Annotated in this window: 24 protein-coding genes and 1 pseudogene (1 of these 25 running past the window's edge); 15 read left to right on the top strand and 10 right to left on the bottom strand. The window is 70.2% G+C overall.

The features are described 5' to 3' along the window. The 5 genes and pseudogenes from ACFOSH_RS45130 to ACFOSH_RS22205 all read right to left on the bottom strand — a co-directional run. A pseudogene (locus ACFOSH_RS45130) lies at positions 1–332 on the bottom strand (condensation domain-containing protein); its annotated part reaches 1,069 nt to the left of the window's first position; the annotation flags it as partial. Continuing rightward, a complete protein-coding gene (locus tag ACFOSH_RS22220; RefSeq protein ID WP_378240956.1) occupies positions 329–5,380 on the bottom strand; it encodes an amino acid adenylation domain-containing protein in 5,052 nt (1,683 codons plus the stop codon). The pseudogene ACFOSH_RS45130 and the gene ACFOSH_RS22220, both read right to left, overlap by 4 nt. Before the next feature lie 8 nt (positions 5,381–5,388). Next, entirely contained in the window at positions 5,389–5,619 is a 231-nt protein-coding gene (locus ACFOSH_RS22215) for an MbtH family protein (protein WP_378240955.1), read from the bottom strand. Positions 5,620–6,074: 455 nt separating this feature from the next. Further along, on the bottom strand, positions 6,075–6,674 hold the full coding sequence (locus ACFOSH_RS22210) for a cupin domain-containing protein (RefSeq protein ID WP_378240954.1): 600 nt from the start codon (positions 6,672–6,674) through the stop codon (positions 6,075–6,077). A gap of 19 nt (positions 6,675–6,693) precedes the next feature. Beyond that, positions 6,694–7,143 (bottom strand): MarR family winged helix-turn-helix transcriptional regulator, encoded by a 450-nt coding sequence (locus ACFOSH_RS22205; protein ID WP_378240953.1) that lies wholly within the window; start codon positions 7,141–7,143, stop codon positions 6,694–6,696. 77 nt (positions 7,144–7,220) lie between these two features. On the opposite strand from ACFOSH_RS22205, the gene ACFOSH_RS22200 reads away from it, so the two are divergent. Continuing rightward, positions 7,221–7,730 (top strand): cupin domain-containing protein, encoded by a 510-nt coding sequence (locus tag ACFOSH_RS22200; protein WP_378240952.1) that lies wholly within the window; start codon positions 7,221–7,223, stop codon positions 7,728–7,730. 695 nt (positions 7,731–8,425) lie between these two features. Here ACFOSH_RS22200 and ACFOSH_RS22195 read toward each other — a convergent pair. Continuing rightward, positions 8,426–9,556, bottom strand: a complete 1,131-nt coding sequence (locus tag ACFOSH_RS22195) for a sugar ABC transporter substrate-binding protein (protein WP_378240951.1) — start codon at positions 9,554–9,556, stop codon at positions 8,426–8,428. A gap of 204 nt (positions 9,557–9,760) precedes the next feature. Between ACFOSH_RS22195 and ACFOSH_RS22190 the strand changes: the two genes are divergently transcribed. Then, positions 9,761–10,354, top strand: coding sequence for a hypothetical protein (locus ACFOSH_RS22190; protein ID WP_378240950.1), 594 nt, complete (start codon positions 9,761–9,763; stop codon positions 10,352–10,354). Here ACFOSH_RS22190 and ACFOSH_RS22185 read toward each other — a convergent pair. Next, positions 10,351–13,032 carry an AAA family ATPase gene (locus ACFOSH_RS22185; protein ID WP_378240949.1) on the bottom strand — a complete coding sequence of 894 codons (2,682 nt, stop codon included), beginning with the start codon at positions 13,030–13,032 and terminating at the stop codon, positions 10,351–10,353. The two genes, ACFOSH_RS22190 and ACFOSH_RS22185, sit on opposite strands and share 4 nt — an antisense overlap. 172 nt (positions 13,033–13,204) lie before the next feature. Between ACFOSH_RS22185 and ACFOSH_RS22180 the strand changes: the two genes are divergently transcribed. Further along, positions 13,205–13,777 (top strand): sigma-70 family RNA polymerase sigma factor, encoded by a 573-nt coding sequence (locus ACFOSH_RS22180; protein WP_378240948.1) that lies wholly within the window; start codon positions 13,205–13,207, stop codon positions 13,775–13,777. Here the strand turns inward: ACFOSH_RS22180 and ACFOSH_RS22175 are convergent, their stop codons facing one another. Both ACFOSH_RS22175 and ACFOSH_RS22170 read right to left on the bottom strand, forming a co-directional pair. Beyond that, on the bottom strand, positions 13,778–16,174 hold the full coding sequence (locus tag ACFOSH_RS22175; RefSeq protein WP_378240947.1) for an ATP-binding protein: 2,397 nt from the start codon (positions 16,172–16,174) through the stop codon (positions 13,778–13,780). A 71-nt stretch (positions 16,175–16,245) separates the two neighbouring features. Then, positions 16,246–19,539, bottom strand: a complete 3,294-nt coding sequence (locus tag ACFOSH_RS22170; protein WP_378240946.1) for a right-handed parallel beta-helix repeat-containing protein — start codon at positions 19,537–19,539, stop codon at positions 16,246–16,248. A 148-nt stretch (positions 19,540–19,687) separates the two neighbouring features. Here ACFOSH_RS22170 and ACFOSH_RS22165 point away from each other — a divergent pair, with 148 nt between their 5' ends. After that, positions 19,688–20,818 (top strand): S8 family serine peptidase, encoded by a 1,131-nt coding sequence (locus ACFOSH_RS22165; protein ID WP_378240945.1) that lies wholly within the window; start codon positions 19,688–19,690, stop codon positions 20,816–20,818. A 334-nt stretch (positions 20,819–21,152) separates the two neighbouring features. On the opposite strand, the gene eccCa is transcribed toward ACFOSH_RS22165, so the two are convergent. Continuing rightward, positions 21,153–25,121 carry a type VII secretion protein EccCa gene (gene eccCa / locus ACFOSH_RS22160; protein WP_378240944.1) on the bottom strand — a complete coding sequence of 1,323 codons (3,969 nt, stop codon included), beginning with the start codon at positions 25,119–25,121 and terminating at the stop codon, positions 21,153–21,155. 122 nt (positions 25,122–25,243) lie between these two features. On the opposite strand from eccCa, the gene eccD reads away from it, so the two are divergent. From eccD to ACFOSH_RS22105, 11 genes are all read left to right on the top strand, one after another. Continuing rightward, entirely contained in the window at positions 25,244–26,617 is a 1,374-nt protein-coding gene (eccD, locus tag ACFOSH_RS22155; RefSeq protein ID WP_378240943.1) for a type VII secretion integral membrane protein EccD, read from the top strand. 5 nt (positions 26,618–26,622) lie between these two features. Further along, a complete protein-coding gene (gene eccB, locus ACFOSH_RS22150; RefSeq protein ID WP_378240942.1) occupies positions 26,623–28,029 on the top strand; it encodes a type VII secretion protein EccB in 1,407 nt (468 codons plus the stop codon). 122 nt (positions 28,030–28,151) lie between these two features. Beyond that, positions 28,152–28,490 carry a WXG100 family type VII secretion target gene (locus tag ACFOSH_RS22145; protein WP_378240941.1) on the top strand — a complete coding sequence of 113 codons (339 nt, stop codon included), beginning with the start codon at positions 28,152–28,154 and terminating at the stop codon, positions 28,488–28,490. Positions 28,491–28,523: 33 nt separating this feature from the next. Beyond that, positions 28,524–28,823 (top strand): WXG100 family type VII secretion target, encoded by a 300-nt coding sequence (locus ACFOSH_RS22140; RefSeq protein WP_378240940.1) that lies wholly within the window; start codon positions 28,524–28,526, stop codon positions 28,821–28,823. 33 nt (positions 28,824–28,856) lie between these two features. Further along, positions 28,857–29,294, top strand: a complete 438-nt coding sequence (locus ACFOSH_RS22135; protein WP_378240939.1) for a hypothetical protein — start codon at positions 28,857–28,859, stop codon at positions 29,292–29,294. Between the two features lie 6 nt (positions 29,295–29,300). Continuing rightward, a complete protein-coding gene (locus ACFOSH_RS22130) occupies positions 29,301–31,385 on the top strand; it encodes a hypothetical protein (RefSeq protein ID WP_378240938.1) in 2,085 nt (694 codons plus the stop codon). Next, positions 31,324–31,734, top strand: coding sequence for a YbaB/EbfC family nucleoid-associated protein (locus ACFOSH_RS22125; RefSeq protein ID WP_378240937.1), 411 nt, complete (start codon positions 31,324–31,326; stop codon positions 31,732–31,734). The genes ACFOSH_RS22130 and ACFOSH_RS22125 overlap by 62 nt, the downstream gene beginning before the upstream one ends. A gap of 6 nt (positions 31,735–31,740) precedes the next feature. Further along, entirely contained in the window at positions 31,741–33,711 is a 1,971-nt protein-coding gene (locus ACFOSH_RS22120; RefSeq protein WP_378240936.1) for a hypothetical protein, read from the top strand. 10 nt (positions 33,712–33,721) lie between these two features. Then, the gene (locus ACFOSH_RS22115; protein WP_378240935.1) at positions 33,722–34,039 is read left to right on the top strand and encodes a hypothetical protein; all 318 of its coding nucleotides are present in this window, start codon (positions 33,722–33,724) and stop codon (positions 34,037–34,039) included. 65 nt (positions 34,040–34,104) lie between these two features. Then, on the top strand, positions 34,105–35,208 hold the full coding sequence (locus ACFOSH_RS22110) for a hypothetical protein (protein WP_378240934.1): 1,104 nt from the start codon (positions 34,105–34,107) through the stop codon (positions 35,206–35,208). Between the two features lie 200 nt (positions 35,209–35,408). Further along, the gene (locus ACFOSH_RS22105; protein ID WP_378240933.1) at positions 35,409–57,197 is read left to right on the top strand and encodes a WXG100-like domain-containing protein; all 21,789 of its coding nucleotides are present in this window, start codon (positions 35,409–35,411) and stop codon (positions 57,195–57,197) included. Positions 57,198–57,671: the final 474 nt, after the last annotated feature.

Genomic DNA, 57,671 nt, shown 5'->3' with positions numbered 1-57,671 from the left:
AGGTCGACGACGGGGATGGACACGGTGGCGGGCGGCAGGACCACCTGATGTGGTGTCCCGGCGGTCGAGCGGAAGGCGGTCCGCAGGATCTCGTGGCGCCGCACGACTTCGGTCAGCGCCTGTTCGAGTGCCGGGTGGTTCAGCCTGCCGGTGATGTCGTAGCCGAGAGGGACGTTGTAGACCGCGCTGCCCGGCTGCAGCTGATCGAGGAACCACAGTCGCCGTTGCGCGTACGACAGCGGAGACGAACTGTCCTCTTCGGACTTCCGCCGCAGCAGTTCGGCCAGCAACGCCCGCCGGTCCTCTGCCTCCGATTCGCCGGCCCCGCTCACGGCCGCACCTCGGTTTCCCCCGCGTCGCGCAGGAGCGACTCGACTTTCTCGTCACTGAGCTGATCGAGCCCGGTCAGCAGTGCGGCCGTGCGGCGGGCCCGCGGCTTGATCGGGCCCGCTCCCGGTCCTGTCGTCGCGACGGTCACGGCGTCCGCCAGGCTCGCGACAGTGGGCTGCTGGAGGAAGGTCGCCATCGGCACCGCGACACCGAAGGCCTCGTTCACCTGAGCCACCAGCCGGGCCGCGAGCAAGGAATGGCCGCCGACGCGGAAGAAGTCGTCCACCCGCCCCACCGGGCGGTCGTGGAGCAACGCCGACGCGAGCCGTGCGACCCGCTCTTCCGTCTCCGTCCGCGGCACCTGCTCCGCCTCGGGTACGACAGGGGTGCTCGGCGCCAGCGCGGCCAGCGTGTCCTGGTCCACCTTGCCGTGTTCGGTGAGCGGCAAGGAGGAAAGCACCACGACCTCGTCCGGCACCATGTAGACGGGCAGCCGATCGCGCAGGAACGCCAGCAGCTTCTCGTCGGGGCCGGTTTCGCTCCAGCCGTCGCCACAGGCGTACGCCACGAGCGAGACCTCGGCACCCGCCGCGGGCGCGCGGGCGATGACCACGGCTTCCCGCACGTCCGGATGCTCCCTGAGGGTGGCCGCCACCTCTCCGGGTTCGATCCGGAAGCCCCGGATCTTCACCTGCTCGTCCGCGCGGCCGAGGAATTCCAGCTGCCCGTCGGGACGCCAGCGGACCAGGTCACCGGTGCGGTACAGGCGGGCGCCGGGGTCGTTCGCGAACGGGTCGACGGGGAAACTCTTCGCGGTGAGCTCCGAGCGGTTCACGTAGCCGCGGGCCACCGCCGTCCCGCCGAGGTACAACTCGCCACGGACACCGGTGGGCACACGCTGCCCTTCGGCGTCCAGCACGTGGGTGTCGATCCCGCTGATCGGCCTGCCGATCGACGGGCGTCGTCCCGCCGGGTCCGGCGCCACCAGGCCCGCCGTCGCCACGACCGTGTTCTCCGTCGGCCCGTAATGGTTGAACAACCGGAACGGCAACCCCTCGGGAGGCGCCGACGGCAGCGCGTCGCCGCCGGTCAGCAGCGCCCGCAACGCGGTTTCGGCGGGCCACGGCTCGTCCAGGACGGCCGCGGCGATGGGGGTCGGCAGGAAGGCCGAGGTGATCCCCTCGTCGCTGAGCCAGCGCACCAGTTCCGTTGGCGCGGAACGGAAATCCGGCGGGACGACACACAGGGTGGCGCCCGCCGCGAGGGTGGGCCAGATCTCCCACGTCGACGCGTCGAACCCGGGGCTCGCGAACAGCGTGGTCCGGTCGGCCGGGCTCAGCTCGTATTCGGCGATGTGCCAGGCGACCAGGTTCGCCAGTCCCCGGTGGGACAGGGCGACTCCCTTGGGCCTGCCTGTCGATCCCGACGTGTAGATGAGGTACGCCAACCGTTCCGGGGTGACCGGGTCACCGGGGTCGACCTGCCCGTCCCGGACGAGGGCACCCAGGTCGAACACGCGGAAGTCGCTGGTCGGGGTCGGCAGCCGGAGCCGCATTTCCGGCGTGGCAAGGACTTTCCGCACGCCCGCGTCCTGCAGCATGAAGCTGATCCGCTCGGCCGGGTAGCCCGGATCGACGGGCAGATAGCACCCGCCCGCCAAGAGCACCGCCAGCTCGCCGACGACCAGCTCGACGGACCGGTCGGCGCACACCGCCACCGGTTCCTCGGCGGTGATGCCCGCCTCCTGGAGCTTGTCGGCCAGCCCGCCGGCCCGCCGCCACAGGTCGCCGTAGGTGAGCTGCCCGTTCGGCCAGCTGACCGCGACGGCGTCCGGCCGGCTCCGTGCCTGCCGCTCGATCAGCTCCGTCACCGGCTCGGTGCCCGCCGTCGCGGGACCGTGGGTCCAGCGTTCGAGCTGGTCCGCTTCCTCGGCGGGGAGCAGGCGCAGCGCGCCCACCCGCGTGTCCGGGGCGGACACCGCGTCGGCGAGCAGGGTCAGGTAGTGCGTGATCATCCGCGTCATGGTGGCTTCGTCGAACAGGTCCGACGAGTGCTCCCAGATCATCGTGAGGTCGTCGTCCTCGGCACTGGACGCACGGCCGATGCGCTGTTCGGCGCGCGGGATCACGATCACGTTGAGATCGGATTTGGCCGTGAGGTTCGAGCGTTCGGTGACCCGGCCGGTCAGCCCGCCGAAGTCGATGTCCGGCACCGCGGAGTCGTGGAAGCTGAACATGACCTGGAACAGCGGGGTGCGCGAGGTGTCGCGGACCGGGTCGATCGCGTCGATCACCGCGTCGACCGGGGTGTCCGACCAGGCCAATGTCTCGGCGACGGTCTGCCGCACCTGTTCGAGCAGCTCGCTGAACCGCTGGTCGCCCGACACGTTCGTGCGCAGGACCAGCGTGTTGACGAGCATGCCGAGCAACGGCTCCAGCTCGGGCACGTTCCGGTTGGCCGCGCCGGTCCCGACGAGCATGTCCCGCTGCCCGGTGTAGCGGTACACCAACGCCGCGAAGCCCGCGTACATCGTGGAGAACAGCGAAACCCGGTTCTCGCGGCTGAAGGCTCGCAGGGCCCGTGCCAGCTCGGACGGGATCCGGATCCGCGGCGCCCGGCCGCGGAAGGTCATCACCGCCGGCCGTGGCCGGTCTGCGGGCAGTTCCAGGGTGTCCGGGGCGCCTGCCAGCCGTTCGGTCCAGTGATCGACGTGCGCACGCAGTACGTCGCCGCGCATGAAGTCCCGCTGCCAATAGGCGTAGTCCGCGTACTGGATGCCCAGTTCGGGCAGCGGCGAGGGCTTCCCGGCGGCGAAGGCCGGATAGAGGGCGCGCATTTCGGACAGGAACACCGAGAGCGACCATCCATCGTGGACGAAGTGATGCTCCACGTGCAGGAAGGTGTTCTGGTCGTTCTCGTGCCGCAGCAGTACCCAGCGGGCCAGCGGCGGGTTGGCGAGGTCGAACGGCTGACGCAGCTCCGCCGCGACGACCGTGTCGGCCTCCGCTGCCGGGACGTCGAGCACCTTCAGCGGTGCCTTGACCCCGTCCACCGGTCGCTGGTGCCCGACCCCGTCGATCGGGACGAAGGCTGTCCGCAGGACCTCGTGCCGCCGGACGATCTCGTCCAGCGTCGCGCGCAGGGCGTCGACGTCCACCTTGCCCTGCAACGAAACCGTGGCCTGGAAGTTGTAGGCCAGGTTGCCGGGCGAGAGCTGTTCGAAGAACCAGATCCGTTCCTGCGGCAGGGAAAGCGGGATCGGCCGGTCCCGTTCGACCCGGCGCAGCGGCGGCGCGATCGGCGCGATCGCCGCGGAGGCGGGTCCGTCACCCTCGGCCGCGGCACGCTCGTCGACGATCGCCGCGAGGCTCGCCACGGTCCGGGCGGTGAACAGCTCGGCCACGCTCACCGCGGCGTTCAGGTCGTTCGCGAGCGGGACCGCGAGCCGTCCGACGAGCAACGAGTTCCCGCCCAGCGCGAAGAAGTCGTCGTGCAGGCCGACCTCGGTGATGCCGAGCAACCCGGCCACGATCTCGGCCACCGCCACCTGTGTCGGGGTGCGCGGCGCCACGGCGACGTCGGCCAGGCCCGCCGCCGCCCGGTCGGGCGCGGGGAGGGCGGCGCGGTCGACCTTGCCGTTGGGGGTCAGCGGCAACGTGGGCAACGAGACGATCGCCGACGGCACCATGTAGGCGGGCAGCCGGATCCCGACGAACTCGACAAGCTCGGCAGGCGCGACCTCGGAAACCACGTAGGCGACCAGACGCGCGTCCGGGCGACCCGAGTGCTCGACGGCCACGAAGGCGTCCCGGACGCCGGGGTGCTGCTTGAGGACCGTGGCGATCTCGCCGGGTTCGATCCGGAACCCGCGGATCTTGGCCTGGTCGTCGTACCGGCCGATGTACTCGAAAACACCGTCCTGGCGACGGCGGACCTTGTCGCCGGTCCGGTACATCCGTTGCCCGGGAACGTTGATGTCCGGCACGAACGCCGCCGCCGTGCCGACCGGGTCGCCCAGGTATCCGCGCGCGACACACTCGCCCGCCAGGCACAGCTCGCCCGCTTCACCGTCGGGAACCGGGTCGAGCCCGTCGAGCACATAGCAGCGCACGCCGTCGACCGGTACGCCGATCGGCGGCGGCACGGGGCCGTCCGGCAGCACCTCGCAGGCCGTCACCTTCACCGTGGTTTCGGTGGGCCCGTAGAGGTTGATCACGGGGAACGACAGCCCGTCCGGCACCCCGCGCTGCATCGCCGAGCCGCCGGTGTGCAGGAACCGGAGGACCGTGTGCGCCGGCCACTGCTCGTCGAGGATGGCTTCGGCGAGCGGTGTGGGCAGGAAGGTCACGGTGATCTGCTGGTCTGCCAGCCAGGTGGCGAGCGCGGGTGGCGAAGTGCGCACGTCGGCGGGCGGGATCACCAGGGTGGCGCCGGCGGTCAGGGTGAACCAGATGTCCTGGACGGACACGTCGAATCCGGGACTGGCCAGCAGGGTCGACCGGTCGTCCGGCCGGGTCCCGTAGGTCTTGTGGTGCCAGCGCATCAGGTTGGCCAGGCTCGCGTGGGTCACCGCGACACCCTTGGGCCGCCCGGTGGAACCCGACGTGTAGATCACGTACGCCAGCGCGGCGCCGTTCACCCGGGGCGGTTCCGGAATGGCCGCGTCAGCCGGTTCCTCGGTCAGATCGACCAGCAGGACGTCTTCGCCGAGCGGTGCACCGGCGGACACCAGCGACGCGGTGGTGAGGACCGCGGCGGCGCCGGAAAGCTCCAGCAGCTGACTGATCCGCGCGGCGGGATGGGCGGGGTCCAGCGGCAGATACGCCGCGCCGGCCAGCAGGACGGCCAGCTCGGCGACCACCAGCTCCGCCGACCGGTTGGCGTAGACGGCCACGACGCTGTCCTGGCCCACCCCCCGCTCGACGAGCTTGCTCGCCAGACCGGACGCGTGCGCGGCGAGGTGCCGATAGGTCAGCCTCAGGTCGCCGTCCTGCACCGCGATCGCGTCCGGTGCTTCGGCCACCCTGGCGTGGAATTCGTTGAGCACCATCGCGCGCGTTATCCTTCGCTGTGAGAGTGAGCGGCCGAACCGGTCTGTTCCACCGCGCGACGCAGGCTCAGCGGGCGCATGTCCGTCCAGACCTCACCGATGTGGGCCAGGCATTCCGTCTTGGAACCGCTGACGCCGTCGCCGCGCCAGCCCGGAGGCAGGTCGCGTTCGGTGGGCCAGATCGAGTACTGCTCCTCGTCGTTGAGCACGACCACATAGGACTGGGCGTCTCCGTCCACGGGTTCCTCCGGTTCGGCGGGATACGGGTTGACCTGCTGCGGCCGTCATGACCGGCGTCGGGGCCGTGGGGATGACGGGCACGGCGAGCGCTGCGGGAGGTCGCGAAGACAAAAGGTGCGTCGTGAGCCTCACGACCGAGGACCGACGAGCGCCGGCCGGGTGCGGACCCCGAGCCCATGGCTGTCGGAGAACTACCATCCCCCATGCGTTCCACCACGACAGCATGGGCCGCGCCGGTGCGCGGCAATAGAGTATGGCGATTACTCTAGTGCTCCCGGATTTTTCGAACTTCGACGTGGATCTCGAGTCTCGGACGCCGGTGTGAGGTCAAGCGGTCGGTTCGGGTCACTGACCTGTCCGTGAACGCGGCTCCGTGTCTTTCGGGAATGGGCTCGAATCGGCGAAAGTGTTACCCAGGGTAAGAGGTGTGGGGAAATAAGGACGTTCGATGTCCCTATTTCCCCACAGCGGCCGGAAAGAATTCGGTACTTATGCCCTCTGCGGCTCCACCGACTCGGTGCCGTCGGTGATGTGGTGCGGTGCGGCGACACGGTTGATCTTCACCGGGTCCAGTGCGCCGGACGGCCGGGCCCGCTTCGAACAGGTCCTCCAGGTAGTGCTCCCAGCCGCCGGGCGACGAGATCTGGAGGACCCGGGGCGGCTCGGAGAGGCGGCGCAGGGCGTGCGGAGCCCCGTGGGGCAGCAGGACGAACGTGCCCTTGGCCGCGACGTGGGTCTCGTCGTCGAACTCGATGCCGAGTTCGCCGTCGAGGACGTAGACGCACTCGTCGGCCTCGTGGTGCACGTGCCGCGGGATGTCCACGGCGACCGTGACCTCGAGCAGCGAAAACCTGACATCGGTGTCTTCGGTCGTCGCCTTGACGCTGAACGCGGGCGGCAGCGGCACGCGGCCGGTGTCGGCCCCGCGACCGCGGCCATCGACGCGGCCCGCGGGCGGCCCGGGCTTCTCCGCCCGGACTACACCGTGTCCGACGGGGGCCGCTTCCTCGAACTGGATTCGGAGAAGGTCGAGCAAGGCCGACGGGGGTGCCACGTCGAGAACGTCCTAGGCGTCACTGATCGAGTCGCCCGGAAACGGCGCGCATGGCGCGTCCGACCGCCTGGAGGTCTTCCGGTTCGATCACGTCGACGAAGTGTTCGCGGACAGTGCGGAGGTTGTCCGGCGCCGCGCGAAGCAGGGTCTCGTGTCCCTGATCGGTGAGCCGGGCGCGCACGCCACGGCCGTCGTCGGCGGTCGATTCCCGCTGGACCAGGCCGCGGGCTTCCAGTCCGTTGATGCGGTGCGAGAGCCGGCTACGTGAGTAGTACGCCGATTCCGCGAGGTCGGCCATACGCATCGATCGACCGTCCGCTTCGGACAGTCGTACCAGGAGTTCGTACTCCGCCAGGGAAAGCCCGTGCTGCTCGCGCAGCCGCCGGTCGAGCAGGTCGACGAACCGGACGGATCCTTCGATGAACGCACGCCAGTCGCGCTGCTGGTTCGCGTCGAGCCAGTTGGTCACGCCGCCACCCTAACAGTTGACGCCTTCAACCACTTCGGTCTAGCTTTGATTGAAGACTTCAACTAGATGGGGGCGCGATGGCGAACGAAGCCTGGGTGATTCAGGAGAAGGACGCGGAGGTCATCGAAAAGCCCGCGTTGTGGTTGCTCGCCGACGGCGGGCACACGGGCGGTTTCCTCGGGGCGAACCGTCTTTCCTTGCGTGCCGGGGAACCTGGCACGAAACCGCACTATCACGAGAAGTCCGCGGAGGCGTTCTACGTGCTCGACGGGGCGCTGCGGATGCTGGTGGGCGTCGAAACGGTCAGGGTCGAACGGGGCGGTTACGTGGTGATCCCGCCGGGAGTCCACCACGCGTTCGCCGCGCCGCCGGACACCGCCGCGGACGTGCTCATCACGCTGGCGCCGGGGGTCGAACGGTTCGGGTACTTCCGGGTCTTGCCGGGGATCCTGCGCGGGGAGGTCCCGCCGGAGGAGGTCGAGCGGGTGCACGAACGGTATGACGTCCACTTCGTCGATGTGCCGGAGTGGGAGGAGCGCGGGGACGGGACCGGGGCTGGGGTGACGCGTGGGTTGGGGTGGTCGTGAGTGGTAAGTGTCGTTAGAACGACACTTACCACTCACGACCACGGTGAGGGGCGCTGTCTGGAGGTGGCTCGTCCGTGAAGGCCTCCTTTCCTACCCTGACGGTAGTGGAGGGGGGCTTCACGGCGTCCGGTATCGCCACTTCTGGGGCTGGTCGCGGTGAAGGGCTTCTTCCTTGCGTCTGGCGTGAGGAGGGGGTGTCGTTGGGGCGGAACGGTCTTTGCCTCTTTGCCGCTGACCTGGGTGAGAGTGATCCCAGTGGGCGCCCGGATCGACGGTGAAGGAATTGGGACGGTGAGTGTCCTAATTCCTTCATCGTCGCGAGGTCACCCTTGGTCAACGGAAGATTGGGGACGGTGAGTGTCCCGGATCTTCCGTTGATCAAGGTCGCGCCGAGGCGAAGCAGGGTGTTGCCGACGAAGGATTCGGAACTTTCTTCATCAACGAGGCCGAGCGTGGAGGATTCGGGACGTTGAACGTCCCGAATCCTCCACGCTCGACCGCCCGGCACACCAATGGGTAAGCAAATGCCGGTCCGTTATTGAGAGGTAAGGCAAAGGTGTCGGGTGGTCGCTGGTCTGCGTGTCAGCTTCGCGACACCGGCATGGCAGCGGGGACACGACACATTCGCCTTATCCCTCAAGAGAACCGCCCTAGCCACTCACGAGACCGCGAGAGTCACCGGCGAAAAGGCGCGCTCACTTGACTTCGTGGATCTCCGGGTAGAGGACGGTGCGTCTGGTCGCGCCTCGTTCGCACATGGATTCCAGCGCGTAGACGACGCTTTCGGCGATTTGATGGGAATCCTGGACCACGGTGGCCCGAAGCGGGCTCTCTCCGGTGTCGATCAGGGCCCGTGCCTCGGTGGTTCCGTCCACGCCGATGACCACGGTGTCCGGCGTGACCGGTGAGGTCGTCGCCCGAAGCGCGTCGACAGCCCCCAGAGCCATCTCGTCATTGGTGCAGAAAATGGCGTCCAGGCGTCCCGCATTCGCGGCCAGTACGTGAATGTGGGATTGCACGGCGTCGTGAGCGCGAGGACGATTGAAGGCGCAGCTGTCGTCGAGGGTGATCGAAACGTCGGTCAATTCCGTTCGAAGAACGGTCGTGCACTGGTTCTGCCGGGCCGGATGCTGCCGGCTTGCCACGATCAGCACGTGTGGCCGCTGTGTTCCGTGCCGCCGGAAGTGCGCGACCAGCCAGCGGCCCGCGAGCTTTCCGAGATCGGAACTGAGATATCCGACGAAGGTGGTGTTGGCGGGGTAGTCGCTTTCGTCGTCGAAAGGTTCGATGTCGGTGAAAACCACCGGCAAGGCCAACGCGGCGCAGAATTCGGTCAGATCCGGTCGCAGCCGGTGTACTTCGGTCGCGACGATGATCCCGCCGAGGTAATGGTGGCGCGCGGCCAGGATTCTGCGGAGGTGGTGTGCCTGCGCCGCGGCGTCGTAATCCCGGTCGGGCACCTTCAGCACCAGGTCGATGCCGCCGCGGTCCAGCACGACGTGCATACGCTGCACGAAACCGGCGACCCAGTATTTCTGGCTGAAAGCCGAGGTCACCAGGAACGCCTGACGGGGCCGTTTGATCCGCGGCGCCCGACGCGGCAGAAAGGGGATCACCGCTAGTGAGCCCACCGCCAGAACGGTCCACGCGGGCAGTTTCGCGATCAGCACATCGCTGCGGATCGCCGCGAGGATCCCGGCGAGCACCAATCCGCCGGTGACCGAGGTCAGGACGGTGAACCGCACCGGAGTGCGATCGCGGTCCAGCATTTTCACGGTGACGACCTCCCGGACGGACGGGACCACGAGGAGCCGGCGTGCTCCCACGGGCAGCGATTATGGGGCCGATCGGCAGCCGGGTGCCATAGCCCGCTCGAACCAAATGCCGGAGGGCCGGCCGGGGACCCGAAAACCGGGTGAGTGACAAGTCGGAAAAGTTCCGACAATGAGTGATCGGGTAATTCCGGGGCTCGGGATCGGGCCGGGTAGTGTCCTGTTCGAAGAATCTGATGTTTTGGGGGATGTTCTGTCATGAACAAGTTCGTTCGGGCCGTGGCGCTTTCGCTGTCGGTGATGGCCGTCTGCTGTTCCTGCGCGGCAGGCGAAGGGACCGTGGTCCCCGTGGCGTCCCCGAGTCCGGAGGCGGTCCCTTCTGCGACTTGGGCTCCGGCGATGTCGCCTGAGGTCGTTTCGGCGGCCTGCGCTTTCCTTGGTGTCGAAGAGCTTCAAAAGGCGCTGCGAGCGAAAGCCGCCTATCGATCGGCGGAACAGGAAGTCGTGCGCGGGCAGAAGAGTGTCAACTACGCGTGTGACTTCAGCCGCGCCGATGACGGTTCCTACATCGGCGGTCTCATGGTGACCGTCGCGCCCGGGAACACGACGCCGGAGGCTTTGCTCGGCGTCGCCGAGGATCAGTGCCTGGGCGAGGGGCAGGCGCAGCCCTTGCCGGACGCCGGGGACGTGGCGATGTGGTGCCGGAACACGGATCTCGACACGCTGGTGACGACCGTCAAACGGAGCCGGGGTGAAGTCCGGATCGCTTATTTGACGCTGGCGGGCGCGCCGATCAGCGCCAACATCCCCGGATACGGCGAGCTGGCGAGAATCCTCGGCGGCAGGCTCTAAGCGCTGAGATCGGGCATGTCCCTGAGCTGACGGCGTGAGGTGATGCCGAGTTTGCGGAAGATGTTGCGGAGGTGGGCGTCCACCGTGCGGGGGCTGACGAACAGGCGCGTGGCCACCTCCTTCGACGTCGCGCCCGACGCGACCTGTCGCGCGATGTGCGTCTCCTGCATGGTCAGGTGGTCGTAGGAGTGTTCGGAGCGGCTGCGCGCCACCTCTCCGGTCGCGCGCAGTTCGTCGGCGGCCCGGCGGGTGAACGCTTCCAGGCCGATCTTCGACAGCTGCTCGTGCGCGGTGCGCAGGTGTTCGCGCGCGTCGCGGCGGCGGCCCGCCCGGCGTAGCCATTCCCCGTACCGCAGGTGCGCCCGTGCGAGGTGCACCGCGAGCGGGCCGCTCGCCAGGTGCCGGAGCGCCTCCAGATGGTCTTCTTCCGCGTCGCTGACCATCGCCCGCGCGCCCGCCAGCACCCCGAGCGCGAAGCCGGTTCCGGCGGGTTCCGTGCGCTCGGCCAGGGATTTCAACGCCGACAGGGCGACGGCGTGCTCCCCGCACCGGACAGCGGCTTCCACCAGTTCGGGCAGCGCGACGCCGGTGAGGAACAGGTCGCCGCTCGCCACGGCCCGCGTCGCCGCGTCCAGTGCGGCCGGATACTCGGCGAGGCCGTTGTACAGCACGGCCGTCGCCCAGTGGATGTTCGCGGTCAGCTGATCGTTGCCGCGATCCGTCGCCTCGGCGGACAGGTCGAGCACCTCTTGACGGCGGCCGCGCATCGCCGCCAGGTGCACTCTCGAGTAGAGCTGCGGCGGATCGCCGAGGGCATCGGCGATCGCCTCCTCTTCGGCGATCGCGGCCATCGCCCGCCCGAAGTGCCCCGTGAGCACAGCGTGCATCGCCACCTGTGAAAGGCCGAGCCGGATGGTCATCGGGGCTCCGGTGTCCCGTCCGGTCCGCACCAGCCAGCCGACGATCGTCGCGTGCAGGTCGATGTCCCACAGCTCGCCCGCGAGCACGGTGGCCAGGGCCGGTGTCCGGGTCCAGCCCGCGTCGTCGCCGGTGAGCACGCGGCGAAGCGACGGCACCCCGGCTTGGTGCCCCTCGGTGGTCAACCGGACCAGCGCGTCGAGGAGATCCGGCGTCCGTGACGTCGCCGGCGCTGAGCGGGCCGCGTCGAGAACCCTGTCCAGCACGCCCGCCGCCCTGCCGACGACGAGCCCCATCTCCAGCGCCGCGACGAAGCACTCGCGCGACCGTTCCGGATCGACGTCGGCGAGGCGCCGCGCGGCCCCCAGGATGAGTTCCGGCCCCCGGACGGCCCCGTCCGCGCCTTGGACGAAGGCGATCCGCCCGCGCAGCAGGTCGACGGAGGCGTGCTGGGGAACGGCCAGTTTCTCGGTGTCGATGCTGGCCAGCAGGTCCGCCGCCGCGTCGGTTCCGCCCGCTTCGAGTGTCGTCCGCGCGGCCGCGAGCGTGCGTTCGACCTGCTTGCCGGGGTCGAGGGACAGCGCCGCCGCGCGTTCGAGGAAAGCGGCAGCGGCCGCGACGCCCCCACGGGCCTGCGCGCGGGACGCCGACAGTTCCAGCTCCGCCGCGACCTGTTCGTCCGGGCCGGTGGTGGCTTGAGCCCGGTGCCAGGCCCGCCTGTCCCCGGCGGAGTCCGGATCGGTGGCCTCGGCCAGCGCCCGATGCGCCGCGTGACGCTGTTCCGGCTCGGCCGCGCGGTACGCGGCCGAGCGCGCCAGCGGATGGCAGAAGCTCGCACGCGTGCCGAACAGGATCAGCCCGGACGCCTCGGCGGCGGTGCTCGCGGCGGGCACGTCGAGGTCCAACAGCCGTGCGGCCGCCCACAGCAGGCCGGGGTCGCCGGTGGGATCGGCGCTCGCGAGGATCAGCAGCCGCCGGGCGTCCCGGGGCAGTTCCGCCATCCTGGCCCGGAAACTCCGTTCGATCCGGCTCGCGATCGGCGACGGCGCCGGCAGCGCGAAGCCACCCGCTTTCGGCAGTTCGATCAGGGCCAGCGGGTTCCCTCGTGCCTCGGCGAGCAGGCGATCACGCACCCGTTCGTCCAGCGTCACGGTCTTCTCCTCGGCCAGCAGGGCGCGTGCGTGCGCGTCGCTCAGGCCACCGACCGTCAGCCCGGGCAGCTCGTCCAGCCCGCGGATCGGGTCCTGGTCGCGGGCGGCGAACACCATCGCGATCGGCTCGGCCGCGATCCGCCGCGCCAGGAAGGTCAACGCCCTCGCCGAGGCGGTGTCCAGCCAGTGCGCGTCGTCGACCACGCACAGCAGCGGACGTTTCGCCGCGGCCGTCGCCAGCAGTTCGAGCGCGGCGAGGCCGACGCGGAAGGGGTCCGGCGCTCCGTCGGCCAGCCCGAAAGCGACGAGGAGCGAGTCGCGGTAGGGCGCCGACAGCGTGTCGAGGTGCGCCAGCGCCGGAACGCACAGCTGGTGCAGTGCCGCGAACGGCAGCTCACCCTCGAACTCCGACCCGGACGCGCGGATGAGCTGGAAACCCTCCGGCGCCGCGTGTGCGACGTGGTCCAGCAGCGAGCTCTTGCCGATGCCCGGCTCGCCGCGGAGGACGAGCACACCACCTTCGCCGCGGCCCGCCGCGCGGGCCAGGGCGAGGAGACGATCGCTTTCGTCGCGCCTGCCGACGAGCGAACGGGAGGACGTCGTGGGCATGCTCTGAACCTTAGCGAGGCGATGCAGACGAGCGCCGCCGACGCGGAACGCGGGCGGCAGACGGACCGGAAGAACCCGCCCCTGCCGGGTTCTGCCGGTCCTTCCTCATGGTCGCGGGCTACTCCGACCGGTGGAATGAGGCCAAGGACGCCAACTAGGCAGGGAGGTCGGCGTGGCAGGCCACCGCGGTACTCAGGTGACTTCGCTGGCGGACAGGGCACCGTCGGCCGAGGGGAACGCGTTCCTCGCGGCGCTGCACGCCGAACACCGGGACCATTTGCTGCGCTTCACCCGCGGCCTGCTCCCCACCGACCCGCACCGGGCCGAGGACGTCGTGCAGGAGTGCCTGTTCCGGGCCTGGCGCAACAGCGAGGCGCTGATCGAGAAGCGCATCCCGCCGCGGCCGTGGCTGTTCCGGGTCGCCCGCAACCTCATCGTCGACTGGGCACGCCGTGACAAGGCCCGCCCGGTCGTGTTCGGGGACGACGACTTCGACCTGCTGCCGGGTGACACCGACTTCGCCGACGAGGTCCTCGACCGGTGCGTCGTCGAGGACGGGCTGGCCCAGCTGACGCCGATCCAGCGCGAAGCACTCGACGAGGTCTACCGGCTCGACCGCACCCGTCAGCGGGCGGCCGTGAGCATCGGCGTCCCGGTGGGGACGGTCAAGTCGCGGGTGCATCACGCGACGATCGCCATGACCGAGGTGCTGGCCTGCAGCGGGGTCACCGCCGCGGGCTGGTGATCAGGCCGTTTCGGGCACCGCGACCCCGAGTTCGGCGGCCAGCTCGTGCCCCGTCCTCCTGGCGAACGGCGTTTCGTACCGGGCGCATTCGGCGAGGGCGTGCACCCGGTGCGCCTTGGCCTCGGCCGGTTTCCCGGCGGCTTCGGTCAGTTTCGCCAGCTCGACCAGGATCTCGATCTTGGCTTCGGACCAGCGCGCTTCGGCCAAGGCGGACAGCAACTGTTCTTCGGCCTCGTCCAGCCGGTTCGCGGTGAACAGGATCCGGCCGTGCAGATGCTGCGCCTTCGCCACCGCGAAGGTCGCGCCATGCCTTCGGAACAGCGACTCGGCCTCGCCCACCAGGTCCAGCGCGGACGCGACGTCGCCGGCCGCCGCGAGACTGTCGGCGAGCCGGGTCAGCACCATCGACAGCAGCTCGTCGTTACCCGGCGCGGTGGCCGAACCCCGGTAGTAGGCCTCGCTTCGCCGTTGCACGGCGACGGCCTCGCCGAACTCGCCGAGGGTGTGCAGCATGCTGCCCAGCAGGGACAGCGCCAGATGACGGCCGTTCGGATAGCCCGCTCGCTCGAACAGGTCCACGGACCGCCTGCACACCAGCGCGGCCTCCCGTGGGGAACCGAGCCGCCGGGTGATGGCGGCCCCGTAGTACCAGGCCCAGGCCTGCACCGTCAGGTCGCCCGCCGCGGTCGCCGCGGCCACCGCGCGTTCATGCGCTTCGAACGCGGCCTGCGGATCCCCGCAGAGCGCGTAGTGCGCCCACGCCACGTAGTTCAGCTGCTCACCCGCCGACCGGACGTCGCCCAGCGCCTCGGCCGCCGCCGCACCCGCGCCGAACACCTCGCGCCAGAGCGGCCCGGTGCCCCGCAGATCCGAGTACCAGTGCATGGCCTGCGCCAGTTCGAGCACCTGTCCGTGCGCGCCGAGGGCGGCCGCCGACCGCAGCGCCCCGCGCCACTGGTGCTGTTCCTCCGTCAGCCACCGGGCCGAGGATTCCCGGTCGCGCACCGGATCGGGCCCGTCGATCGTGACGGTCACCTCGGTCCTGTCGTGATCGAAGAACTGGGCCGCCTTAGTAGCCACCGCGAGCAGCCAGTGCCGGACGCGCTCGGCCGCCTCCCGGACGTCCTCGGCGTTTTCGGCGGTTTCGAGCCTTTCCTTGGCGAACACCCGCAGCAGATCGAGCATCGTGTACCGGCCCGGTGTGCCGCTGAAGCCGAGCAGGCTGGCTTCGGCCAGTTTCTCCAGCGCCGCTTCGGCCTCGTCCGCGGGCCTTCCGGAGGCGATCGCGGCCAGCTCGACGGAGACGTCCGGACCGTCCACGAGCGCCAGCCGCCGGAACACCCGGGCGGTTTCGGGCGCCAGATGGTGGTAGGACAACACGAAGGCGGTGCGGATCTGCAGGTCACCGGCGGTGAGCACGGACAACCGCCGCCGCTCGTTCTCCAGCTGGTCGGCCAGATGCGCGATCGTCCACTGTGGACGGCTGGCGAGCCGGTTGCCCGCGATGAGCAGGGCGAGCGGCACCCCGCCGCAGAGTTCCGCCACCCGCCGTGCCGCGGCCGGTTCCCCCTTCACCCGCCGCTCTCCGGCGACCACGCCGAGCAGGTCCGCCGCCTCGTCACCGGACAGGACGTCGAGGGCGAGGCGGTGCTTCACGTTCAGTCCCGCCAGCGTGCTCCGGCTGGTCACCAGGACCATCGAGCCGGGACTGGTGGCGAGCAGCGGGCGCACCTGGGCTTCGTTGGCGGCGTTGTCGAGGATCAGCAGGATCTCGCGGTCGTGGAGCAGGGACCGGTAGAGGGCGAGCCGGTCTTCGGGATCGTTGGGGAACTGGCGTTCGTCGAGCCCCAGCCCGCGCAGCAGGCGATGCACGGCCCTGTCCGGCGTGAGCGGTTCGGGATCCATCCCGCGCAGGTCGAGGAACAGGCAGCCCTGGGCGAAGCGGTGGGCGTGCCGATGCCCGGCGTCCACGGCCAGCGCGGTCTTGCCGGCGCCCGGAAGCCCGTGCAGCACCGCGACCTGGAGCCGGGACGACGAGGCCGCGGCCTCCGCGACCTCGTCCAGCAGTCGTTGTTCGGCCTTCCGGCCGGTCAGTTCGGTGAGATGGGGCGGCAGGGCGGCGGCGACGGGACGGGGCGCCTCGGCGGGAACGGCTTCGTCCGGCACGACGACACCCCGTCGTCCGGAACGGGCGAAGTCGCTTGCCTCCTTGCCCGCCAGGCCCAGCCCCTCGACCAGCAGTTCCGCGGTGCGCCGCTGCGGAGTGCGGACCCGCCCGCGCTCCATGTCGCTGATACTGCGCACGCTGATCCCGGTCCGCTCGGCCAGCTCCTCCTGCGTCAGCGGGACACGCAGCCGGTAGAAACGAAGGAAGTCTCCGAACGCGGTCTTGTCCACGCTGCGTGGACTCCTCTCAACGACGGCCATGCCGGGCAGGTCAATCCTGCCACGGCATCGCGAGGTTGAGCTCAGGGAAGGTCGGCCGGTGACAGCAGGCGTAGATCCGCGATGGTGGGGGCGCCGGTCGTGCTGAGCCGTCCGGCCTGCCGGGTCATCATGGTCTCCAGGACCTGCCGCGCGTAGCGGGCGTTGCCGAAGGTCTCGTCGCGTTCCACGCCCGCGAAGTGCCCGCGAAGCGCGGTGACCGTCTCCGGGGCGCATTCGTAGCCGTTCGACGAGGCCATCCGGTGCACGATGGTGACCAGGTCGTCGGTGGAGTAGTTCTCGAACTCGATGTGCCGGGAGAACCGCGAGGCCAGACCGGCGTTCGAGGCGAGGAAGGACCGCATCGCCGCGGAGTAGCCGGCGACGATCACCACGGTGTCGTCGCGGTGGTCCTCCATCAGTTTCACCAGGGTGTCGACGGCTTCCTGGCCGAAGTCGCCGCCCGTGGCGCCTTCCGGGGTCAGCGCGTACGCCTCGTCGATGAACAGCACGCCGCCGCGGGCGGACTCGAACGCCTCCCTGGTCAGGTGCGCGGTGTGCCCGACGTAGCGGCCGACGAGGTCGGCGCGCGCGACCTCGACCAGATGGCCCTTGCGCAGCACGCCCAGCGCGGCGAGCAGTTCGCCGTAGAGCCGCGCCACCGTGGTCTTGCCGGTACCGGGCGCGCCGGCGAAGACGAGGTGGTTGTTGATCGCGGGGACCGGCAGCCCGGCTTGGCGCCGCTGCCGCGCGGTGGAGATCAGGTTCACCAGATCGTTGATCGCGTCCTTCACCCCGGTGAGGCCGATCATCGAATCCAGCTTCGTCCGCAGCACCGTCAGTTCGTCGTCGTCGCCGCTGCGCACGGCCTTGCCCGCGTCGCCGGGGACGTCGGGGGCGAGCAGGAGCGACAGGCTCTGGTCGTCGGCGTCCGGATCGCTCGCGAGCCGGAAGGCCTGCCTGTCCACCATTTCCTCGAACACCTTGCGCGCGGTGCGGCCGTTGCCGAAGTCGTCGCCGCGATCCATCTGCCCGAAGTGGACGGACAGCGCGTTCCTGGTGTCCTCGGGCACCTGGTACTGGTGGGCGGTGCACATCTTCTCGACGATGGTCACCAGCTCGTCGGTGCCGTAGTTCTCGAATTCGATGGTGCGGGTGAACCGGGACGCCAGCCCGGGGTTGGACTGCAGGAACGAGGACATCTCCTGCGAGTAGCCGGCGGCGACCACCACGAGTTCGTCACGGTGGTCTTCCATCAGCTTGACCAGCGTGTCGATGGCCTCGCGGCCGAAGTCCGGGCCGCTGCCCTTGCTCTGCGCGCTCAGGGTGTACGCCTCGTCGATGAACAGCACGCCGCCGAGGGCTTTGGTGAACGTCTCGGTGGTCTTGATCGCGGTTCCGCCGACGATCTGGGCGACCAGATCGGCCCTGGCGACCTCGACCAGATGACCTTCGCGCAGCACCCCGAGTTCGGCGAGGATGCTGCCGTAGAGCCGGGCGACGGTCGTCTTGCCGGTGCCGGGCGGGCCGGCGAAGATCAAGTGCCTGCTGGTCGGCGGCGCGACCAGCCCCGCCTGTTCCCGTCGCCGCGCCATCTTGTTCAGGTTCACCAGTGTCTTCACCTGGTGCTTGACACCGCCGAGGCCGACGAGTTCCTCCAGCCTGGCCAGCGGTCCGCTCTCGCCCTCGGAGCTCTGGGGCGCTTCACCGGGTTCGGTGACCGCGGAGACCTCGGCGGCGGCCGTCGTGCCGTCGTTGTCCGGGGCGCCGTTGGCCTTGCTGGTCAGGTTTTCCACGGACAGCCGAGCGTTGGGCACTGTCGTCCGGAGGCCGCCGCCGGTGTTGTCGGAAACCGTGCAGTCCACCACGCTCACCGTCTCGGCCGACTCGATCCGGACACCGTCCCGGCGATTCCCGCTGACGTCGTCGGCGGTCAGCTTCGCCCGCGCGCCCGCTTCCACCAGCACGCCGTGACCGCGGGAGCGCCGCACGGAGGAGCGCGACAGCATCAGCTCCCCGCCGTCGCGCACCAGCACACCGTCTTCCCCTGCCTCGCCGATCTCGCAGTCCCGCAGGGAACCGACGCCGCCGGGTCCGATGAGGACGGCGGACTGTTTCGCTTGATGCACCCGAAGCGTGCTGACGTAAGGACTTCCACCTTCGGAGACGCTGAGACCGGCCTTTCCGGCATCGCGCACTTCGCAGTCTTCGACCCGGCCGCGGCCGTTGCCGGTGACCTCGATGCCGTTGCCCCGGCAGGCGGTGAGCGTCGCCCGGCGCAGCAGCGGATTGGCGGCCGCCCGCACCACGACACCGTGGCCGGTCACGTCGCGGATCTCCAGCCGGTCGAACTCGGCCGTCGCGCCGTCGGTGACCACCAGCCCTTCCGCCGCGCCGCCGCGAACGGTCGTCCGGCTGAACGTCGGGCCGCTCGCCTCGTCGACGTGGATGCCCGCGCCCGTCGCGTCGGAGACTTCGCAGTCCTCGAAAGTGCCGCGGGACCGTCCGGTGACCCGGACCCCCACGCCACCGGTCTTGGCTGTCCGGCAGCGGCGCAGCACCGGGTCGGCGCCGTCGGCCACGGTGATCCCGTCGCCGGTGGTGTTGGTGGTCCGGCACTCTTCGAGCACGGGGGAGGAGTGCGTGCTGATGAAGACGCCGCTCGCGGTGTCACGGACGGTGGTGTCGATGACCTTCGTCGCGCTGTCCTCTTCGAGCGCGATCCCGGGCCGGTCGGTCGAAGAGATGTCGCAATGCTGGATGGTGCCCTGCGCCTGTCCGTTCGCGCAGACGCCGTTTCCCTTGGCGTGGCGCAGAGTGCAGTCGCGCACCATCGGGTTCCCGCGTTCGGCGATCACGATCGCGGAGGTCTGCACGTGTTCGACGACGCAGTCCTCGATCGTGCTGGGGGCGGGCGAGGTCACCACGATCCCCGCGCCGCCGGGGTTGGTCACCCGGCAGCCCCGCATCGCCAGCGAACCCGAGTTGCGGGCCAGCACCGCCGTCCAGGCGGCGCCGATGATCTCGCAGTCCTCCACCGCGGCCTGCCCGCGCGCGATGTCGACCGCGGGGAGTTCCTCGTTCTGCCCCCGCAGCACCAGACCGGTGAGCTTGACGGCCTCGGCGGCGAGCTGGACCGCACTGCCCTGGCGTGCCACGACCTCCACCGTCCCGCGCGCGTCGCTCGCCGCGATGGTGACGACCTTGGTGACCACCAGGGATTCGTCGTAGCGGCCGGGAAGCACGGAGATCACCGTGCCGTTGCGCGCGTCCTGCAACGCGGCCGAAATGGTGCGATACCCCTGATCGCGGTCCACCGTGAGCACGTGCCGTGACACGAGCGCTCCCCTCGTCGTTCTCCGAACGGAACCTGCCCTCGGCTCCACCATGGACAACGCGGTGGAGGTCCGATTGGGTTCACCGGCCCGGCGATCCTGCCGGTGGTTCTTCCTGGGCGCGCCGCGCGGCGCGTGCTGGACTGGGACGATGAGGCGACCCCTGGCCGTGGCGTGCGCGACGCTCACCTTGCTGGCGAACGGCGGTCTCGCGGCCGCGCAGGACACCGAGCTCCCGCAGATCCCGCAGACCTTGAAAGCCGGACAGGCGTGCACTTCCCCGTCGGGCAAGAAGGTTCCTTCGGTGCCGTGGCAACTGCCCTATCTCGGCGTAGACCGGCTCTGGGCGTTGTCGAAAGGGGACGGTGTCACCGTGGCGGTGGTGGACACCGGGGTCGACAAGTCGGTCCTGCCGGTCCAGCCCGTCGGCGACGCCGGGACGGACTGCGTCGGGCACGGCACGGTCGTCGCGAGCCTGATCGCGGCGCCCCTGGCGGACGGTGAGCGGGTTTCCGGGCTCGCCCCCGGCGCGCGGGTGCTCGCGGTACGCGGTACGGAAAAGACCGGCGCGGCGACCGCGGCGAGCATCGCGGGCGCCCTCGACGGCGCGGTCGCGGCCGGCGCGCGGATCATCTGCGTCGCCGTGGCCGTCACCGACGCGGATCCGGCGCTGAAGGAGGCTGTCGACAGGGCCGTCGCGGTGGGCGCGCTGGTCGTCGCGGCGGCGGGCCGGGACATGACCAAGGCCCGCGACACCCCGCCGGGCCCGTATTACCCGGCGGCGTTCCCCGGCGTGCTCGCGGTGTCCGCCATCGGCCCGGACGGGAAACCGGACGCCAAGGCGGCCCCCGGATCCCTTGCCGCACCGGGAAATCTCGTGGTGGGGAAGGGCCCGGGCGGCGGCGCCGCTGTCGGCGCGGGTCCCGCGTTCGCCGCCGCGCATGTGGCTGCCGCGGCCGCGCTGATCCGCTCCTACCGGCCCGAAGCGACCGCGGCCGACCTCGCCCGGCGCCTGCGGGACACCGCGTACCCACAGGCCGGGGTCACCGTGCTCGACCCGCTCGCGGCGCTGACCTCGGTCGCTTCCGGCGTCGGCGCCGCGGCGGCCGCGCGCCGTGAACCGGTGGTGCTGACGCCCGGTCCGGACCTGGGGCCCGCGCGGCAGGCGGCTTGGACGGTCGTCGTGGGTGTCGTGGTGGCTGTCGGTCTGCTGGGCGCGGCGGCTGTCGTGGTGCCGAGGGGGCGGCGGCGAAGGTGGCGGGCCGGGTCTTCGGGGTCGTGAGTGGCGATTCGGGTTCTAAGCCGAATCGCCACTCACGACCACCCCGACCCACTCGGTGCCGCCGCCCTGGTCGCCTGAGGTACGTGAAGGTCGAGTTTCCTCGGCTGAGCCGAGGAAGGGGGCCTTCACGCGGCGCCGCTGTGACTACTGGTACGAGTGGGGCGCGTGGGGCGTTACGCACGTCCGTGAAGGCCTCCTTGCCTACCTTCAGGGTAGGGAAGGAGGCCTTCACGGACTTGCCTGCTCGACAGAAGCGCGAAAAGGGGCCTGGGGAGCCGCCGGGTAAGCCCTTCCGCCGCCGATGGGGGGAGCGACGGCGGAAGGGCGGGTCCGGTCATTTCGCGACGAGCGCCGCCTCGTGGGCCGAGAGCGCGGTCTGCACGACGGTCGTGCCGCGCCGCGTGGCGTACTGCGCCCGCCCGGGGATCAGGACGCGCGGGCGGACCTCGCCGAACACGATGCCTTCGGAAAGCGGGCACGAGAGCAGCATCATCGGGGTGTTGACCTCGACGAGCCGCCGCAGCAGCGGATCGTTCGACCCGCGCCCGATCCCGTTGGCGCCACGGGCCACGACCAGGTGCAGGCCCAGCGCGTTGCCCTGCGCCAGCGGGTCGAACAGTTGCTGGAACAGGGAGTTCGACGACGACGCCACCATGTCGTAGTCGTCGATGAGCACGAACACCTGCGGTCCGGTCCACCAGTCGCGCAGCCGCAGGCGCGCCGGCGTGATGTCCGGGCCGGGCATCCGGGTCTGGACCGCCCGCGCGACGCCGTCGATCATGTCGTGCACCGAGTCCCCGGACACCGCGTAGCCCAGTTGGTAGTCCTTGGGCACCGCGTCGTACAGGCCACGGCGGTAGTCGACGGTGATGATCCGGGCCTCCTGCGGGGTGTACCGCCGGGTGATGCCGTCGATCACCAGCCGCAGCAGGTTCGTCTTCCCGGATTCGACGTCGCCGACGACCATCAGGTGCGGGTTGTCCTCGAAGTCGTGCCACAGCGGTTCGAGACGCTGGTCGTCCAGGCCGAGGGCGACCCGCATGTCCGCGTCCGGGCCGGGGAGTTCGAGCCGGTCCAGTACCGGCGGCAGCATCCGCACCGGGGGAGCGGACGGGCCGTGCCACGCCGCGACGATCCGGTCCACCAGTGCCTCGACGTGGTCGGCGACGTCGCGGTCCACCCCGTCGATGGACGGCAGCGCGGTGAGGAAGTGCAGTTCCTTGTCGGTGAGGCCGCGGCCGGGGAGCTTCGGCACGGTCGCCGCCGCGCGCATGTTGATCACCGAGTCCACCGGGTCGCCGAGCCGCAGTTCGAGCTGGGTGCCGATCAGGTCGCGGACGGCGCTGATGATCTCGCTCCACCGGCTCGACGCCGTCATCAGGTGGATGCCGTAGTTGAGGCCGCGTGAAGCCAGTTCGACGAACGTCGGCAGCAGGTCCATGAAGTCCTGCCGGATCGTGGACCAGCCGTCCACCACCAGGAAGACGTCCCCGTGCCGCTGGTCGGCGAATTCGCCCGCCGCCCGCTTGCGCCGGTACGTGGCCATCGAATCGATGTCGTTGTCGGTGAAGAACCGTTCCCGGCGGGTCAGCAGCGCGGTGATCTCGCCGATGGTGCGGTGGATACGTTCGACGTCCAGCCGTCCGGTCACCCCGCCGACATGCGGGAGTTTCCGCAGGCTGGTCAGCGTTCCGCCGCCGAAGTCGAGACAGTAGAACTGGACCTCGGCCGGCGTGTGGGTCAGCGCCAGCGCGGTGATGAGCGTCCGCAGCGCCGTGCTCTTGCCGCTCTGCGGACCACCGACGATCGCGACGTGCCCGTCGCTGCCCGCCAGGTCGACGAGCAGCGGATCCCGTGTCTGCTCGAACGGCCGGTCGATCAGTCCGATCGGGACGGTCAGCGCGCCGCGGCCGTGCCAATCCCGAGCGGTGAGGCCGTGTTCCGCCGTTTCCTCCAGCGGCGGCAGCAGTTCGTCGAGGGAGCTGGGCGCGTCCAGCGGCGGCAGCCAGACCTGGTGCGCGGGCGGACCGGCGTCGCGGAGCCTGTCGACGGCGAGCTCCAGCAGGCTCGGCAACGAACCTTCGGGCTCGGGTTCGGCCGCGACCGGCTCGGGCACCTGTTCGGCGCGGGCGGCGAACTTCGAGGTGAACGGCACGATCTGCTGCGCCACCACCGCCTGTTCGACGTTGCGGCGGATCACCCGGTGCGGGCCGGAGACGTAGGCCGCTTTGAACCGGTCCAGCGCGGCTGTCCCGCTCTTGAGGAAACCGTTCCCCGGATCCGACGGCAGCTGGTAGGCGTCGGGCACGCCGAGTACGCCGCGGCTTTCCATCGCCGAGAAGGTGCGCAGGCCGACCCGGTAGGACAGATGCGATTCCAGCTGGTGGACCCGGCTCTCGTCGAGCCGCTGCGAGGCGAGCAGCAGATGGACGCCCAGCGAACGGCCCAGCCGTCCGATCATGATGAACAGGTCCATGAAGTCGCGATGCGCAGACAGCAGCTCGCTGAACTCGTCCACCACCAGGAACAGGGTCGGCAGCGGAGCGAGCGGGGTCCCGTTCGCCCGCGCCCGTTCGTAGTCCAGCGCGGAACTGTAGTTGCCCGCCTTGCGCAGGAGTTCCTGACGCCGCACCAGTTCCCCGTTGAGCGCCTCGCGCATGCGGCCGACCAGCGCGGCCTCGTCGGCGAGGTTCGTGATCACCGCCGAGGTGTGCGGCAGCCCGTCCAGGCCGAGGAACGTCGCGCCACCTTTGAAGTCCACCAGGACGAAGTTGAGGATCTCCGACGAATGCGTGAGCGCGAGCGCCAGCACGAGGGTGCGCAGCAGCTCCGACTTCCCGGACCCGGTCGCCCCGATCAGCATGCCGTGCGGGCCCATGCCGGACTGGGCGGATTCCTTGATGTCGAGATCGACCTTCTGGCCGCCCGGGCCGATACCGAGCGGTACCCGGAGCCTGCCGCCTGCCCGTTTCGCCGCCCAGCCCGCCGCCACGTCGTAGGTCTGGATGTCGTTGATGCCCAGCATGGCCGTCAGATCGAAGTTCACGGCCATCGGTTCGGCCGACTTCCGCCGCGCGCCGACCCGGTAGGGCGCCAGCCGCATCGCCAGCGCGGTCGCGGTGTTGAGGCCGATCCCGTCGGGGCGGCCGAGGTCGCCCGCGACCTCCTTGTTGTGCTGATCGACGGTGATCAGCTTCAGCATCCTGTCCTCGAGCCGGAGCCGCAGCGTCAGCGGATCGTCCTGAACGGACAGCGCCGTGGAGAGGTCCACGAGCGTCGTGTTGCGGTAGCCCTCACCGGCGAGCCGGGAGGTGGGCGGGAGGGTGACCCCGTCCACGAACAGCATCACGCAGGGCTCGTGGACGTCGGGCAGGGCGTCCGGATCGAAGCCGGGCCGGATGGCGAACTCGTCGCCCATCGCGTTCTCCAGCTCCGCGACGGATTCCACCACCAGCCGGGCCTCTCCGGCGCCGTCGGACTCGCTGGGGTGGAGGTTGTGCGGCAGCCACTTCACCCACTCCCAGGCCTCCCGGCGTTCCGGCGCGGCGAGGACGACGATCCGCAGTTCGGCGGGGGAGTGGAACACCGCGATATGCGCGATCATCGACCGCGCGAGCGCCCGGATCTGTTCGCCCTCCACGGTTTCGGCCTGGATCAGGATCCGCGCGAACGACGGCAGGAACACCGCGACCGGCTGATCGGTCACCGTGCCGTAGGCGTGGATGAACCGGCGGAGCGCGTGCGCGGACAGCGGTTCGAGGTCGTCGACGGGCTTGGTGGACAACGGGTTCAGCCGCCACGCCAGGCGTTGCGGTCCCCGTGCGACACGGATCTCGCCGAAGTCGTCGTCGTGGGCTTCCCGTTCCCACATCCGGGTCGTGCCGGGCAGCGACCACAGCGACGTCGGGTCGGGATGCCGCCAGGCCAGCGCCTGCCGCTGGCTGGTCACCACTTCCCGGACCTTGCGCCGCGACTGTGCCAGGTAACGGAGATAGTCGCGCCGGGCGTCGTTGGTCTTCTGTTTGCGTTCGCCCGCGCTGCGGCCGAGTTGCCCGACCAGCATGGCCATCGACGACACCGTCATCAGCCCGGCGGCCAGGTAGCTGAACGCGCCGTTCTCACCCGGCCGGACGAACAGCAGCACGGTCGCCGTCGACGACAGCGCCATCGGCAGGTACATCATGACCGCGCCGGCGCTGCGCTGGACTTCGGGCAGCGTCGGCGGTTCTTGGATACTCAGCTCGCCCTCGGGCATTTCCGGTCCTGGCCGTCGCGGCCCCTTGCGGAATGTGATTACACTCAAGCCCGGATTCCTTCCCTCTCGGACGCGCTGTGGTGGCGGCTCCACTAGAGGTGACGAAATCCGACCACGCGACGGTTCACTCACGATCCCGCGCGTCGGTCGCCCGATCGAAGGCGTGTGCCATGGCGACCACTTCAGGACTGTGCAAGCTCAGAGTCCGTGCTCCGGCGACCAGTTTCGCGCTGGCCGTCCCGGTGGACATCCCGTTGATCGACCTGATGCCGACGATCCTCGGCCACGCGGGTCAGGACCTGGCGGAAGACGGGGTGGACCACGACGGCTGGATCCTGCAACGGCTCGGCGATCCGCCGCTGGACCAGGAGTCCACTGTCGACGTTCTCGAACTGCGTGACGGCGAGACCCTGCACCTGCGGCCGCGGCGGGAACAACTGCCCGCCGTCCACTTCGACGACATCATCGACGGGCTTTCCACCGAGGCCCGCGCCCGGCCGGATTCGTGGACCGCGCAGGCGACCCGGTGGACGATGCTCGGCGGCGCGCTGGCCGCGGTGGCGCTCGCGTTCTCGCTGCTGGTGACAGCGCCCGCCACCTGGCCGACGCTGCTTTCCGCCGGGGTGGCCGCCTTCTTCCTGCTGGTGTGCGCCGCCACCGCGGCCCGCGCGCTCGGCGACAGCGCGGCGGCCTTGGCCCTGGCGCTGGCCGCGGTCCCGTTCGTCGGACTGGCCGGTTCGCTCGTCCCGCACGGACCCGAAGGCCCGGTGCTGACCGGCGCGCGGCTGCTGGCGGCCTGCGTCGCGGGTGCGGGAGCCGCCGCGCTCGGGATGGCGGCGGTGGCGGGCTCCGCGCCGGTGTTCGTCTCGGTCGCGACGTTCGGGCTGTTGTGCGCGACAGGGGGCCTGGTGCTGATGCTCGGCGCCGGGTCCGTGTCCGCTTCGGCGGCGATCATCGCGGTGATCGCCGTCCTGCTCGGCGCTTTCGTGCCGAGGATCGCCTTCCGGCTGTCCGGGCTGCGGCTGCCCGGCCTGCCCACCACGGCCCGGGAACTGCAGGAAGAACTCGATCCGCATCCCGGTGACGAGGTCGTCGGCAAGGGCCTGATCGCGGACGCCTTCGTGACCGCGTTGTTCGCCGCGATCGGCCTGGCCTGCCTGGTCACGCTCGAATTCGTGGTCCGCGACCGGTCTTGGCAGGCCGTCACGTTCGCCGCCGTGCTGAGTGTCCTGCTGCTGGTGCACGGCCGCGCGCTGGGCAGTGTGTGGCAGCGGCTGTCGGTGATCGTGCCGGGTGTGTACGGCGTGCTGCGGCTACTGCTGGCTTCGCAGCTGGACGCGGCCACGCCGCTGCCGATGGTGGCGGGGGTGTTCGCGCTGGCCGCCGTGGTGCTGGTGGCGCGCTGGACGCTGCCAGGACGCCGGATGGTGCCGCAGTGGGGCAGGCTCGCGGATCTCGCGGAGACCCTCGCCGCGGTTTCGCTGCTGCCGCTCGCGCTGTGGCTGATCGGTGTGTTCGCGTTCGTGCGAGGGTTCGGGGGCTGACGGGAATGAACGCCAAAACCGATCAGGTCCAGGCACACAAGTTCATGCTGGGCCGGTTGACCTCGGCACTGCTGCGGGTCGATCCCGACGCGTCGGAGAGCCCGTTGCAGCGGACGTACCGGGGCAGTCTGATCGGCGTGCTGGTGGCCGTTCTCGCCTGCCTCGGCCTGCTGGTGTTCGGGCTGGTCTCCCCGGGCGGGAACAAGTCCTGGCGGGTCGAGGGCGCGCTGGTCGTGGCCGACTCGTCGGGGGCGCGGTTCCTCTACGCGGGCGGAAAGCTGTTGCCGGTGCTGAACTTCGCCTCGGCCAAACTGGTCGCCGGGAACCAGCTCGTGCTCAAGCACGTCTCCGAGGCCTCGTTGAAGGACGTGCCGCGCGGCGAACCGCTCGGGATCATCGGCGCGCCGGACTCGCTCCCGGCCCTCGCCGCCGATCCGTGGGAGGTGTGCGCCGGGGTGGGCCGCGATCAGGCCGGGCCGACGGCGCTGCGCGTCGGCGGCGTGACCTCGGCTCCCCTCGGCGACGACGCCGCGGCCGTCGCGATCACCCCGGACGGGGCGACCTTCCTGCTGTGGAAGGGCAAACGGCACCGCGTGGCGACCGACCGCGGCGCGCTCGACGCGGTGGACGGGGTGCTCCAGCCCGTCAAGGCGCCGGCGGCGTTGCTGGACGCGCTGCCCGCGGGCCCGGATTTCGCGCCGCCCACGCTCGACGGGCTCGGCGAGGCAGGCCCTGCCCTCGGCGGGACGGAATCGCGGATCGGCCGTCTCTACACCGTCTCGGGTGAACCCTCGCAGCGTTACGTGCTGACGAAGGCGGGGCTGACGCCGTTGTCCGAGCTGGACGCCCGGCTGCTGACGGCCGATCCGGAGGTCCGCCGGGCCGCGTACGGCGGCGGGGACGTCGCGGTGACCCCGCTGCCCGGACGGGTGGTCAGCGAGCGGCTGGCCGCGGCCGAGCAGCCGCCGCCCGTGAAGCCGCCGAAAGCGGCGACACTCCACAGTGGACAGAGCCTGTGCGCGCTCGTCACCCCGGACGGTGACGCGCCGCGCACCCAGGTGGCGGTGACCGACGGCTTCGTCCAGTCCGGGCAGGTGCCGGCGCGCCGCCCCGGTGTCGCGGCACCGTGCTCCCTGGTCGACCGGATCACCGTGCGGCCCGGCGCGGGTGCCCTGGTCAGGGCCTCGGCCGCGTCGGGACGGGCCGGTGACGCCCTCTTCCTGGTGACCGACAGCGGGGTGAAGTACCCGGTTCCCCCTGAAGGCGCGAAGGCGCTCGGCTTCGACTCGGCCGCCTCGAACGGGATGCCCACCACCCTGCTGAACCTGGTGCCGACCGGGGCCGCGCTGGACCCTTCGGCGCTGCGTGACGGCGGGACGGTCCTGCCGTCGGCCGCGACCTGCGGTTCCTGACCGGAGGAACCCGCGACGGCAACTTCTGCCGGTGGTTCCGCATGGTCTGCCGGGCGCGGACTTGGTGTCCTTGCTGTGGACCGGTGAAAGTCCGCGAGACCGTGAGGAAGGACGAGCGACTGATGAACATGCATTTCCAGAAGAGCGACGGTGGGATGAAGGGCGGTATCACCGCCATCGAGGATTGCGAATCCTCGTGCAAGACCATCCACTCGGGAGTGACCTCGGTCCGCAGCGATCTGCGGGCGGACTGGCAGGGCGCGGCGTCCCAGACCTTCCTCAACCAGCTCGAACTGTGGGAGGCGGACTACCTCCAGGTGCTCAAGATGCTCACCGAGATCAAGGACCTGGTGAGGGACAGCGACAACACCATGAACACCACCGAAGACGACATCAACCTGACCGCGGTGACCGCGTTCGGCGGCAACGAGGGCAACCGCATCTTCGACGCGCTGGCCTGACCACCCCACCCCTGGTTTCGAAAGGAAACGATCATGAGCGCTCCCACTGACGGTTTCTCGGTCAGCGGCAACGTCCCGCACCTCGCCGAGCGGATGGTCGGCCTCAGCAAGCAGATCGACGCCGCGCTGGTCGATCTGGAGCAGGCCATCAAACCGATGACCAGCACTTGGATCGGTCAGGGCGCCACGTCCTACGAGGACCTGCAGCGCCGCTGGCACGAAACGACCAAGGCCATGGAAGGCCGGTTCGCGAAGGGCCACCAGGTCCTGGCCATGTCCTTCGAGAACTACCAGCGCACCGACAAGAACATCGGCGCGAAGTTCCAGATCTGATTCCGGGCCGCATTCGGGAAAGGGAGTAGGGGCGTGGCGGAGAAGCCGGACAGCGGCGACATCAAGATCACGGTCAGTTTTCTGCAGAAGTTCCAGAACGAGGTACTGCAGACCATGGTCGAAGAGCTGAACACGAACAAGGACATCGCGGAACTGGCCCTGACCGTGGGCAGCACGGCCGGGAAACGACGGCTGCTGGCCGGCTCCGAAGCGTGGGAGCCCGCCCGGCTGCTGATCGAGAAGTACGAGGCGCCCACCACCGGTACCGGGCCGTCGCTGTACGCGCAGGTCGACTCGATCAGGAATCAGCTCATCACGTTGAACGACAACATCACCTACGTGGTGGGGCTCGCGATGAGCGGTGAGGACGAGAACATCAAGCTGTCCACCGAACTGAACATGAGTCAGCTCGGGGAGATCTTGGCGACCGCTCCCGCCCCCGCCCCCGCTCCCGGCGGCGCGGGGGCCTGAGCCGCGATGCCCGCCACCGATGCCAAGGTGTCGAAGGAGCCGTGGGAAGAGGCCCTCAAGATCTTCGCCGCTCCCGACGCGCCGGACACCCACGTACCGAGCCGGGAGACCATCACCGGGATCCAGTGGCTCAAATGGGACGTCTACGCCAAGAGCCGGGGTCTTCCCGACCCCAAGGGCTGGGACTTCTTCGCCTCCACCGAAACCTGGTGGATGGAGTACTGGGCGGTGGCCAGCGCCAACTACGAGGCGTTCACGCCGGTGATGACCAAGTTCTACGGCAACATGGACGACATCATCGAGTCCATGCAGGGCTACTACAACAGCAATCCGGTGGCGCAGCCCTGGACTTTCACCAGGGCCTTCGACGCGTTGAACGGCACGAAGACCTGGCTTTCCGACCAGGCCGGGAAGCTGGACACCCAGCGGAACAAGGTCGGGAAGAAGGGCGACGACTTCCAGGGGACCGGCGCCGGTGCGTTCCGCGACGTCCTGGACGGCCTGATCTTCAAGTGCAACGACCTGGTCCGGCAGCTGGACGTCCGGCCGGGCGCCCTGAACGACGCGGTGGAACAGAAGGACGATCCGAAGACGGCGGACAAGGACGAGAGCAGCGGGCTCAAGTGGGCCTTCGCGAAGCTTCAGGAAGCCCACGCCAGGTGGAAGTCCGCCGAGGAGTTCACCCGTGACACCGGCAAGTTCGGCCAGCTGACGCTGCCGGGCAGCCAGCTGGCCTGGCCGGGCGGGTGCCTGACGGCGGTCTGGACCTCCACGGCGTTCAAGGAAGACCTGAGCAAGGCCCGGGACGACGACTGGAGCGGCACCGGCGGGGAGCGCTACCCCCGGAGCACCATCCTCGGCGCGGACGCCAGGAACCCCGCTTTCTGGAACGGCATCACCGACGTGGCGCAGAAACTGTGGCTCGACCACATCAAGGACGTCCTGGATCCGGTGGCCACCACCGTGCTGACGAACCTTCCGGCGAACTACAACGCCGCGAAGGTGCGCTTGCCGCAGATCAGGGAGCCGCGGCGGCTCAACCTCCACAAGCCGCCGCCCACCCCGCCTCCCGGATCGCAGGGCCCGCCCCCGCCGACCCCGCCTCCGGGATCGGGTGGCCCCAAACCGCCGCCGGGCTCGAAGGACGGGCCGCCGAAGGTCCCGAATCCCAAGGACGTCAAGGGACCCGCGGGGGACAAGGACAAGAAGGGACCCGGCGGCGCGCCCCCGCCGCCGGTACCGGGGCCGCCGAAGGGCGGCATCAAACCGCCACCGGCCCCGCCGAAGCCCGACGAGCCGTTGAAGGTGCCGTCCGGGTCGTCCGTCGGACCGGACGGTGTCGTGCTCGGGCCGGACAAGAAGCCGCTGCTCGACCCGCTCGGACGGCCGATCGTCGTACCGCCCGGCTCCCGCGTCGGGCCCAACGGCGAGATCCTCGGGCCGAAGGGGGAGAAGCTCGCCGAGAAGGACCGGCTGGCCAGGCCGGAGCAGACCAAGAAGGACGAGTCGCAGCAGTCGGAGCTGGACAAGTACCTGAAGTCCCTGCGCGGTGGCGGCACGCCGTCGATGCCGACGTTGCTCGGGTCGCACTCGCCTCCAGTGTCGTTCTCCTCCGGTGGTTCGTCGAGTCTCCACAATGGACTCCCGGCGCCGAAGACGTCCGTCGGATCGATCGGTACGCCGAGCGGGTTCGGCGCGCCGGGAGGGCACGAACTGCCCGCGCCGCCGGAAAAGCCGGTGACGACCGAGGGCGGGCCCTCGCTGATCAAGAACCAGCAAGGCAGCGGAACACCGCAGAACGGCATGGGCGGCGTCCCGTTCTACCCGCCGACCGCGGGTGGCGGAGCCGGCGCGGGCGCCGGCGGGGAAAACAAGGGCGAACGCGACCGGACCACCTGGCTGACCGAGGACGAGGAGACCTGGGGCACCGATCCGAAGCTGCCGCCTTCGGTGCTCGGTGGCCGCAGGCGAGGCGGCCGGACGGCAGGCCGGACCGGCGGCAACCGCGACTACGGACAAGGAGGAAACGATGGCCGACTGGCTGGAGGAGCAACTTCACCAAACTATGGTCACGCTGAGGGATCAGCGTGACCGGATCGAGTCCGCGAAGGCGGATCTCGCTTCCCGGACGTCTACGGCGACCTCGGCGGATCGCATGGTCACGGTGACCATGGACGCGCAGAACTCCGTGGTGGGACTGAAGTTCAACACCACGAAGTACCGCTCCATGCCGCCGGAGCAACTGGCCAAGACCCTGCTCGACGTGCTCGAACGCGCCCGGCTGGAGATGGCGGACGCCGCCGTCGAGGTCTTCGGCCCGCTCATGGACCAGCGCGACGACCTCCGGGCGGCCATGACGGGCGGTACCGAAGTCGACAAGGCGTTCTCGGCCCTGTGGAAAGAGGCGCCCTCGGACGTCTTCGGCAGGGGAAGGGACTGATCCTCCGTGGCGCTGGGCGGACCGGACACGACCAAATGGGTGTGGGAGGAAGCGCTCAACATCTTCACCCGAAACCCGGACATCCCCGAGGTGCCCTCGCGTTCGACCGTCCTCGGGGTGCCCTGGCTGTCGTGGCACGTCTACACCCACCTTCGTGGGCCCAGCAACAAAGTGCCGACGAACCTGATCCACGCGGAAGGCATGACGTTCTTCACCTCGTGGTACGCCGTGGCCGATCCGAGCAAGGAACTGGAGACCGCGGCGGGGACCTTCTTCACCACCGGGAACACGGTCGTCGACTCCTTGAAGGACGAGACGAACCAGGTCGGCAAGCACGCCACCTTCGAGCGCGCGTCGATCACCGTGGGCGGGGTGGCGAACTGGCTGACCGCGCAGGTCGCCCCGCTGGAGGGCTGGCGGGACAAGACCGGTCATCGTGGCGACGCCTTCCAGGGCACCGGCGCGGGCGCGTTCTGGAACGTGCTGGACGGGCTCGCCAACAAGTGCCAGGGCCTCGTCGCCCAGCTGACGAAGGACCTCACGACCTGGCAAGCCCTTCATCTGGCGGGCGACTTGCTGAAACGTGCCGGTGAGGTCCTCGACGAGGGACGCGCGCGGTGGCAGGGCGGCGAAAGCTTCACCTACGACACCGGGCTCGGGTTCTCGGTCACCGCGCCGGGATCGGAGCTGTGGACGCCGAGCGGCGTGGTGCGGGCGATCTGGCAGGCTCCCGCGCTGGCCGCGGACTTCGCGAGCCATCCGCCCCCCAAGTACGACAGGGAGAAGGACGGCTGGCCGAAGAGCACGTTCCTCGGTGGGGTCCTGGACGAAGGCAACACCGCTCCGCGCGAGAAGCTGGAACTCGCCGCGCAACGGGTCTGGCAGGAGCACCTGAAGGTCGCGGACGCCAACGGCACGGCCGTGGCCTGGCTGCTCGACCTGACCTATCGCCAGTCGCTCCAGTACCTGCCGACGCTCCGGACCCCGGTGCGCCCGAACCTTTCGGGCGGCTCCGGCGGTCCGGAAGACGGCGGGGCGGGCCCGGGCGGCGACGGCGCGGGCCCCGGCGGGGGAGACGGAACGGCCGGGGGCAACGGCCCGGGCGGCAGCACCACCTCACTGCCGCCGCCACCGCCGCCGGTCACCCGGGTCGGCGGCGACGGTGCCAAGGGGTTCCCGCCGCCGATCACCAAGGTCGGCGGGCCGGACACCCTGCTGAAAGTGCCCACCGGTTCCCACGTCGGCCCGGACGGCACCGTCATCGGTCCCGACGGCAAACCCGTCCTGGGCTCCGACGGCAGGCCGATCATCGTCCCGCCGGGCTCCCGGGTGAACGGGAACGGCGAGATCATCGGACCGCGGGGCACCGGGAACCTCGAACAGAAGGACCGGCTGCGCAAGGCGTACCCGCCTCCGGGGACGAGCACTCCCGGCACCAACGGCGAGTCGTCGATGGAGCGGTACCTCAAGTCGCTGCGGCGCACCCCGCCACCGCTCCCGCCACTGCGCGCCCCCGACGTGCTGCCCATGACGATGTCGAAATTCGACCCGCAGGCCGGGTTCCACAGTGGACCCGGCTCGCTCGGCGGCGGCCGGATCGGGGTTTCGCCGGACCTGCCGTCGTCCTCGGTCCCGTCACCGGGAGGGAAACCCGCGAGTACGGCCACCGGCGGTCCGACGGCGCTCGGCGGTCCTAAAGGGTCAGCGGGGAGCGGGAACGGCGTGCCGTTCTATCCGCCGTCGGCCGGCGGGGCGGGCGGCGCCGGGCAGAACAAGGGCGAACGCGACCGGACGACCTGGCTCGCCGAAGACGAGGAGACCTGGGGCACCGACCCGACTGTCGCGCCGGGCGTGCTCGGTGGGCGCAAGCGCCGCCCCCGCGCCTCCGGTGGCACCCGGTTGAGCGCGGACACCCGGCGCGATCACACGTTCGGCTTCGGCGAGACCGGGCAGAGCACCGGCACCACCACGGGATGAGGACGAGACGATGACGGATTTCCGGGCGGACCCGAACGCCATGCAGACGCTCGCCGAGGCGTACCGGGAGGTCGGGGCCAAGATGCGCAAGATCAGCGAACTCGGCGGCGATCGCCGGGATCTGGTCTTCGAAGCCTGCGGTGACGACGAAATGGGCGAGGAGATCAAGGGCAATCTCGGCGAGCCGGTGACGAAGATCGAAGGCGCGTTCGTCTCGATCGGTGAAGTCGTCGCGAACCAGACCAACGTGACCAAGGGAATGGCGGCGAAGCTCGCCGTGGCGGAGAGTCAGAACGTCGACGCCGTCCACAGAGGACTCAAACGCTAGTGATCTCCCGGCGGCCGTGTGGACGCCGCCGGTCAACCTGAGCCAGCAAAGGAAGCGGGAACACCATGCCCTCGGACGCAGCAGAGTCCACCGGCGTCGCGGTCGCCACGGCGGAAACGGCGGCGCCGGCCGCCCCCGAAATCAAGGCGGACACCGAAACCACGGCGTCCGCAGCCGCCGAGACGGCCGCCGCCGGCACCGTGCCGCCGGTCGTCGACGCGGGCACCGACGCCGAGTCGCCGTCGCCGGGCCGGATGTCGAAACCGGTGATCGTCGCGGCGGCGGTCGCCGGTGTCGTACTGGTCGCCCTCCCGATGGTGCTCAGCGGACTGCTCGACGGTGGAAAGCCCGGCGAGGGACCGGAATCGGCCGGCTACGCGAAGGACCTCCCGCCGGGCGGCGGGTTCGTGCCGGGACTGGCCGCTCCGCCCGCCGACATCGGCGGTGTCCCCGCCGGGCAGCCGGGCAACCAGCTGCCGGGACAGGCGGCCGACGGGATACCGGCTGGCCAGGCGGGCGCGCCCGCCGATCCCGGCACCGCCGGCCTTCCCGGTGGGGCGCCTCCCGCCGCGGGTGGCGGCCCGGCTCCGGGGCCGGGGCAGCACCAGGCACCGCCGCCCGCCCAGCAGCCCCAAGGGCCGCCCGCTCCGGCCGCCAAGACCGTGACCTACGACGGGACGGCGGGACGAGGCTGCGGCGGCGGTACCGGCTTCACCGGCGTCGGCGCCTACAGCGACGGCAAAGCGGGCTGGGTGAACCACGGCAACGGCGGCTGCGGCACGTCGTTCGTTTCCATTCCCATGTCGGGCGACGCGAACAAGGACGACTCCAGCGCGTACGGGCTGTGGACGTTCAACACCGGCCCGGTGACCACCGGTTCGTGCGCGGTCTCGGTGTTCGTCCCCACCGGCGACGCGACCGAGGTGGGCGGGAGCCCGTCGGTCTATCGCGTGTTCGACCGGTTCGCGGTCGACAAGGGAACCCCGGTCGGAACGTTCCAGATCGACCAGATCGGCAACCGCGGCCGGTGGGTGAACGTCGGCACGTTCCGGATCAACGGCGCCAAACTGGCCGTCCAGCTGCTCAACCGGGGCCGTGACTGGTCGGGTTCCAGCAAGACCTACGCGCACCACGCCGCGGCGACGGTGAAGGCCAAGTGCCAGGCGTGACGCCGGTCGTTCCTTTGACGGGACCGGTGCGCCCGCTTCAGTGCTCCGTGAAGGCCTCCTTGCCTACTCTGAAGGTAGGGAAGGGGCCCTTCACGGACTTGCCCACCCGGCACGCCAACGTCAACGCCGCCGTGCCGCGCTGGTGAACCGTTCGGCCCCCGGGCCGCGTTGTCCTCGGTGAACCGGTCAGGAGGTGTCCCGTGCCCATCAAGGTCGATCGCAGCGATTTCGGCGACGTGCCGGAGTGGGCGCGGACCCTGCTCGAAGTCCTGGGTGTCTCCTGGCCCGCGGCCAACCAGCACAAGTTCCGGCGGGCGGCGCAGGAGTACGACACCGTCACGGGATTGCTGAACGAGCTTCCGGACGACATCGCCAGGGTCAAACGCGCGATCGACGAGAAGCTGTCGATGCCCGAGGCGGGCGAGGCGTTCGACAAGAGCATGAAGCCGCTCACCGGCGGGTCACCGAACCTGCTGGGGGAGCTCGCCGAGGGCACGAAGGGGATCGCCGACGGCTGCCGCAAGATCGCGCTGGACGTCGAGTACACGAAGTTCTCCGCGATCGGCCAGCTTTTCCTGCTCGCCTACGAGATCGCGATGGAGTACGCCCTCGCCTCGGTCACCGCGGGTGCGTCGCTCGCGAACCTCACTTGGCATTACGCCCTCACCCGCGGGTATCTGCTCGTCCTGTTCAAGATGCTCGTGCGGGCGATCGTGTTCGAGATGTTCATCGGCATCACCGGCGGGCTGATCATCGACGCCGCCGTGCAGCGCCTGCAACGGGAACGGACCGAATGGGACGACGAAAGCACCAAGCAGACGGCGATCTCGGGGGCGATCGGCGGACTGCTCGGCGGGGCCGTCGGCGAACTCGGCGAGAAGCTGGGCCGCAAGCTCGGGAGCCTGCTGGGCAAGGACTTCGGCAAGATCGCCACCGACGATCTGCTGAAACTGGTCAAGGATCTCAAACTGCCGGGCGGGGAGGCACTCGCCGACAACTGGGTACGCGACATCGGCCGGACGCTCACCGACCGGGCGGGCAAACAGCTCAGCGATCCGGCGTCCGCGTTCACGAAGCGGGCGATCGACGGCTTCGGCGATGAAGTCGCCGACAGGTTCGGCACCGCGTTCGGCAAGACCCTCGGGGACGACGCGGCCCGGCAACTCGGCAGGGATTACGCGCGCACCTTCGTGGACAACTGGAGCAAGCACGGCCTGGACGGCAGCGGGGTGTTCGACGACAGCCTGCGCAAGGTGCTCGCACCGCACAGCGACAAGCTGGGCAAGGACGCGGTCGGCCTGCTCACCGACCACGTGCCGGACGTGCTGACCCGCAACGTGGCCGACCGGCTCGGCGGCAACATGCTCGCCAAGGCCGTCGAGTTCAGCACGACGTTCCTCTTCGAGGGTGTTTCCGGCGTGATGAGCCAGGCCGCGATGGCCGCCCTCAACGGCGAATCCGTGTCCGCCGCCGAATACGGGATGGGTTTCGCCGGTGGTGTGGTCGGCGGCGCCGTCAGCCACAAACTCGAAGGGATCGGGGAACGCGCCCTCGACTCGGCGGTCACGTCGCTCAAGGAGAAGTTCGGCGGTGTGGGTTCGCTCGGCGACGTTCCCACGGCCGCGCCGAACATGGCGACCACGGCACCCGCCGCGACACCCACCACCGACGTCAAGTCCACTTCGGACACCAAAGCGGCTCCTGAAGCCAAGGTCGCAGACCCCAAAACCTCCGACACCAAAACTTCCGAAACCAAGACGGCGTCGAGTCCGAAGTCCACTTCGGACACCAAGCCGCCGTCGGACGTCAAGACGAGTTCCCCCGGCAAGAGGGACGGCAAAGAGACAGACTCCGCGCCCACCGCCGTACGGACCACCTCCGACGCGGGGACGGTCGAGGACGCGCCGCCCGCGTACGAGCAAACCCAGGCGCACGAAGGACAGCCGGAGGAAGAGGAACGGCCACGCACCCGTCCCGCTCCGCTGCGCACCACCTCTGACGAACAGTCCGTCGTCCCGGCCCCGGCCGCCTCGGCACCCGCGATCGAACTGGATCTCGGCGAACCGTTCGGGCAGGACCATTTCGAGCATCATCAGGAAGACGCACGTGACGACGGCCCACTGAACCCGGCCACCACCGAAACCGTCACCGAAACAACCGAAGCAGCCGAAGCAGCCGAGACAGCCGAAACAACTGAGACAGCCGAAACCACTAAGCCTGCCAAGGAAGAGCAGGACCTGACGCGCGCGGATCTGCCGCCGTTCCTCGCCACCGGTCAGGCTCTCGGCTCCGCGCCCGTGCTCACGCTCGAGGGGACCAGCGAGCTGCGCGACGAGCTGGCCCGGCTGCTCCCCAGCACCGGACCGGATCAGCTCGACGCGATCAGGAACGCCGTCCAGGACGATTTCGAATCCGCGCTCAGTGGCCTGTATTTCCCGATCCGCACGGACAAGGGCCGGCGGGAGGTCCGGATCCGGGCCGCCATCGGTGGCGACGTAGTGAGCGAACCGAGGGAGAAGACCAAGGCGGATCTCACGGTCCAGGGCGGTACTTCGAACGCGGAGAACCTCGCCGTCCTCCGCGCCGGTGACCTCGGGACAGCCGTGACCGTGCAGGCGCCGACAGGCCCGTATCTCACCGTCGGCGGCAAGGTCGCGCTGGCGGCACCCGGTGCGACCCAGACCGTTTCGGTGTCCACTTCGGACCAGCGGGCGATCCGGTCCGGAGAAGGCTCCCGGCGGGTGGGCCTGAACGTCGAGTTCACCGTCAGCGTCCACGACGAAAGCGGCGCCGAAGCCACCGGTCAGGAGCAGGCGAGGCCAGTCCCGGGACAGGTCACCGTGCGGCTTCCGGACGACCTGGTCCGGATCACACCCCCGACCGGACTTGCCGCGAAAGAGCTGACCGCCGACGTCGGGGGCAAGCTCCGGAATCCGGTGCCCGAGGCGGTCACCGACCTCGCCGAGGTGTTCACCGGGACGGCGAGGTTGCTGCCCCGGTCGGTCACCGCGTTCGGCGCCCCCGGCCGGGACGCGTTGCGCGCGTTCCTCGGCAACGCCGGGATCCGGGAGAACTTCGGCGCCATGCTGGAAGGCTGGGTCAGCTCTCCCGCCCTGCTCAGCGCGGACGGCGGCAAGGTCGGGGCGGTGCGGATGAAGGCCGTGCTGACCAGGGCCGAGTTCGTCGGCCCCACGACCGGGACCCAGCTCCGGCTGCACGAATCCGCGACCACCGGCGCGACCGTTTCCGCCTTCACCAAACGCGGGTTCGACGCCTCCGTCGCGTTCGGCGGTGGCGGCGGCGTCAAGGGCGCGAAGATCGCGGCCGGGGTCGGCGGCGGCTACTCGGCGCGCACGGTGGACACCGTCGTGTCCGGCCGGACGTCGACAGTGAAGTCGGGGGTCCAGCTCAAGGGCGACATCGGGCTCTACCGGTTCGAGGCCGAGATCGTCGTGCAGGCGCTGGACGGCGAGGAGACCACCACGACGGCGACGGTCTACGCCCGGGTGGGGTTGGCCGAAGCCGCCGAACAGGGCCTGCCGGTCCCGGACGGCACGGGCGACGGGATCACGCCGCCGTCGACCGAGAAGTTCCCGCCCGCGCATCTGGCCGCGGGGCTCGCGGCGGGCAACGTGCGCGTCGGCGGGTTCACCGGCACAGACGCCGTGCTGACGGAGATCCGCGGCAAACTCCGGGAAGCGGGCCAGTACAAGGATCTGCTGCCCGACTGGGACGAGAAGGGCACCCGGACGAAACGCGCGGGGGCAGCGCGGACGTTGGAGATGCTGGCCAACGAACACCGCCTGCAGGCCGTGCTGTCGCCGCCGGCATTGCGGAACCGATTGGACGCGCTGCTGGGCACCGGGGTGTCGGTGACGCTCAAACGCCAGGGTGTCCTCTGGCAGGACAACATCACCGTCACGGTGCGGCTGGAGACGAAGTCCCCCAGGCATGTCGGGCGGGCGACCGGACGCGTGATCCGCAACGCCACGACCACCGGCCCGGCACTCGGCGCCTCCTCCGCGACGACCAAGGGCTGGACGGCCGGACCCGAGGGCAAGGTGACCTTCGGGGCGACAGCGACGGCTTCGGCGAAGTACGGCAGCAGCAGCGGCACCCGCACCGGGGCGGGCCCGGTCACCGAGTCGACGGACCTCGACATCGGCAGCGCCGATTCGGAGGGTTTCGAGCACGAGGGCCGGTTCGTCGTCTCGATCACCGGTTTCTCCCGGCTGAACGCGACGGTCCGGCAGATGCTGCCCGGACTGCCGGGTCTCCAGGTGCCGGAAGTCCGCCAGATCTGGACCACCCCCGAGAAAAGCGAAGACGGGTCCGTCCCGCTCCCGGCGAACTTCACGCTCTGGATGTCGGACAGCCTGACCCTGCCCGCCGAAGCCGCCCAGATCGCGCCCGGCGCGCCGCGGGTCCGCGAGCTCGACCCGCCGCGGTCGATCACCGGCCACTTCCAGGAACTCCCGGCGCCCGCGGTCGGCGACTGGATCGGAGTGGAGAGCATCGCCAACACCGGGCACGTCGGCTCGGCGGCGCTGTCTGCGCTGGTGGAGGCCTCGGACGGCGACAAGGCGCTCGCCCTGCCCGGCAGCGACGCCTGGACCAGCGTCCAGGCGATGCTGAGTACCGACAACATCAAGGCGGCGCTGAGGTCGTTCACCCACGGCGTGATGAGTACCGATCTCGTCCATTCCCGGCGCCTGGCGGACCGGGTGGGCAGGGTCGGCGTCCACGCGAAGCTGAGCAAACCCACGCTGGTCCGGATGGCCGACGACGCGGCCGCGGAGAAGTCCACTTCGGGCGGGTTCCGGTTCGACGGTGGCACCAGCGTGAGCACGGGCCCGGTGGTCACCGCCGGCGTTTCGGTCACCGGCTCGGTGGCCGGAAATCCCACCGGTTCGGCGACCGGCGGCCTGTCCGGCAAACCGTGGTCGAAGACGACCACGAAGGCCGACGGTCTCGACATCTCCGCGGTCGTGGACCGCAACCTGACCACGGCGGCCGGTACCCCGCGGGTGCTGGCGCGGTTCGACGTCGATTTCACCGTGCTCGCCGAGGCGCGGCAGCAGACCGCGCTGATCCGCCCGGACGCCAGGGTCGCGGCCCGCTCGGTCCACCTTCCCGGCGCGGTTCAGGTGTGGCTCACCGAAGACCAGGCCAGGGAACACGGTCTCCTGCCCGCCAAACCCGCCGGCCCCCGGGAGCGGGACGAGCGGCTCACGGCTCCTTCGACGCTGCCGACGGGGAAGCCGGGCACGCTGGGACTGGGCGCCGTCGAACGGCTGCCCGACCTGTCCGACCTCGTGCCGAAACTGTCCGCGGAACTGGCCAAGGCCAAGATCCCGTTGCTGCCGGGCGTGTCCCTGAACGACGCGATGCACAACTGGGCGCGGCTGACCGGTCTCGTCTCGCCGGACGGCGTGCGCGGGCTGGTGGACAGCGCGCTGGACGGCGGGATCCCGCTGCACACGCATCTGCCGAAACTGTTCACCGACAGCGGCTACCAGGTCCTGCTCACCGCGAAAACGCTGGGGGATCCGGCTTTCCGCGAGGTGGTCAACGACGGCCGGGCCGTCGAACACAGCACCGTCCGCGCGGTGCGGACCATCCACACCGACAGCACGGCCAAGGCGTGGTCGGCGGCGGTGCGCGCGGGCGGACAGGAGAAGTACCAGGAAGACGGCGGTGCCACGGCGACGTCGGTCGGCGGCGCGGTCACCAAGGGGATCGGCGCCGTCAAGGTCACCGGCACCACGGAGGTCCGCACCGAACAGGAAACGCGGCTGCGGACCGGGACCGGGCCCGCCGCGCTGTTCGACGTGCCGATCGAGTTCACCCTCGAAGTGCGGCGTGACGGCGAAACCGTCGCGTCGGCCGGCACCGGTGAGCGGCTGCTCGGCATCCGGCTGCTGGCCGACAACCTCACCGTCGGCCCCGAAAGGAACCCTGGCACCGGCGAGGACACGGATCCGGTTCCGTTGTCCGTCGAGGACGCCACCCCCGCCGCACTGGAAAACTGGCGGCGGGGGAGTGTCACCGAGCTGCCGGACATGGCGTCGGTCGAATCCGTGCGCGCCGCCGCGCGGCTGCGGGACGTCGTGCGGGAAACCCTCACCAAAGCCGGGGCGGACAACGGGATCACCGGCTACGGCACCGCCCCGGTCAACGCGCTCTGGTCGAGCCTGAGTCCTCAGGTGCTGCAGGCGTTCCTGCCCGCCATGACCGGGAAAAGCCTGCCCGTGCCCGCTTTGCGCGAGGCGGCCGTCCTGCGGGGCAAGCGGGCGGACGTCGAGGTGCACGCGAGGCTCGGCAAACCGCGGACGATCGCGCTGAGCGACGGCGTCAACCTGGAGAACCCGAAGAACTCGACGACGGCCCGCTCGGCCGAACGGAAGGTCGCCGAGGCGGGCGAGATGGGCTTCACCGGGCCGACGGTCACGCCGGTCAACGAGAACGACAACGTCGGTGGCCTGGTCACCGGTGTCGACGCGCGGTGGACCAGCGAACCCGCCGACGCCACTGTCGACGGTACGACCGTGTCCGCCGTCGCGAACCTCAAACCGGTCGGGCGGACCGCGCTCGTGCGCTTCGACGTGGACTACCGGATTGTGGTCAAGGTCGACGGCCGGACCGAGGTCGTGGACGTCTCGCTGCCCGGTTCGGCGGACGTGCGGATGCCGATCGGCGGACTGGCCGACGTCACCGGGCAGAAGACGCCGCGCGTCCTGAAGGCACGGCAGGGAAGGGTCACCAGGACCGCGAAGGCGTGGCGGGACGCCGAGGTCGGCGCGGAGGGACACCGCCGCCGTGCCGAAGAGCTGGTCAAGAAGCTCGGTGCCGTCGCCGACTGGAACGCCACTGTCGACGCGGCCCGGGTCCGTCGTCCCGGCACCCTGGAGGAACGGCAGCACAAGTACGCCCGCGAGACCGAGAAAGCCTTGCGGGAAGCCGAAAACCTCGCCGAAGCCGCTCGGCTCCACCATGACCGGGTGGCCGCGGCCGCCGACGAGGTGCAGGCCGGGCTGGGGGCCAGGACCGTCGATCTCGACGACCTCGCCCGTGGCGCCGCCGACGCGGCACGCGACTTCCAGGTCCGCTCCTCCGAACTGGCGGCGGCCCGCGAACGGGTGGATCTCGCCGAAGGGAATCAGGAGCTCGCTGAGGCACTGGACGACGTCCGGCGGCTGCGGGAGGAACGGGTCGACGCGAAGCACCGGCGTGACCTGGTGCGTGAAGTGCTGGCGGAGCAACGGGAAGCCCTGGCCACCGCCGAGGCCGCGGCTGTGGAAGCGCGGGAACAACGGACCGCCGCGGCGGAGCAGCTGATCCGCACCCAGGCCGTCCTGCAGGCCTCGTGGCTCGACTTCGTGGACGCCAAACAGGATGCCTGGTGGCTGGCGAAAGGCGCGCTGGACGCCGAATTCGCGCGGCTCACGGCACCGCCTGGCTCTCCCGAGGACGAGAAGTGGCGGCACAGCCGGGCCACCGACGCGCCCTGGTTCTCGGTGGCGAACCCGCTCGACCCGGCGCGGTGGGAGCCGCTGCGGGCGACCACGCCGAGGCGTGCGGTGGCCACCGAGACCGCCGACGTGCTCACCACGGTGCAGACAGGGAAGGACAAGCGCTACGACGGCGTGATCCGGTACGGCGTCAGCCGCTTCAAGGTCGACGGGCGCTCGGTCACCGAGTTCACCGTGCCGATCAACCTCGTCCCCGGCCGCGGCGTCACCGACGAACAGCTCGCGCAGCTGCGCGAACGTGCCACGGCCGGGGTCGAGAAGCTGATCAACAAACGCCACGGCCTGCCGAACGGCGACCAGCTGCACGTGCGGATCGAGTTCACCGGCGACCGGCCGGTCGGCTCCCGGTACCGCGCGTACGACGTCGTCGCCGGTGACGACGAACGCACCACCCAGACCACCTGGCGATCCGACGCCACACCGGAGGAACTGGCCCACGAGCTGCTGCATTACCTCGGCGCGGCCGACGAGGAGCACGACAAGGACCGGGTGTTCCTCAGCCGGGAGGACGACGGCACGACCGGTGTCGTCACCGGCGACGGCAGCATCATGGGCCAGGACGTCGTCAAGCCCGGCGTGACCCCGAAGCTGATGCCCCGCCACGCCTGGATGATCCAGCATGTCCTGCACAGCCAGCTGGGCCCGGGCGCTCGCCTCACCGATCCCGGGCAGGACCCGCTGCCGGGCGCCCGGCCGGGTACCGGGCTGACGGACGCGCAGCGGACCGCTCTCGGCCAGGAGCACCGGGAGGTCGTCAAGGTCGGCGGTGACACCCTGGGGGCGAACCTCGTCGAGGCGATCGCCCGGACGCTCGCGCCCGATTCCCCCGTGCGTCGAACGGAACTGCGGGAGCGGGGCGCCGCACTGCGGGAACCCACCCCGGAAGAGGTCGCTGTCGCCCTCGACGTCCGGTTGGCGCTGCTGACCGAGGACGGCGGGACGGTCACGCTCGGCCCCGACGACGGTGAGCCGGTGCGCGTCGCGCTGTCGCCGTCGGCCGATTTCTTCGCCACGGCAAGCGTTCCGGTGCATCCGGGGCTGACCGAAGCACAGCAGGAAACCCTTTCCCGGCTGGACAAGACCGTGGTGCCGGTCGGGGGAGAGCCCGTCACCGGCAACCTGATCGCCGCGATCGCGGCCGGCATCGCGCCCGGATCGCCGTCACGACAGGCGGAACTGCGGGAGCTGGGCGCGACGCTGCGGAACACGACAGCGGCGAAGATCGCCGAGGCCTTCGGAGTCCGGCTGCATGTCGTCACCGAGACCGGGGACGACCTCGCCTACGGCCCCGCCGGGCCGCGGCCGGTCCGGATCGTCCGGACGGCGGGCGGGGAGTACCTGGCGACCCGTGACCTGGACACGAGGACGCCGACGAGGCCCGCCCCGGACAGCTCCACCAGGGCGGCCGACGTCAGGACCATGACCGGTGCCGGGGGCAAAACCGTCGGGATCGCGTTCCCCAGCAAGAGGAACGACGACGTGGTCGCCCGCATGTGGTCGGGCGCGACCGGCGCCCGGCCCGTCGTCGAGTACAGCAGCCTGAGCCCGAAACCGGAGAACCCGCCGGAATCCGCGCAGCCGCAGGCACCCCGGTCGGTGAGCAAGCCCGCTCCGTGGGCCTCAAAAGAGCTCGCGAAGCAGCCGATCTTCCTCTACCTCCACGCCGGTCCGGACCGGTTCCGGATCAAGGTGGAGGGGAGTGTCTTCCCCCGGCGGATCACCGGTGCCGATCTCGCCGGGCGAGCCCTCGGGAATCCGGACTTCCGGCAGGCCCTCGAAACCCGTCCCGAAGCGCCGATCGTGTTGCTGGCGTGCGAATCCGGGCAGCGGAACGAGCCGGGTGGCGGCGGCTACGACTTCCGCCGCGAGCTCAAGGCACTGGGCCACCACCGGACGGTGTACGCACCGACCCAGACGATCAACCTCGTCCAGGCGCTGGCAGGCGTCAACGTGGACAAGGACGGCGAATTCGTCGAGATCGCCGAGCATCCCGAAGACGTCACGGAAACGACCACGGAGACGGCCGCTCCGGTCGTCGACACCGCTGTCATCTTCGCCAAGGGATCACGCGCGCTGGACGACGAGGCGCTTGCCGCGACAGGGCGGTTCGCCGCCTGGGCACCGGCGGCGGCCGGGGCGATGACGACGCGCGACCCGTCGCTGCCGTCGCCGTGGATCCAGGTCACCGGCCACGGCAACGCGATCGTCGGCCGCGCCGACACCGCGCTCGCCAGGGCGAACGCGGTGGCCGAGGCGCTGCGGTTGCAGCTGTCCGAGGCGTCCCTGGTGGTCAAACCGGTCGCCGCCGTCCGGAACAGCCTTCCGCCGCTGCTGTCGGACGACCCCGCGGCGCGGCGGCGCTCGGTGACCATGGCGCTCGTCCGGTCCGACGATGGCGACCTCCGCTCGGAACTCGGTCTCCTGCCGGACGAGACGGTGACGTCCTGGTTGTCCCGGACGGCCACGAAACTCGGCGAGGACCCGAACCTCTGGGCGTCGTCCCCGCTCCTCGCCTACCTCGATCAGCATCTTCCGCTGTCCACGGCGCGGGACCGCAACACCGTGCTGCGGCTTTCGGTCGACCCCGGCACGCCCGCGCCGCGGCTTTCCCCGCTCGTCGGCGCCCGTGGCCACGTGTGGGCCGAATTCGTGCTGCCGAACGGTGACCGGGAAACGATCGGGTTCCACGCGGGCGGCGACGACAGCCCGGCGGTGCGGCTCGGCGGCACCGGGCACACCGCGTCCGCGAGCTACGAGGTGTGGATCTCCGCGGAAGGCACGCTTCGGGCCCTCGACCACGCGCTGCGGAACCTGCGCACCCCGCACCAGGCCTTGTCGTTCAACTCGCTGCACTTCGCCGGCGGGCTGTTCGAACGCGCCACCGGTACGCCCGCCCCGTCGGCAGGCTGGCTGGTGACCGGCCCCGGCGATCTCGGCAGGCAGTTGCGGGAGGCCGTCGGCGGCATCGCGGAGCTGGACGACGTCGAACTGCTCGACCCGAACGCCAAGATCTCGTTCCGCCCCGGCTCGGACGACGTCGACGAGATCGCCTTCGCGGGGTTCGTCCGGTCCCTCGCCCGGGAACTGCTCACCCGGCCGGTCGCCGGTCGCCGGATCGAGATCGTCGTGAAGCGCGGCCAGGACGAGGATCTGGCGAACAGGCGAGGGGCGAACCTGGAAACCACGCTGCGCACCGCCCTGCGGACCGCGACGGACGAGCACGGCGTCGTCCTCGAGTTCCGGCCGATCACGATCACCTACCAGCAGGACGACACGAGGGCCGATTCGGCGATCGTCGGGTTCGTCCAGGCCGGACAGGGTGCGGGTGTCCCGCCGGGGGAATCGGTCCAGAACTGGCTGAACGACCAGGCAGACCGCTCCCAGGTGGTGCAGCAGCGGACCGTCGCGCAGTACTTCATGCGGACCGGCCTCCCCGACGCCCTCGACCGGATGCGGCTGCTGAACCCGGACCGGCCGGCGTTCAAGTTCCAGGTGAAGACCCGGCACCGGGACCTGAGCGCCCAGTACACCGGCCACGCGTGGATCGAGATCCACGACCCCCTCGGTGACGGAACACTCATCGACTTCGCGCCGGAGAATCCTCCTTCACCGCGGTGGGCGACCGTCCCGGGCACGGTCCACGTGGGCCCCGTGCGGGAGAAACCCACCACGTACACCGCGGATCACCTGGTGAGCGCGAACGACGTCATCCGGGGGCTGGAGCGGGTGCTCGCGCTTTCCGGCAGGCAGTACAAGGTGACGAGCCACAACTGCACGACCTTCGTGCAGGACGTGTACTCGGCGGTCCTGGGGGCGCCCGCGCCGAACGCCGGGCGCTGGGTCCAGGGACCGACCGACCTCGAGCGCACGCTGCGCGGCGCCGCGTCGCACATCACGGTCCGGCCGCACGACGACGCGCCTTTCCCGACAGGCCCGGTCCCCACGGCTCCGGCGCGTCGCACCAACCCCGTTCCGGCCGCGGACATCGTGACGGCCTATCGCGCGGCCACCGCGGACCTGCCGCATTTCCGGTTGCCCGACAAGGACTTCGATACCGCTCTCGCCGAGTTCTCCCGGCTGGCGGGGACCGGCGAGCTCACGCCGCGTCCCGAGCAGGACCTGGGCTTGGGAGAGCTGAACGACGCGCTCGGGGAGCTGGAAAGCCGGGTTGGCGAGTCCCTTGAGGACAGATCGCGGCTCGGGCTGCTCTCGCGACGGGTGCGGGCACTGGCCAACGACGCCGTACTGTTGTCCACCTTGGCGCCGACCCGCGACACGGTCCTGGAGCCGATCACGCCGCAACGGCTGCGGACCGTGTTGTCCGAGGTCGCCGCCGTTGTCCACAGTGGACAAGATCCGTTCACCGCCGAGGGCTCGCCGTGGCGCGGTCTCGGCTACGACCAGAACGCGCCGCTGCCGCGCAGGCTGGTCGAACTCGTGCTGATGGACACGCCGCCGGTCGTGGCCGAAACCCTGCGCGACGACCCGCTCTTCCAAGACCTGATGCGTGACCCGGAGGCGATCGCGGACGCCCTGTTCGCAGCCTCCGGCCCGTACGAGCGGGCTTTCGCGGCGGCCGAGCAGGACCGGAACGCGGTCCGCCCGTCGACGACGCTGAACCGGATCCACCGCGAGATCGCCCAGCGGACGGACGCGCCGCCCGAGGAACTGACGGCGGCCGCGGATCAGGCGATAGCCCTGCTGTTCGCCGCGCCGGTGCCCGTCGATCCGGTGGTACGCCTCGCCGTCGGCGCGTCGCCGCTTTCGGTGACCCGTCCGGCGGGCAAGCCGTGGACCCGCGAGGACGCGACGCGGGAGTGGTGGCGGGCGGCGGATCCGGCGGTGACCGTCGGGCACCGGGTCGCGAATCCGGTGACCCGCCTGGAACCTTCGCAGCGGGAGACGCCGTCGGTGACCGTCCGGTCCGAAGACGGCGGGCTGAGCCGTTCGGGACGGCCGTGGCAGGCGACGATCGGGTACGACCTGCGCCGGTTCACGGTCGAACGCGAAGGCCACGAACCCGTACCCGTCCGGCTGCACACCGTCCGCTTGCGGCTGGACGGCACCGGACAGTCCGAAGTGGACATCGCGGCCTTCGAGGCCCGGGTGAAGTCCGGGGTGAACGAGTACTACAACCAGGGCTATCGGCTGCCCGGTGGCGAACAGCTGATGGTCGAGGTCGACTTCACCGACCGCGCCGACGCGCACGGCTCGGTCTTCGTGACCGGCCCCGGCACCCCGGCCGACCAACGGCACTGGCCCTCGGACGGGACAGAGGTCCAGTTCGCGCACGAGCTCGGGCATTTCCTCGGCCTGTACGACGAATACTTCGTCGACGCGCAGGACGCGCCCGTCTTCCGGCACACCGACGGCGCGGGCAGGGTCGCGACCGGACCCGGCCTGATGACCGCGACCGCCGTCACCGGCGACGTCGTCCTCGAACCTCGCAACCTCCAGCTCCTTTCCGACCGCGCCGAAGCGCTCGTCGGCGAAGACCCCCGGCCGAACGAGCGGCCGCCCGGCGGCACCGAGCACCGACCGGGCTTCCTCGCCTCCGAAGCGGACGAACAGGAATTCCGTTCCCACCAGGAGATGGCGGAGTACCTGGCGCAGGTCCCCCAGGTGCTGAGGGACAGCCCGCATCTCGCGTCGGTGGGCGAAGCGGAGCTGGCCGCCATCCGCGCGTACAGCCACTCGCACTCCCCGCACATCGACAACCACCTGAAGAACGGGACAGGGCCTGACCACGCGGCGTCGCTGTCCCGGCTGCTCGCGTCCGCGGTCACCCGCTTCCCGGCTCGTCACACCGGGCAGGCGACCCGGGTCATGGACTTGCCGGTTTCGGAGGGCAAGGAACTCTTCAAGCAGGGGCAGCGGTTCACCGACCCGAGCTTCTTCCGTGGCGTGCAGGGCGAACGCGTTCTCTATCGATTCCGGAAGGTGGTCGTCCACGCACTGGTCCACGACGCCGCCTACATCCCCTCGGCGTCCGTCCGCCCCAGCGAACGAGAGGTGCTGCTTCCGCCGGGAACCACGTTCGACGTGCTCAAAGTCGAGGAGAAGGACGAAAAGCTGCACGTGACGTTGCGCCAGATCGGCGCCACGCCCGCCCGCGTCGGCACGCCGTTCACCGGTTTCCCCGGCGACGGCCCGGCCGCGAAGTACTTCCTCGACCTGGTCGCCTTGAAGAACGTGGTCAAGGACGCCAGGGAACTGGCGCCGGATCTGGCGAGCCGGGACACCCGGGCGCACCGCGACAAGGTCGTGCGCGCCCGGAGGCACGCCTTGTCCGAGGCCGGGGAGCGGAGCCGGATCACGGTGAACACCTGGCGTTCGGCCGCGGAACTGGACGCGTTCCGGAAGGGCCGGTTCGTCACCGAACCGACGCTGCTGGTCGCCGGAGGCGAGCCGGGCAACGTCACGTTCGTCATCGACGACGCCTTCGCCGTGCCGGTGGACGGCGACCGGATCCTGCCGCCGGGCTCGACCTTCGAAGTCGTCGAGGTCAGCAGGGCCGCCGAATGGCACGAGCCGTCTGAGGTCCGGCTGCGCCAGGTCGACCCGCTTTCGGTCACCGACCAGATCGCGCCGGGCCTGTGGATCAGGACCGTCGGCGAACACGCCGAGAAGGTCGTCGAGGCCCTCACCCGCGGGCTGCGCGAACGGAACGGTGACCTGCATCTGACCGCCGTCGAGGCGCTCGTACAGCAGCATCCGGACCCGGATCTGGTGTGGCACACGGCGCTGAAGACCGTCGTCGACGACCCCGGCCTCGCGGACAAGGTCCGGACGATCACCTACCGGCGGCGGGACGGCGACGACGTCCGATCGGTCGCGCTGCCGGACTCGGTCTGGGAGCTGCTGGCGGAACCGGGCGCCTCGTTCGAGCAGTCCCGTGACGAGATCACCACCCCCGTCGAGATCGTGCCACCCCCGTCGGCGGGCGCCCTGCTCACCGAAGCCTGGCGGCGAGACGCGGCGAGCTGGAGCGAGATCCTCGACCGCGACGCGAACGGGCACCCCGGGCCGAAGCTGAAAGGCCCGGCCACCACAGGATTCCCGGTCACCCGGAGCGACGCGTGGGCGAACCTCCTCGGCGCGCGCCAAAAGCTGAGCCAGGCGGAAGCGGCGCACGCCGGCCTCCGGTCCCGCCTCGACCAGGGTGGAAGCTCCCGTGACGCCGAGCGCCTCACGGACTCCGAAACCGCGCTCGAAGCGGCGCGGGACGGCGTCGCCAGGGCGACCGACGACCTCCGCGCCTGGGGCAACGATCCGGGCAGGCTGGACCAGGCGTTCCAGGACTGGCAAGAGACTTCGATCCGGGACCGGCCCCGGCTGCCCGGCGGCGTCCGGCTTCCCGGTGCCGACGGATTCGCCGATCACTCCGGCACGCTCTTCGACGCGGAGACGGCGCCGGAACCGGTCTCGCGGCGGATCGAGCGGGAGTTCGGAATCGGCCCGGAAGCGCAGGCCGGGCTTCAGCGGGCCGCGGACGCCGCGGGGGTGGCGTTCGAGCTGCGGCCGGTGAATCCGGAGACGATCCGTGCGCTGCTCCGGGGCGGGCGACCGGCGACGCCCGGGCTCGCCGCGGGCACGGTCACGACGTGGGACGTCCACCTCGGCATGCCGGAGCAGGCGATCGGGCTGGCCGCTCGCTTCGAACCCCGGCTCCCGGAGCTGACCGGACTGCCGCCTCAGGTGCGCGACAGGATCGAGCACCGCTACCGGCAACGGATGGCCGAGTTCACCACGCTGGCGGACTCGCTCCCCGCCGGGCACCGGGTCATCGGCGGCGTCGTGCACGAACAGACGGTGAACGGCTGGGCCCCGGTGATCGGCACCGACTCGCACCACCTCCGCCGTCCGGACGGCACCGGCTCGGTCCTGACCGACGATGTGGAGCTGGACGCGCCACTGCTCGAACTCGTCACGCACACCCTGCCGCTCGGTGACACCGCCGGGCTCGGCAGGCACGGCAGCGAACCGCTGATCCGGTTCGCTCCCGGGAGCGAACCGCGAGTGGTCCTGGACGACACCGGCCCGGCGCCCGGCAGCGCGCGTGAGTCCCTTGTGGACTACGCGGAGATCGACTGGGAGGGATTGCGCACGCCCACGAAGGTCTCGCAGGACGACGGGTTCTGGGACGACTTGAACGAGCTGGACGGCTCACATACGGATTCCGTGTTCGACGCGCTCGTGGCGGCCCATCAGGACGACGAGTCCTCGATCAGCGACGAGTCCTCGGTCGAGGACGATCCCCACGAGTACGACGATCTCCTGGTGCCGGTCACGATCGACTTCGCCGGGGGTTCGGCCGAGCTGACCGGCCCGCAGCTGGACGGGCTGGGGCGGATCGCCCGGCAGATGGAGGACGTCGCCCATGCCTATCTGATGCGCCCGGAGATGTTCGAGCCGATGCCGTCGATCGAGGTGTCGGGCGGCGGCGGCGACGCGAGCCTCGACGTCGCCCGCAACGATGTCCTGGAAGAGACGTTGTGGCAGATGCTCGAAGACCTGGTGGCCGCGCGAGCGGATCTGGACCCTCAGGAGCGGGAGGACCTGCTGAGCAGTTTCCTCATCTCCGTCCGGCGTGACCCGGACGGGGAGCCGGGCCGGCACGAGGTCCGCATCGACGGCTCCGACATCGCGACCGCGCACCGCCGGGCACCCCGGAAACAGGTCGAAGTGACGACGGTGTTCCGGATAGAGCGGACCGGTCCGGCGGCAGGGCCCGCCTTCACGTATCCCTCCGACATGTCTTTGTCGGTCACCGCTCGCTCGAGCCCGTTCGTCGTACCGCATCAGGAGAACGTCGAATCGGACCACATCCCCTTGAGGGTGGCCGATGACCTGTCGATCGCGGTGGGCGCGGCGGAGTCCTCGAAAGAATTCTTCGCCGTGCCCGACGTCGTCGCCGCGTCCCGGGCCGGGTTGCTGCGGGCGGACAGCAACGTCAGTCTCGAAGTGCACGAAGACGTGGTCCTGGTGGTCGAGCGAGCGGGAGTCGAGCACCGGCTGAACAAGGTGACCGTCAAATTCTGGGACAAGCCGTCCCATATCTGCCGTGACATGGCGCAAGAGGTCCTTGGCGCGCTACCGGACATCGCGGTCTTCCGGAGCAAGGACGGGAACGCCGCGCTCGGAAACGTCAGTACCACCAACGGTGTCGAGGTGACCGGGGTGCGTCACCTCGCCGAGGCGATGGCGGCACAGGCCGAAGAGGACCTGTCGGATCCGGTGGATCCGCGCTGGGCGGCGAAGCAGGTGGGCAAGGACGTCAGGCCGACCGGTGGCGGGGCGGGAGCGCCCCGCCCGGGGGAGGCCTACGGCAGCGCGATGAGTCACCAGCTGTCGAACGCCCCGCGCCGGGCCAAAATGGACCAGGCGGCTCAGGACAGTGGTGTCAACGAGCATGCCTGGCCGTCGGTCGGGGAAGCGTACTGCGCCAACTCCATCCCCTTCGACGACGAGAACGGCCTGGTCTCGATGGGTCGCGACTTCGCGAAGGGAATCGAAAACGACGGCACTCCTTTCGGCTATCACTTCGCGGCTGTCGTCGCGACCAGTCTGGACGGCCGGTTCAACATCACCCTGGAGAATTCGCCGCAGGCGCGAATTCGCACGCCGAAGGTCGATGAAGCGATCCAGCAGGCACTGGCCCAGTACGACGGGCTGTGGGACGTGCTCGAAGCCGGGTTCGACGCCGACCTGCAGCAGGCCAAGGCGAATTCGTCCCCAGCGGTCACCGAGATCGAATTGAAGCTCTATGTGGTCAGGAAGCTCCGGGCTCTGGCGGAAATCGGCCGGACTGCCGATCCGGACGACCCGGCGATGCAACGCGCCTACAACGAGGCGGCCGGCGGTGTGTACAACCTCGCCACCTGGCCGAAAGAGCGGGACAACTGGCACTTCGTCCCGTACAGCAAGGAACCCGGCGACTCGTTCCACGAGCATTGGGCGGTCTACGACGACCCGGACATGTTCATCATGCCGAACCTGATGACCTTCGTGGTCTCGGGCGGGCAGGGGGCCGCGACCGAATGGTCCGCGCAGGTCGCGTTCGACAAGGGGGCCAGCGAACCCCGCGAGTCCGACGTGCAGACCTTTCGTTCGGTCGCGACCCGGGTGGCGAGAGCGGCGATCTGGCGCAACGCCAACGGGTTGCCGATTCCGGCGGTGACGGTCACCGGGTACGGCAACGGTGCCTTCGCCGTGCCGGGCGGTGCGGTCAAGAAAGGGAAGGAGCGAGCCGACGCGGTCCGGTCCATGCTGATCCACGAGCTCGGGGAAGAGCTGAACCGGCTCCAGGGTGGCGATCAGGTGGTCAAGGTCGCCTCCGACCAGGATCCCGTCGCCGAGGGCGTTCCGACGGTCCGGGTGGCGGCGTCGTCGAGGGGACGTGATCTCACCGAGGCCCCGGACGATCCGCGCTCGACACCGGAGGAACGCCGGCGGCGTGCCGTGATCACGGTGCGGCCGAACCCGATCGCCGCGAGCGACGTCCCGGCGGTCCCGCTCGCGGGAAACCGCGGGATCCGGCTGGCCGACCCACGGCTGGACGGAATCGCCGGCCGCTGGCCTTCGGACGACCGGTACTTCACCTTTCTCGCCCACGGGGACGTGAACGGTGCTCCGGTCCACAGCGCCCCGGAAACCGGGAGTACGCCGCTGAGCCCGTCCGACGTCGCCACGCTGTTGGTGACAGCCAGGGACGAAGGCCGGTGGGACGGCGAGAAGCCGTTGATGTTCGCGTCGTGCGGCGCAGGTACCGGCCGCGGCGAGTCGTTCGCGGCCAAGGTGCTCACCGAGCTGCGGGCGCGGGGGATCGACGTGGAGGCCGTCGCACCCGACGGTCCGGTGTACTTCGTGCCCGGCACGACCGACCCCGACGGACCGGGCCACCTCGTGGTGACCGGGAAGGTGGGGGTCGACGCGGCCGGTCGGCCGGTGGTCGCGCCGAAGGGGAACTGGGTGCGCTTCACCGCCTCCACCGGCCGGGCGCTCCCGATCGGTCCGCATATCGCCACGGAGGAAAGGGAAGACCGCCTGCCGCGTGGTTACGCGTTCGGGAAGTCCGCGGGCGACCTGGACGGCGCGGTGCGGCTCGCCGACGAACCCTGGCGAGTGGAAGAGATCCGCTTCGACAAGGGGAGCAAGGAGCTGTCCCCGGCCGCTGTGTCCACAGTGGACAGAATTGCCCGGGAGCTGGCGGCGATCGCCGTACGACGGCGCGCGGACGGGCTGCCCGCGCCGATGGTGAACGTCGCGGGGTCCGGCAACGGGGCCGTGCTCGGGATCGGGCAGGCCGCGCGGACCGGCCACGCGCGCGCGGAAGTGACGGTCGCGGCGGTGCGCGCCGCCGTCAGCCGTGAGCTGGGCACCCTTCGGGCCGAAGCGGGAGTGCTGCCCGCACGCAACGTCCGCGTCGTTCCGGAGCCGGAGGAACACCGGGCCGGCCTGTCGCAGGAGGCGCGCAGGCGCGCCGTGATCACGGTGGACCTCGATCCGGCGGCGGAGTCGCCGGAACCTCCGCTGACACGGGAGCCGAAGCGGCTTCTCGACTGGGCGAAGCAACTTCCACTGGTCGACCTCGTACTGGCCGACCCCGGCGCCCGGATCCGGCAGAAGCAGACCGTCGGTGAGCACGTCGATCGTGTTCTCCGTGTACTCAAGCGGCGGGATTCGGAAGCCGCGCATGAGCGGTGGCGCCGTGACGCGCTGGCACTGGCGTCCATTGTGGACAATGTGGCGCGCGAAGTGTCGTCGTCGTTCAACGACCCTCTGCTCAAGCCGGTCTTCGCTCAATGGATCCTCGGCAGGCACACCGGGGGGAACACGGTCTCGGCGGAATCGATCGGCCTCGCCCGCGCGTTGGTTTCGGATGATCCGCTCGGCGCCTTGGTGCGCCGGGACATCGACGAGGTCGCCGCCGCGGGGCGGATCGCCGCGATGGCCGAGCGGGCGGGGTTGCCGGATCGGGACCTGTTCGACCTGCTCTTTTCCCGATACGAAGCGGAAATGCTCTCGTACACGACGAGCGAGGTCAGGTACGGAGGGCTGGGAGACGATCCCGGTGCCAACGGCAAGTTCGATCTGAGGGAGCTCCCGGGGGAGATCTCCGCGACCCATTACTCGCTGACCGTCGAATCCGAGAAGACCAAAGCCAAGCGGCTTCGCGACTTCCTCTCCGGTGACTCGTCCTCCCGTGAAGCGCCGAATTGGGCCGACTTGCAGCTCTCGCTCACGGCCGAGGCGAAGGATCGCCTGAACGCGCTGCGGTCTTCGCTCTCCGCGGAGCCGGTGTCCACGGAGGCCGTGGCCGTCCCCGGCACAGCACCGTCCTCGGAGGATCAGACGGAGCCGCCGTCGCCCTTGCCCTTCGACGCTTCGGAGATCGAGACGGGCGTCCAGAGCCTGCGGCGCCCGACCGCCGTCTCGCATGTGCCGCCTCCTGGTACCGAAGCGGCGGCGGCCCTGACCGGCAGGCAGTACACGCATCTCCGGGACATCCGCACCGGACGGCTGGAGCCCGCCGACCGGACGCTGATCCGGGCCGAGGTGATCGAGGGCGTCCAGCGGCTGACCGGGCTGGAGGGCACCGACGAGGCGGAAGAGGTGCTGGGGCACATCGAGCGCTGGTTCGAGACGGCACCGCTCACCATTTCGCTCAAAGGCGCGAACGTCTTCGGGAACGAGGAAACCGCGGCGAGGCTCATGCGCCCGGACGCCGAGTACCTGACCGCCGCCGAACTCGGGCTGCGGATCGTCGACAGCTCGATCCTGCCGACCCTGGATCCCGTCGACGACGCCGAGATCGACCGCCTCCAGGCCACCGTGCGGCAGATCGAGAGCCGAGTGGAGGCCGCGTCGAAGGGCACCGCCCAGCAGTCGGCGGCGGAACTCATCGGACTGAGCAGAGACCACGCCGCCGCACAGGCCGGCCTCCGGGCGGCGGAAGCCGCCCGGAACCGGCACCGCTACCTGCGGCGTCTTTTCGACGAGGATCCGCGATTCGCCGTCTGGACGCTGTCCAACGACGTGAACGCGGCTCGTGGCGAGAACTACACGAGATGGCGCCGGGAGAAAGACGACAAGGAGACCGGCCGTCGCGGTTTCGGCCCGCACGAACAGGCCGTGTTCGGCGCGGTCAACACGAACTACGCGAAGACGCTGGGATTCGAGGGCACGAAGTACTACGGCGAGACCCATCTCGTCCTGAAGCCGGAGGTCCGGCAGCGGTCGTACTTCACCGTCGGAGACACGGGCCAGGCCAGGTCGGACGTCGTCGGGATGATGTCCGACATGCTCAAGGACGGAGACGAAACGGGAGCCAGGGCCGTGATCAACAACGCGCTGGGCCTGACCGGGATGATCCCGTTGCGGCTGTTGCAGTGGGAGGTGCACGTTTACGGCGGGCTCCGATTCGGCCGCGACGTCGAGGCCGTCTCGATTCCCGCTGAAGCGGTCGGGATCGACGACGACGGGATCAGCCCGGACGTCCGGCTGCGGGTCCTGGACTTCGCGCGGCAGCACGGCCTCGCGGTCGTGACGTCGGACCCGGACGCCTACCCGGACCGGCGGACCGAGCTCGACCCTCAAGAGGTTCACGACAGCCTCGCGAGTCTGAGGCAGGACAGGTCCGGCGATGCTCCTTCGGTGACCGCGCGGGTCTTCGAGGAAGTCGCGGCCGGTCTCGGGGTGAACCTGTTCGAACTCGAGATGCGGACGATGGAGCCGTTCGGCGTGCTGTGGCCCGCTTACGAAGAGAACCCTCAAGCCTCGGCGTCGGAGACCTATCGCGCGCTCGCGGACGGTGACCTCAAGGGTGCCTGCGGTGATACGGCCAATCTGCTGTTCGAGGTGGCCCACGAGCCGGTGGACGCGACGACGGAGACGACCGTGGCCGGATTGGCGGCCGTGATCACCGGCGGCGAAGACGTCGGCGTGCGGGTGAGCGCGGGCTCGGAGCACGCCTTCTACCTGGAGTTGCGCGGCGATCGCGCGACCATCCACCAGAGCTACCTCGGCAAGCTCGCCCTCGCCGGCAACTTCGGCGCCGGCCGGTCCTACCCGCGGACGGAACTGGCGGAGCGGCTGGGTTCCCTGCTCGCCGAGTATCAGGGCGGGGGCGTGCCGAGCACGGAGGAGGAGGCGTTGTTCGGCGGGAGCCTGCTGGACCCCGCGCGGCGTGAGGAGTACGAGCAGAGTGGCTGGCAGGTGTTCCGGATCAAGTCCGGCCCGTTCCTCGACACCCAGCGGCAGGTGGAACGACTGACCGAGCTGGTGACCCCCCGGCACGAAGCGTGGAACGACATCAAGAACTCGTCCTGGAACGTCGGTCAGTGCCTGGGCATGGAAGAGGTGCCCGAGCCACCGGAGCCTGCCGGGACGTCGGGGTCGAACAGTGTTTTCGAAGCCTTGGTGCCCGACGCGGCCGGACCACCGCGCACTTATTGAGGGGTAGGCATAGGAGTCTTGTCGGTCGGGGTGAAGGGGGCTTTCGTCGCATCGCATGCGGGGAAGGTTCCCTTCGCGTCACATCCGTAAGGGTTCCGGTGCCCTGAGCCGCGCTGCGGAATGTCCTGAAGGGGCCCTTCAGGACGTTGAATGTCTTAAAGGGGCCCTTCAGGACACGGCGTCGAGTCACCGACCCCCAGAGGTGCCCCGAATGTGGCATTGGGGACACCCAGCTTGGATCCACCGGTGTTGATGTGGTGTTTGGGGTGTGTCTGGGTACGCAAATGCCCTCTGGCTTGGGATGATTGTTCTTGCGACGGAACAAAAACCAGCTAGCGAGAGGGCATCTGCTGGATGCGATCTTCTCATACTGGACCGTTCCCGATTCGGTGGACTCGGGGTGAGGGTCGCCCGGTCCTTCGGGAGACACGAGTATGGGTTCGACACGCCGCCGATTTACTGAGGAGTACAAGG

It is taken from the genome of Amycolatopsis speibonae, from assembly GCF_042647925.1.
In the GTDB taxonomy this organism is placed as follows: Bacteria; Actinomycetota; Actinomycetes; order Mycobacteriales; family Pseudonocardiaceae; genus Amycolatopsis; species Amycolatopsis speibonae.
The sequence above is the reverse complement of the archived record's forward strand: the minus strand, read 5'-3'. Positions and strand labels throughout refer to the sequence as shown.

What these genes read in the sequence shown, in the direction of transcription:
- ACFOSH_RS22220 (WP_378240956.1), bottom strand. Translation starts at nt 5,380, where the DNA reads ATGGTGCTCAACGAATTCCACGCCAGGGTGGCCGAAGCACCGGACGCG.
- ACFOSH_RS22200 (WP_378240952.1), top strand. Translation starts at nt 7,221, where the DNA reads ATGGCGAACGAAGCCTGGGTGATTCAGGAGAAGGACGCGGAGGTCATC.
- ACFOSH_RS22190 (WP_378240950.1), top strand. Translation starts at nt 9,761, where the DNA reads ATGAACAAGTTCGTTCGGGCCGTGGCGCTTTCGCTGTCGGTGATGGCC.
- ACFOSH_RS22185 (WP_378240949.1), bottom strand. Translation starts at nt 13,032, where the DNA reads ATGCCCACGACGTCCTCCCGTTCGCTCGTCGGCAGGCGCGACGAAAGC.
- ACFOSH_RS22165 (WP_378240945.1), top strand. Translation starts at nt 19,688, where the DNA reads ATGAGGCGACCCCTGGCCGTGGCGTGCGCGACGCTCACCTTGCTGGCG.
- eccD (WP_378240943.1), top strand. Translation starts at nt 25,244, where the DNA reads ATGGCGACCACTTCAGGACTGTGCAAGCTCAGAGTCCGTGCTCCGGCG.
- eccB (WP_378240942.1), top strand. Translation starts at nt 26,623, where the DNA reads ATGAACGCCAAAACCGATCAGGTCCAGGCACACAAGTTCATGCTGGGC.
- ACFOSH_RS22145 (WP_378240941.1), top strand. Translation starts at nt 28,152, where the DNA reads ATGAACATGCATTTCCAGAAGAGCGACGGTGGGATGAAGGGCGGTATC.
- ACFOSH_RS22140 (WP_378240940.1), top strand. Translation starts at nt 28,524, where the DNA reads ATGAGCGCTCCCACTGACGGTTTCTCGGTCAGCGGCAACGTCCCGCAC.
- ACFOSH_RS22130 (WP_378240938.1), top strand. Translation starts at nt 29,301, where the DNA reads ATGCCCGCCACCGATGCCAAGGTGTCGAAGGAGCCGTGGGAAGAGGCC.
- ACFOSH_RS22125 (WP_378240937.1), top strand. Translation starts at nt 31,324, where the DNA reads ATGGCCGACTGGCTGGAGGAGCAACTTCACCAAACTATGGTCACGCTG.
- ACFOSH_RS22115 (WP_378240935.1), top strand. Translation starts at nt 33,722, where the DNA reads ATGACGGATTTCCGGGCGGACCCGAACGCCATGCAGACGCTCGCCGAG.
- ACFOSH_RS22110 (WP_378240934.1), top strand. Translation starts at nt 34,105, where the DNA reads ATGCCCTCGGACGCAGCAGAGTCCACCGGCGTCGCGGTCGCCACGGCG.